Source organism: Thermosynechococcus sp. HY213 (assembly GCF_031460975.1).
GTDB lineage: Bacteria > Cyanobacteriota > Cyanobacteriia > Thermosynechococcales > Thermosynechococcaceae > Thermosynechococcus.
In genome coordinates this window covers 335602-393272 of sequence record NZ_JAVKVB010000011.1, presented here as the reverse complement: position 1 = coordinate 393272, position 57671 = coordinate 335602, and the positions used below count along the sequence as shown (strand labels likewise).

At 53.5% G+C, this 57671-nt stretch carries 53 protein-coding genes, 3 tRNA genes and 2 pseudogenes (2 of these 58 only partly in view); 27 read left to right on the top strand and 31 right to left on the bottom strand.

The genetic code is table 11. The annotated features are described in order from the left end of the window. The 3 genes in view from RHK62_RS07420 to RHK62_RS07410 are tightly spaced (at most 36 nt apart) and all read right to left on the bottom strand, a layout consistent with a single transcriptional unit that may run on beyond the window. On the bottom strand, positions 1-751 hold the 5' portion of the coding sequence (locus tag RHK62_RS07420) for a GTPase family protein (RefSeq protein WP_225901573.1). It extends 458 nt beyond the left edge of the window; the window shows 751 of its 1209 coding nt (coding positions 1-751); it begins with the start codon at positions 749-751; its stop codon lies beyond the left edge, outside the window. Continuing rightward, positions 720-1001, bottom strand: coding sequence for a DUF2973 domain-containing protein (locus RHK62_RS07415; RefSeq protein ID WP_149819439.1), 282 nt, complete (start codon positions 999-1001; stop codon positions 720-722). The genes RHK62_RS07420 and RHK62_RS07415 overlap by 32 nt, the downstream gene beginning before the upstream one ends. A 36-nt stretch (positions 1002-1037) precedes the next feature. Continuing rightward, positions 1038-1361, bottom strand: coding sequence for a DUF2605 domain-containing protein (locus tag RHK62_RS07410; RefSeq protein WP_206200203.1), 324 nt, complete (start codon positions 1359-1361; stop codon positions 1038-1040). Between the two features lie 184 nt (positions 1362-1545). On the opposite strand from RHK62_RS07410, the gene RHK62_RS07405 reads away from it, so the two are divergent. Both RHK62_RS07405 and RHK62_RS07400 read left to right on the top strand, forming a co-directional pair. Then, positions 1546-2082 carry a phycobiliprotein lyase gene (locus RHK62_RS07405; RefSeq protein WP_206200202.1) on the top strand — a complete coding sequence of 179 codons (537 nt, stop codon included), beginning with the start codon at positions 1546-1548 and terminating at the stop codon, positions 2080-2082. Next, complete coding sequence (locus RHK62_RS07400) at positions 2082-2435, top strand: VOC family protein (RefSeq protein WP_206200201.1); 354 nt, start codon at positions 2082-2084, stop codon at positions 2433-2435. The genes RHK62_RS07405 and RHK62_RS07400 overlap by 1 nt, the downstream gene beginning before the upstream one ends. On the opposite strand, the gene sfsA is transcribed toward RHK62_RS07400, so the two are convergent. After that, entirely contained in the window at positions 2432-3157 is a 726-nt protein-coding gene (gene sfsA / locus RHK62_RS07395; protein WP_149819431.1) for a DNA/RNA nuclease SfsA, read from the bottom strand. The genes RHK62_RS07400 and sfsA overlap by 4 nt on opposite strands. Before the next feature lie 345 nt (positions 3158-3502). Here sfsA and RHK62_RS07390 point away from each other — a divergent pair, with 345 nt between their 5' ends. From RHK62_RS07390 to RHK62_RS07370, 5 genes are read left to right on the top strand one after another with little or no spacing between them, the layout of a single operon-like run. Beyond that, entirely contained in the window at positions 3503-3838 is a 336-nt protein-coding gene (locus RHK62_RS07390; RefSeq protein ID WP_149819429.1) for a rubredoxin, read from the top strand. 25 nt (positions 3839-3863) lie between these two features. Next, entirely contained in the window at positions 3864-4871 is a 1008-nt protein-coding gene (locus RHK62_RS07385) for a photosynthesis system II assembly factor Ycf48 (RefSeq protein ID WP_302679201.1), read from the top strand. A gap of 39 nt (positions 4872-4910) precedes the next feature. Then, positions 4911-5984 carry an aromatic ring-hydroxylating dioxygenase subunit alpha gene (locus tag RHK62_RS07380; RefSeq protein ID WP_149819425.1) on the top strand — a complete coding sequence of 358 codons (1074 nt, stop codon included), beginning with the start codon at positions 4911-4913 and terminating at the stop codon, positions 5982-5984. 57 nt (positions 5985-6041) lie between these two features. Continuing rightward, positions 6042-6821 (top strand): enoyl-ACP reductase FabI, encoded by a 780-nt coding sequence (fabI, locus tag RHK62_RS07375; protein ID WP_206200197.1) that lies wholly within the window; start codon positions 6042-6044, stop codon positions 6819-6821. A gap of 51 nt (positions 6822-6872) precedes the next feature. Continuing rightward, positions 6873-7718 (top strand): PspA/IM30 family protein, encoded by an 846-nt coding sequence (locus RHK62_RS07370; RefSeq protein WP_206200196.1) that lies wholly within the window; start codon positions 6873-6875, stop codon positions 7716-7718. Between the two features lie 6 nt (positions 7719-7724). On the opposite strand, the gene RHK62_RS07365 is transcribed toward RHK62_RS07370, so the two are convergent. From RHK62_RS07365 to RHK62_RS07340, 6 genes and pseudogenes are all read right to left on the bottom strand, one after another. Beyond that, a tRNA-Lys gene (locus tag RHK62_RS07365) sits at positions 7725-7796 on the bottom strand. A 54-nt stretch (positions 7797-7850) separates the two neighbouring features. Further along, positions 7851-8633 carry an HAD family hydrolase gene (locus RHK62_RS07360; protein ID WP_310453509.1) on the bottom strand — a complete coding sequence of 261 codons (783 nt, stop codon included), beginning with the start codon at positions 8631-8633 and terminating at the stop codon, positions 7851-7853. Positions 8634-8650: 17 nt separating this feature from the next. Next, a tRNA-Gln gene (locus RHK62_RS07355) sits at positions 8651-8722 on the bottom strand. Positions 8723-8792: 70 nt separating this feature from the next. Beyond that, complete coding sequence (locus RHK62_RS07350; protein WP_206200194.1) at positions 8793-9803, bottom strand: sulfate/molybdate ABC transporter ATP-binding protein; 1011 nt, start codon at positions 9801-9803, stop codon at positions 8793-8795. A gap of 362 nt (positions 9804-10165) precedes the next feature. Continuing rightward, positions 10166-10459 (bottom strand): annotated as a pseudogene (locus RHK62_RS07345) (IS630 transposase-related protein); the annotation flags it as partial. 89 nt (positions 10460-10548) lie between these two features. Then, positions 10549-10935: a hypothetical protein gene (locus tag RHK62_RS07340; protein WP_302678312.1), complete on the bottom strand. Its 387-nt coding sequence runs from the start codon at positions 10933-10935 to the stop codon at positions 10549-10551. Positions 10936-11383: 448 nt separating this feature from the next. On the opposite strand from RHK62_RS07340, the gene RHK62_RS07335 reads away from it, so the two are divergent. The 5 genes from RHK62_RS07335 to RHK62_RS07315 all read left to right on the top strand — a co-directional run bounded on the left by RHK62_RS07335 (position 11384) and on the right by RHK62_RS07315 (position 16192). Continuing rightward, positions 11384-11923, top strand: a complete 540-nt coding sequence (locus RHK62_RS07335) for a spore coat U domain-containing protein (RefSeq protein WP_206200193.1) — start codon at positions 11384-11386, stop codon at positions 11921-11923. A 182-nt stretch (positions 11924-12105) separates the two neighbouring features. Continuing rightward, positions 12106-12681 (top strand): spore coat U domain-containing protein, encoded by a 576-nt coding sequence (locus RHK62_RS07330; RefSeq protein ID WP_310453508.1) that lies wholly within the window; start codon positions 12106-12108, stop codon positions 12679-12681. A 1-nt stretch (position 12682) separates the two neighbouring features. Beyond that, positions 12683-13453: a molecular chaperone gene (locus RHK62_RS07325; protein ID WP_206200191.1), complete on the top strand. Its 771-nt coding sequence runs from the start codon at positions 12683-12685 to the stop codon at positions 13451-13453. A 10-nt stretch (positions 13454-13463) separates the two neighbouring features. Next, complete coding sequence (locus RHK62_RS07320) at positions 13464-15728, top strand: fimbria/pilus outer membrane usher protein (RefSeq protein WP_310453507.1); 2265 nt, start codon at positions 13464-13466, stop codon at positions 15726-15728. After that, the gene (locus RHK62_RS07315) at positions 15701-16192 is read left to right on the top strand and encodes a spore coat U domain-containing protein (protein WP_310453506.1); all 492 of its coding nucleotides are present in this window, start codon (positions 15701-15703) and stop codon (positions 16190-16192) included. The genes RHK62_RS07320 and RHK62_RS07315 overlap by 28 nt, the downstream gene beginning before the upstream one ends. A 14-nt stretch (positions 16193-16206) precedes the next feature. Here the strand turns inward: RHK62_RS07315 and RHK62_RS07310 are convergent, their stop codons facing one another. The 7 genes from RHK62_RS07310 to RHK62_RS07280 all read right to left on the bottom strand — a co-directional run bounded on the left by RHK62_RS07310 (position 16207) and on the right by RHK62_RS07280 (position 24224). Beyond that, the gene (locus RHK62_RS07310; protein ID WP_149819402.1) at positions 16207-16440 is read right to left on the bottom strand and encodes a DUF370 domain-containing protein; all 234 of its coding nucleotides are present in this window, start codon (positions 16438-16440) and stop codon (positions 16207-16209) included. Beyond that, on the bottom strand, positions 16434-19736 hold the full coding sequence (carB, locus tag RHK62_RS07305; RefSeq protein WP_206200188.1) for a carbamoyl-phosphate synthase large subunit: 3303 nt from the start codon (positions 19734-19736) through the stop codon (positions 16434-16436). Before carB ends, RHK62_RS07310 begins: the two co-directional genes overlap by 7 nt. Before the next feature lie 120 nt (positions 19737-19856). Beyond that, positions 19857-20363, bottom strand: a complete 507-nt coding sequence (locus RHK62_RS07300) for a DUF6790 family protein (protein WP_149819398.1) — start codon at positions 20361-20363, stop codon at positions 19857-19859. Positions 20364-20549: 186 nt separating this feature from the next. Next, complete coding sequence (locus tag RHK62_RS07295) at positions 20550-21197, bottom strand: type II secretion system protein J (protein ID WP_206200187.1); 648 nt, start codon at positions 21195-21197, stop codon at positions 20550-20552. 12 nt (positions 21198-21209) lie between these two features. Then, positions 21210-21716 carry a GspH/FimT family pseudopilin gene (locus tag RHK62_RS07290; RefSeq protein ID WP_310453505.1) on the bottom strand — a complete coding sequence of 169 codons (507 nt, stop codon included), beginning with the start codon at positions 21714-21716 and terminating at the stop codon, positions 21210-21212. After that, positions 21694-22485 carry a prepilin-type N-terminal cleavage/methylation domain-containing protein gene (locus RHK62_RS07285; protein ID WP_302678305.1) on the bottom strand — a complete coding sequence of 264 codons (792 nt, stop codon included), beginning with the start codon at positions 22483-22485 and terminating at the stop codon, positions 21694-21696. The genes RHK62_RS07290 and RHK62_RS07285 overlap by 23 nt, the downstream gene beginning before the upstream one ends. 17 nt (positions 22486-22502) lie before the next feature. Then, positions 22503-24224: a hypothetical protein gene (locus tag RHK62_RS07280; protein WP_310453504.1), complete on the bottom strand. Its 1722-nt coding sequence runs from the start codon at positions 24222-24224 to the stop codon at positions 22503-22505. A 394-nt stretch (positions 24225-24618) separates the two neighbouring features. Here RHK62_RS07280 and RHK62_RS07275 point away from each other — a divergent pair, with 394 nt between their 5' ends. Both RHK62_RS07275 and RHK62_RS07270 read left to right on the top strand, forming a co-directional pair. Further along, the gene (locus tag RHK62_RS07275) at positions 24619-25923 is read left to right on the top strand and encodes an NCS2 family permease (RefSeq protein ID WP_206200183.1); all 1305 of its coding nucleotides are present in this window, start codon (positions 24619-24621) and stop codon (positions 25921-25923) included. A gap of 49 nt (positions 25924-25972) precedes the next feature. After that, positions 25973-26485: an adenine phosphoribosyltransferase gene (locus RHK62_RS07270; RefSeq protein ID WP_206200182.1), complete on the top strand. Its 513-nt coding sequence runs from the start codon at positions 25973-25975 to the stop codon at positions 26483-26485. A gap of 27 nt (positions 26486-26512) precedes the next feature. On the opposite strand, the gene RHK62_RS07265 is transcribed toward RHK62_RS07270, so the two are convergent. Then, complete coding sequence (locus RHK62_RS07265) at positions 26513-28210, bottom strand: phospholipase D-like domain-containing protein (protein ID WP_310453503.1); 1698 nt, start codon at positions 28208-28210, stop codon at positions 26513-26515. 122 nt (positions 28211-28332) lie between these two features. Between RHK62_RS07265 and RHK62_RS07260 the strand changes: the two genes are divergently transcribed. The 7 genes from RHK62_RS07260 (at position 28333) to RHK62_RS07230 (ending at position 35800) form a co-directional block, all read left to right on the top strand. Then, a complete protein-coding gene (locus RHK62_RS07260) occupies positions 28333-29562 on the top strand; it encodes an acetate kinase (protein WP_310453502.1) in 1230 nt (409 codons plus the stop codon). Positions 29563-29731: 169 nt separating this feature from the next. Further along, positions 29732-30163 (top strand): hypothetical protein, encoded by a 432-nt coding sequence (locus tag RHK62_RS07255; RefSeq protein ID WP_206200179.1) that lies wholly within the window; start codon positions 29732-29734, stop codon positions 30161-30163. Positions 30164-30192: 29 nt separating this feature from the next. Further along, positions 30193-30774 (top strand): L,D-transpeptidase, encoded by a 582-nt coding sequence (locus RHK62_RS07250; RefSeq protein WP_206200178.1) that lies wholly within the window; start codon positions 30193-30195, stop codon positions 30772-30774. Between the two features lie 263 nt (positions 30775-31037). After that, a complete protein-coding gene (pilM, locus tag RHK62_RS07245) occupies positions 31038-32117 on the top strand; it encodes a type IV pilus biogenesis protein PilM (protein ID WP_225901572.1) in 1080 nt (359 codons plus the stop codon). A gap of 11 nt (positions 32118-32128) precedes the next feature. Beyond that, positions 32129-32830: a PilN domain-containing protein gene (locus tag RHK62_RS07240; RefSeq protein ID WP_310453501.1), complete on the top strand. Its 702-nt coding sequence runs from the start codon at positions 32129-32131 to the stop codon at positions 32828-32830. Beyond that, entirely contained in the window at positions 32827-33549 is a 723-nt protein-coding gene (locus tag RHK62_RS07235) for a pilus assembly protein PilO (RefSeq protein WP_310453500.1), read from the top strand. The genes RHK62_RS07240 and RHK62_RS07235 overlap by 4 nt, the downstream gene beginning before the upstream one ends. A gap of 94 nt (positions 33550-33643) precedes the next feature. Further along, the gene (locus RHK62_RS07230; RefSeq protein WP_310453499.1) at positions 33644-35800 is read left to right on the top strand and encodes an AMIN domain-containing protein; all 2157 of its coding nucleotides are present in this window, start codon (positions 33644-33646) and stop codon (positions 35798-35800) included. A 53-nt stretch (positions 35801-35853) separates the two neighbouring features. On the opposite strand, the gene RHK62_RS07225 is transcribed toward RHK62_RS07230, so the two are convergent. From RHK62_RS07225 to RHK62_RS07210, 4 genes are all read right to left on the bottom strand, one after another. Next, entirely contained in the window at positions 35854-37236 is a 1383-nt protein-coding gene (locus tag RHK62_RS07225; protein WP_302678297.1) for a ferredoxin:protochlorophyllide reductase (ATP-dependent) subunit N, read from the bottom strand. Positions 37237-37269: 33 nt separating this feature from the next. Further along, complete coding sequence (locus tag RHK62_RS07220) at positions 37270-37650, bottom strand: DUF5331 domain-containing protein (protein ID WP_206200172.1); 381 nt, start codon at positions 37648-37650, stop codon at positions 37270-37272. Between the two features lie 44 nt (positions 37651-37694). Next, positions 37695-38540: a ferredoxin:protochlorophyllide reductase (ATP-dependent) iron-sulfur ATP-binding protein gene (gene bchL / locus RHK62_RS07215; RefSeq protein ID WP_149819367.1), complete on the bottom strand. Its 846-nt coding sequence runs from the start codon at positions 38538-38540 to the stop codon at positions 37695-37697. Positions 38541-38606: 66 nt separating this feature from the next. Further along, positions 38607-38906, bottom strand: a complete 300-nt coding sequence (locus RHK62_RS07210; protein WP_310453498.1) for a hypothetical protein — start codon at positions 38904-38906, stop codon at positions 38607-38609. Positions 38907-39158: 252 nt separating this feature from the next. On the opposite strand from RHK62_RS07210, the gene RHK62_RS07205 reads away from it, so the two are divergent. Further along, positions 39159-39791: a CPP1-like family protein gene (locus RHK62_RS07205; protein WP_149819363.1), complete on the top strand. Its 633-nt coding sequence runs from the start codon at positions 39159-39161 to the stop codon at positions 39789-39791. Here the strand turns inward: RHK62_RS07205 and dnaN are convergent. From dnaN to obgE, 5 genes are all read right to left on the bottom strand, one after another. Continuing rightward, positions 39788-40897 carry a DNA polymerase III subunit beta gene (gene dnaN / locus RHK62_RS07200; protein ID WP_302678295.1) on the bottom strand — a complete coding sequence of 370 codons (1110 nt, stop codon included), beginning with the start codon at positions 40895-40897 and terminating at the stop codon, positions 39788-39790. The genes RHK62_RS07205 and dnaN overlap by 4 nt on opposite strands. 96 nt (positions 40898-40993) lie before the next feature. Next, positions 40994-42562 (bottom strand): murein biosynthesis integral membrane protein MurJ, encoded by a 1569-nt coding sequence (gene murJ, locus RHK62_RS07195; protein WP_206200170.1) that lies wholly within the window; start codon positions 42560-42562, stop codon positions 40994-40996. Positions 42563-42628: 66 nt separating this feature from the next. Continuing rightward, on the bottom strand, positions 42629-43900 hold the full coding sequence (locus RHK62_RS07190; protein ID WP_315863379.1) for a HAMP domain-containing sensor histidine kinase: 1272 nt from the start codon (positions 43898-43900) through the stop codon (positions 42629-42631). Between the two features lie 2 nt (positions 43901-43902). After that, positions 43903-46428, bottom strand: a complete 2526-nt coding sequence (locus RHK62_RS07185; protein WP_310453496.1) for a CHAT domain-containing protein — start codon at positions 46426-46428, stop codon at positions 43903-43905. Between the two features lie 38 nt (positions 46429-46466). Then, the gene (gene obgE, locus RHK62_RS07180) at positions 46467-47477 is read right to left on the bottom strand and encodes a GTPase ObgE (RefSeq protein WP_310438528.1); all 1011 of its coding nucleotides are present in this window, start codon (positions 47475-47477) and stop codon (positions 46467-46469) included. Between the two features lie 191 nt (positions 47478-47668). Between obgE and RHK62_RS07175 the strand changes: the two genes are divergently transcribed. The 3 genes and pseudogenes from RHK62_RS07175 to RHK62_RS13100 all read left to right on the top strand — a co-directional run bounded on the left by RHK62_RS07175 (position 47669) and on the right by RHK62_RS13100 (position 50575). Beyond that, positions 47669-49036 (top strand): LCP family protein, encoded by a 1368-nt coding sequence (locus RHK62_RS07175; RefSeq protein WP_302678292.1) that lies wholly within the window; start codon positions 47669-47671, stop codon positions 49034-49036. Then, a complete protein-coding gene (locus RHK62_RS07170) occupies positions 49033-49929 on the top strand; it encodes an ROK family protein (protein ID WP_302678291.1) in 897 nt (298 codons plus the stop codon). Before RHK62_RS07175 ends, RHK62_RS07170 begins: the two co-directional genes overlap by 4 nt. Before the next feature lie 44 nt (positions 49930-49973). Next, positions 49974-50575, top strand: a pseudogene (locus RHK62_RS13100) (Uma2 family endonuclease). Here RHK62_RS13100 and RHK62_RS07155 read toward each other — a convergent pair. Together RHK62_RS07155 and RHK62_RS07150 are read right to left on the bottom strand one after the other, a co-directional pair. Continuing rightward, positions 50572-51735 (bottom strand): pyridoxal phosphate-dependent aminotransferase, encoded by a 1164-nt coding sequence (locus tag RHK62_RS07155; protein WP_310453494.1) that lies wholly within the window; start codon positions 51733-51735, stop codon positions 50572-50574. The pseudogene RHK62_RS13100 and the gene RHK62_RS07155 sit on opposite strands and share 4 nt — an antisense overlap. Before the next feature lie 96 nt (positions 51736-51831). After that, positions 51832-51904 (bottom strand) — tRNA-Glu (locus tag RHK62_RS07150). 100 nt (positions 51905-52004) lie between these two features. Between RHK62_RS07150 and RHK62_RS07145 the strand changes: the two genes are divergently transcribed. Beyond that, positions 52005-52853, top strand: a complete 849-nt coding sequence (locus tag RHK62_RS07145; protein ID WP_302678288.1) for a glycosyltransferase family A protein — start codon at positions 52005-52007, stop codon at positions 52851-52853. On the opposite strand, the gene RHK62_RS07140 is transcribed toward RHK62_RS07145, so the two are convergent. Further along, positions 52850-54844: an elongation factor G gene (locus RHK62_RS07140; protein WP_286625052.1), complete on the bottom strand. Its 1995-nt coding sequence runs from the start codon at positions 54842-54844 to the stop codon at positions 52850-52852. The genes RHK62_RS07145 and RHK62_RS07140 overlap by 4 nt on opposite strands. Positions 54845-55025: 181 nt before the next feature. Here RHK62_RS07140 and RHK62_RS07135 point away from each other — a divergent pair, with 181 nt between their 5' ends. Further along, positions 55026-56078 carry a tetratricopeptide repeat protein gene (locus RHK62_RS07135; RefSeq protein ID WP_310453493.1) on the top strand — a complete coding sequence of 351 codons (1053 nt, stop codon included), beginning with the start codon at positions 55026-55028 and terminating at the stop codon, positions 56076-56078. Between the two features lie 3 nt (positions 56079-56081). Here RHK62_RS07135 and hmpF read toward each other — a convergent pair whose 3' ends face one another. Continuing rightward, positions 56082-57671: the 3' portion of a pilus motility taxis protein HmpF gene (gene hmpF, locus RHK62_RS07130; RefSeq protein WP_206200159.1), read on the bottom strand. 96 nt of this gene lie beyond the right edge of the window; the window shows 1590 of its 1686 coding nt (coding positions 97-1686); its start codon lies off the right edge, out of view — the gene reads right to left on this strand; the stop codon is at positions 56082-56084.

Below are 57671 nucleotides of genomic sequence, written 5' to 3'. Positions count from 1 at the left end.
GGGCGATCAGCTCGCGGAGCAGTTGGGCTTCTGCTTTGGGCAGCACTGCCTCTAGGGTTGTAGCAAGGGCCTCAAAGCCATAAAAAACAGGGGTGTAGCCGTCTTCTTCCAACGTAAAGTCAAGGGGAATGACGCGATCGCTAATGTCAGCAAAGCGTTCCTTCAGGCCGGCGATCGCCAAGTTAACCTCAGGAGTGTCTGGCGGGTAGGGGGGATGGTTTTCTTGCTGGGGAGGATACAACTCGTGCAGACAGGTAATCGCCAGAATAAAGGGAATCTCTGGATGAGCCTTCTTCAGTGCCTTTGCCACTTGGTGCAGGCGATCGCCCGCAAAATCCGTTACCTTGACCGTCAAAATAATCACTCGTGCCCGTTGACTTTGCTGCAACAGGTGATCCAATTCCGCCACCACCTCAGCCGTTTGCGCTGGCGTTTCCCCCAAGCCCACTGTATCCGTGAAGGTGAGCAGTGGCAGTTCAGCTGTGGGATAGTCATAGCGCTGTGTTTGCCGCGTATGGGGACGAAACCCCGCCCCGACAATACTGGCATCGGCACCCGTCATTGCCCGCACAATCGAACTTTTCCCCGATTGAGGTTTGCCAATCAGCAAGACCTCCGTCGCCGGTAACTCCTGCCGTGCCCTAGCCAAGACCTCCGCCAGCGCCGTTGCATCCACCTGAAACCAGCGACTCAGGAACTGCCCATAGGAGCCTAAGAATTTAGGCTTGGGTTTCTCCACGGGCGTCGTCACCGTAGCTGGGGGATTCGCGGTAGATCGCATCCAGTTGGGCACGGGCATCCTCCACACTGAGAGAGCGCATCACCAACAGGGGCTCATCAATCACATGGCCATCGCTATCTAACAGTTCGGGATGGGTCACCCGTGGCGGTGAAAATTGGCGTTGTGATTCAATGCCGAGGGTCAACAAACTGCGAATCAGATTAGCCATGGCCAGTAGTGCCAAGACCGTAAAGGCAACAATATAGATCAACTGCAACATGAAGAGAGCACCTCCAAGCCAAGCGCCGAGAATGGTTTAAGCGTCACAAGATTTGGATAAGCGATAGTGGTGGGCAACCTGCCAGCACTCCATCAAGAGCGTATGCCACTGCATCAGTACCTGTGTATCAACCCCCACTTGGCCGTCCGTTGCCCGAAAGAGGCTTTGGGTAGCAATCACATCGCTGAGGGCCGTCTCCACCCGTTCAAGGAGTGCCTGCTGTTCCGCCACGTTCAAGAAGGGAATCACTTCTGTCTGCAAGAGCGATCGCGATCGCGTGAACCAGTACTGAAAATCTTCGAGTAGCGGCTCCAGCAAGACCTTAAGCAGTTGAGGTTCAGGTAAATTTGAGTGCAGCATAGAGATTGATGAGGGCGACCTACTTCTATCTTAAATCTTAAACTCGTTTACATATTGTTACATTGTTAATCTTTGACTGCATCTTTCCTCGGCGCGATCGTTTGGAAGGAATCAAAGAGACGGTGTACCCTAAAAAAAGACTCAAAAATACTGATCTTGTCCCCATTACATAGTGTGCGCAGGTATGGACATCCGCGACTTTTTTGCCCAAAGTGCTGGCCGCTGGTTTTCCCAACGTACCAGTCATCACTTGGCCTTTAAGCAAACTGAGTCAGGCAAGTCTCAGTTAACCATTGAATTACTGTCTGTGGATGATCCTGCGGTCATTGCCCTGTGTCAGCAATATGACATGGATCCGGCTTGGGCAGTGTGCGGTGCACGGGTCAGTTGGGACGGCACGATGGAATGGGATACCGAAAAGCACGAAGGCTCGACGGTATTGGTGCCGATCATGGATCAGGGGTCACGGATGGAAGGCAAGCTCCTGCGGGAAATGGGCTATGCCGAAAAAGCTCCTGTGGCCGGTCGCTTTAGTATGGGCAGTGATGGTGCTCTGACACTGATTACCGAATACGAAACCATGTACTCTGAGGAGCGACTCTGGTTTGCCAGTCCCAATTTACGCCTGCGCACCAGTATTCTCAAGCGCTTCGGTGGCTTTAGCATGGCCTCCTTTTGCTCAGAAATCCGCCTAGGGGTGACGCAACCCGCCAATTCCTGATGGTCTTTCTCCACGTTGCTATTAACGTCACGGATTTGCAGCGAGCTGCGGCCTTCTATGAAGGGTTGCTAGGTCTTACCCCCGTCGATCGCCCCCTGAAATTCCCCGGCCGCTGGTATCAAATCGGTACGGTGCAAATTCATCTCATCCCAGCAGAGCAGGTGGTCGATCGCTGTCAAGATCAGCGGTGGGGACGTAACCCCCACTTTGCCCTTGGCATAACTGATTTAGCCAGTCTCGAACAACGCCTAGTGGCAGCCCAAATTCCCTTGCAGCGCAGTGCCTCAGGACGAGCCGCAATCTTTGTCGCAGATCCTGATGGCAATCTGATTGAACTTAGCCAAGTGTCCTAGAGTACCAGCTTGGCCGTTCCCAAAAACTGAATGCCCGTTGGCTCAATGGCAAAACGATAGGGCAAAATTTCCACCCCTTGGTTGTAGGCGGCGCGTAAGAGTTGTCCATAGGTGGGATCGGCACTGTCTCCCGGCGCAAAGCGATCGCAATCACCGCGATTAATAAAGTAGAGCATACACACACGAGTGTCAGGTTGGGTTTGCCGTAGCCATTGCAGTTCCCGCAGATGCTTTTGACCTCGCATGGTCACCGTATCAGGAAACAGGGCTAACCCCCCTTGCGCCCAAGTGGTATTTTTCACCTCAACATAGGCAGGGGGCTGTTGGGGATGATCCGCCAAGTAAAAGTCAATGCGGCTGCGCTCTTGACCATAGGCCACCTCTCGCTGCTGAGTGCCGTACCCAGCTAGTTCCGGTAGGATGCCTGCCGCCAATGCGGAAGCAATCACCCGATTCGGCAAACTCGTATTTACCCCCACCCACGTGCCATCAACGAAAATCATTTCCCACGTATAGGCCAGCTTGCGCTTGGGATCTGCATGGTAGGAGACTTGAACGGGGGCACCCACTTGGCAGATTCCTGTCATCGGCCCTGTATTCGGGCAGTGGGCTGTGATGCGATCGCCAGAGGTCAACTCAATCTCCGCAAAAAATCGCTGATAGCGCCGACAGAGAATTCCTGCTTGGAGCGGTGGATAGTGCCAACACAATGTGGGAGTCACAGGCGACCCGTAGAAAGTGCAGGTCTCTATTCTACCCCCAAAAGTAAAATGCCAGCCCCCTTGGTGATATGGAAGCCAGCATTCTACGGAATATTAAAGGAGATTTAAGGTTAAGGTCTATATGGGCTGACCTCAATTGAATACCCCTATCATGGCATCACTTCTTGGCAGGGCTGGCTTCCCTAATCTTTTCTTTATATTTATGTTGCAAAGGTCTGATCTTTCGTTACATGTCTTAGAGTTTCGCAGTATTGTCCTGAAAACTCCCCTGTCCTCATCACAAGAAACGCCCCTAAATCCCGTAGTATTAAGATGTATGTCGCAAATCTTAAAAATTTCTGAGGTATGACCGCCGAAACCCCTGATGTTGCGCCCTTAGATCGGTTTGAGTGCCGTGCCTGCGGCTACATCTATGAACCCTCAAAGGGAGACGAAAATCGCTCGATTCCGCCGGGGACAGCCTTTGCTGATCTCCCCGTAAACTGGCGGTGTCCAGTGTGCAGTGCTCCGAAAAAGCAATTTAGCAACATTGGACCTGTGGGATCCCCCTCAGGCTTCAAGGAAAATCTGAACTACGGCTTGGGTGTGAATCGCCTCACCCCCGGCCAAAAAAATATCCTCATTTTTGGTGGTCTTGCCCTTGCCGTTCTTTTTCTACTGAGTTTCTATAATGTTCGCTAAACAAATTGACAGTTATTGGCAAAAAATGAAAGGAATCAAGTTCCTGCATTGGCTACTGGTGACCGTTGTCCTCTGGATGAGCCTGAGTACCTCTGCCCTTGCCATCCCCGCCTTGGACTACAACCCTTGGGAAGCCATCCAACTACCAACCACCTCAACCATTCTCGATATGAGCTTTATTGACCGTAATCACGGTTGGTTGGTGGGTGCCAATGCCACACTGATGGAAACTCGCGACGGTGGTCAAACTTGGGAACCCCGTACGCTGGTTTTAGATAATCCCGACTATCGCTTCAACAGCGTTAGCTTCCAAGGGAACGAGGGCTGGATTGTCGGTGAGCCACCCATTATGCTGCACACGACCGATGGTGGCCAATCTTGGAGTCAAATTCCCCTCAATCCCAAGCTCCCCGGCTCACCCCGCCTGATCAAAGCCCTCGGCAATGGCGCTGCAGAAATGATGACCGATGTAGGGGCCATTTACCGTACCCAAGATGGGGGCAGAAACTGGCAGGCCTTAGTTCAAGAAGCTATTGGTGTGATGCGCAACCTCAACCGTTCGCCCTCTGGTGAGTATGTGGCTGTCTCCTCGCGGGGGAGCTTTTACTCCACGTGGCAGCCGGGACAAACCGCTTGGCAACCCCACAATCGCACCACCTCGCGCCGTGTCCACAATATGGGCTTTACCCCGGATGGTCGGCTCTGGATGATTGTCAATGGCGGTAAAATTGCCTTCTCTGATCCAGACAATTCCGAAAACTGGGGAGAACTGCTGAGTCCCCTGCGTCGCAATAGTGTTGGCTTCCTTGATCTGGCCTATCGCACACCCAATGAAGTATGGCTAGCAGGGGGTGCTGGGGTACTGCTCTGTAGCCAAGATGGTGGCCAAACGTGGCAGCAGGATGTGGACGTGAAAAAAGTCCCCTCCAACTTTTATAAAATTCTCTTCTTTAGTCCTGATCAAGGGTTCATCATTGGCCAGAAGGGGATCTTGCTGCGGTATGTGACTGACTTGACGGCTGCTTCGGCGTAACGTAGAAAATAACTGCCGAGCATCTGGTAGAGTCTGGTTATGAACTCCAGCAGCACTTCATTCTCCCTCCATGAGGGTAGTAGTTTCTTACGCAATATCTGGTACTATGGCCTGCCAGCCGCTGACCTCAAGCCGGGTCGCTGCCAAGCCAAGGTGCTTTTAGGGGAGCCTATTCTCTTCTGCCGTACCACTTCAGGCAAGCCCTTTGCGCTGCGCAATCTCTGCCCTCACCGTGGCATTCCCCTACACTATGGTCACTTTGATGGGGAAGAGGTGGAGTGCCCCTACCACGGCTGGCGCTTCAATGCCCACGGCCACTGTACGCTGATTCCCTCCCTGACCAGTGATAGTGATGTGGATCTCAAGCACTTTGGTGTGTTGAGTTATCCCGTACGCGAGGTGCAGGGCAATCTCTGGATTTTTTTCCCAGCCAATGAGCGTGATGTCAGTGAACCGACCCTAGAGGTGCCCCTTGTGCCCGGATTTAGCGCCGAGACCCAACCTCAAGCGGTGCAAAAATTCATCTTTCCGGGACATTTGGATCAGGTGTTTATTAACTTTATGGATCCCTCCCATGCGCCCTTTGTCCATGGGGCGTGGTGGTGGCGCAAGCGGGGCAAGCTCTTTGAGAAGGCAAAAACCTTTGATCCGTCGCCCTATGGCTTTACCATGCGCCGCCATCCCCTGTTGCGCAAGTCGTGGGCACACCATATTTTAGGTGGCCATCCTGAGGTGGAAATTATCTATCGGCTGCCGGGGATTCGCATCGAAACCAACTATAGCGATCGCCACACCTTTTGTTTTCTGATTACCCTCACCCCCATTAACGATCAGGAGACTGAACTCACCGCCACCTACTACTGGACCTTTCCATGGCTCGCCCCCCTGAAACCCTTACTGGCTCCCTTAGCGCGGGAATTTCTCAACCAAGATTTGCGCATTGTGGCCAAGCAAAGCGAAGGCCTAAAGTACAAGCCACCGTTGACGCTTATCAAAGAGGCCGATTACCAAGCTAAATGGTATTACCAGCTTAAGCGGGAGTACGAGAAAGCCACCCAAGAGGGACGGGAATTTGTCAACCCCTTGAAAACCCAAGTCCTACGCTGGCGCTAAAGGCAGCAGCCCCTCTGGTACGATCAGAGGGTTAGATCCTTCACACTGGCTGTACCTATGCTCCTAGACCTATCGGGAAAACGCGCCCTTGTGACCGGCATTGCCAATAATCGCTCCATTGCTTGGGGGATTGCCCAACAGCTCCATGCAGCAGGTGCTGAACTGGCAGTGACGTATCTTCCCGACGAGCGGGGAAAGCTGAAGCAAAAGGTCGAGGAACTGACAGCCCCCCTTGCCCCCAAGTTGCTCCTGCCGCTAGATGTGCAGCAACCTCAACAAATTGACGAGACCTTTGCGGCGATTCAATCCACATGGGGTGGCTTAGATATTTTGATTCATTGCTTGGCCTTTGCCCAAAAAGAAGATCTCAGTGGTGACTTTTCCGCCGTCTCCCTTGAAGGCTTTAATCTCGCTCTCGACATCAGTGCCTACTCCCTGATCTCTCTCAGCCGTGCCGCTAAACCATTGATGACCAACGGCGGGTCAATCATTACCCTGACTTATTTGGGGGGTGTACGGGTTGTGCCGAACTACAATGTCATGGGGATTGCCAAGGCAGCCCTAGAAATGAATGTGCGCTACCTCGCGGCAGAATTGGGGCCTCAGAAGATCCGTGTCAATGGTATCTCCGCTGGTCCAATTCGCACCTTGGCTTCCTCAGCAGTGGGGGGCATTCTCGACATGATTCACCATGTGGAAGCCACAGCTCCGTTGCGGCGCACGGTGACCCAAACAGAGGTGGGCAACACAGCAGCCTTTCTTGCCAGCGATCTAGCCAGTGGCATCACTGGTCAAATTCTTTATGTGGACGCCGGTTACTGCATCATGGGCATGTAAATAAAAGCCATGCGCTAGAGTAGAGTCAGCGAGTTATTGACGAGGCAAAGCATGGGTTTACTTGATCGTGTCGGCATGGTGATTCGCTCTAATCTCAATGCCATTGTCAGTGCTGCTGAAGATCCAGAAAAAATCCTTGAGCAAACAATTATTGACATGAACGAGGACTTGGTGAAGTTGCGCCAAGCCGTTGCTCAAGCCATTGCTGCTCAGAAACGACTAGAGCAGCAGTACGCCCAAAATCTTAAGGATTCCCAACAGTGGGAAGAGCGGGCACGTCTTGCCCTCAGTAGAGGAGATGAAGCCCTCGCGTTGGAAGCCTTGAACCGTAAGAAAACTGCTGCAGATACCGCTGCCGCCCTTAAAGCCCAAGTGGATCAAATGGCAGTCCAAGTAAAAACCCTTAAGGACAACTTGACCGCCCTTGAAAGCAAAATTTCTGAGGCGAAAACGAAGAAGGAAATGCTCAAAGCGCGTGTCCGGGCAGCCAAAGCCTCTGAGCAGATTCATCAAGCAGTCAGCAAGGTGGGTACCTCCAATGCGATGGCGGCATTTGAGCGTATGGAAGATAAAGTCCTGCAAATGGAAGCCCGCTCCCAAGCGATCGCTGAACTGAGTGGCGATACTCTCGAAAGTAAATTCCAAGCGCTCCAAAGCAGCGCCAACAAACAAGATGTGGAATTTGAACTGCTAGAAATGAAGCGGCAAATGGGCTTATTGCCCGATGCCCCCTCTGCGGGGACACTCCCCCAGACCTCCAGTGGCAGCAGTCAGTTAAATATTAATATCAACGTCTCTACCCCCGAAGTGCAGGACGCGCCACGCCCCAGTGCATCCTCTCAAAGTAAATCTATTGATGACGATATGGCAGAACTCCGCCGCCTACTGGATAGTTAACTCAAATGGGTCGCCTGGGATTCGAACCCAAGACCAATCGGTTAAAAGCCGAGTGCTCTACCGCTGAGCTAGCGACCCACGCTGTTTCGCAGCTTTTCCAGTATAGAGAAAACCACCTTGAAAGACAAGGGGTTAGGGGCAAAGCCAGTGGGGAAATTCACAAAATTGTTCTTGGCTGAGGAGATGGATGCGCGGATGTGCCTCGGCTTGGGCGCGATCGCCAGCAGTGGTATAGCCCCATGTCGCCAAGAAGAGTTCTGTTTCCCCTAGCGCCGGTGTAGCCGCAACCTGTAACAGTGCCCCAAGGCGATCCTCAACAAACCACAGGGGAGCGCCATAGGTTGACTGCAGCGCCTCAAGAATCACAGGCTTTGGCTGCCGTTGCTCTTTGCCATAGATCGCCTCTGGGGGAAAGGAAATGCCCGCTTGCTCCAGCAAATAGGTAACAAAGCGCTGCTCCTTGGTGGTGACAATGGCGAGGGGTTGACCTTGGGCTTGCCAGCGTTGTAAAGCGGCTATGACACCGTCATAAAAGTCATGGAGTGCTAGCCAGCTTTGCCAGTCCGTTGCAATCCAGCGATCGCGCAGGCCGTCCACTCGTTCTCCCAAATCGGTGGCAGTGAGATGGTAGGTAGCAAGTAGGCGATCGCGCACCTTTGGCCAGTTTTGGAGAATCTCTTGAGTAGAGGTGCCTTCAACAATTGCTCGCAACAGGAGTGGCATTTCCCAACCCACCGTAATCACAGGGCGCAATTGACCAAATTGCCTTTCTAGTTCCTCTAGGGAAAGCGCAAGGGGCTGCTCAGGCCCCACCTGCTGATACACCTGCCAACTGGTTTGAAAATATTCCCGCAGGCCATTGCAGAGGACGCCATCAAAATCTAAGGCCAGTAATGAGGGTAATATTTGTGACATTGCTGTCTAAAACCTAACTGGGGCGGGAGGATTCGAACCCCCGAATGGCGGGACCAAAACCCGCTGCCTTACCGCTTGGCGACACCCCATTGCGTTGCTTTGTTAGCATAGCAAGTTTGGCTTGGTTTGTTCAAGGGATGGACTGATTTTTTTTCGTGCCTAAATGCTGTAATACAGGGGAAAGGACTTTGCCTCCCGTGGCTTAATAAAGACCTGCTGTTGGGGTTCAAGGCGCAGCTCGTCAAATCGCTCTCGCGATAGGTGTGCCATCAATTCCTGCCCATCGTCTAGGCGCAGTTCCACCTGAATTTCCCAACCCAAGTGAATGATGCGGTGAATGCGAGCTGGGACGGTGTTACCATTGGGACTTGTCTCAATAATGATGTCGCGCGGGCGCAGAAAAATATCGCAGTGGGGGGCTGTGTCTTCGGTGGGCTGAAAAACACGGGAGCGCACGACGTTCACAGGGCCAATAAAGCTCATCACAAAGGGGCTAGCGGGATGGTCGTAAATTTCCGCGGGGGTACCCACCTGCTCCACTTGACCTTTGTTCATGACCACGATTTGATCGGCCACTTCCATGGCTTCCTCTTGGTCATGGGTCACGAAGACCGTTGTCACATGGACATCATCGTGGAGGTGGCGTAGCCATGCTCGCAGTTCCTTACGTACCTTGGCATCGAGGGCACCAAAGGGTTCATCCAGCAATAGCACCTTGGGTTCTACGGCAAGGGCACGGGCAAGAGCCACCCGCTGGCGTTGTCCGCCAGAGAGCTGAGAGGGGTAGCGATCGCCCAAGCCAGCCAACTGCACCAACTCGAGCAACTCCTCAACCCGAGCTTTGATCTTGGCACGGGGCACCTTGCGCAGCTCTAGGCCAAAGGCGATATTTTGGCGCACAGTCATGTGCTTAAAAAGGGCATAGTGCTGAAAGACGAAGCCAATATTACGCTCTTGGACACTTTGATAGGTGGCGTCCTTGCCCGTGAGCAGAATCCGGCCAGTGTCGGGCATCTCTAAACCCGCAATCAGCCGCAGTAAGGTTGATTTGCCAGAACCCGAAGGCCCCAACAGCGCCACCAAAGAGCCACTGGCAATATCCAAATCCACCTGCTTGACCGCTTGAAAGGAGCCAAAGGACTTAGAAACGTTTTCAATAGTGATGCCCATAGCACTGCCAGCAATACTCTAGTTTCTCTATAAGATTACCGTAGTTTTGAAGCCCTGTGTCTTTGCCCACAGGGCAAACGCATACTCAGACAATGGCATGGCAACGCACCACCTGTGCCAACCGCTCTACCCCACCGTCAAGACTGAGTAGAATACAGGTGCCGTGGATTGCCCTTGAGGCTCAAAACATATAGCTATTCCAATAAAGAATGAGACATTATCCAGCACAATACTTGCGAATCACCTCATCAATCGAACTGTTTGACCCTGCATACCCCCTCTCATCGATAGACACCACCGTTTCCTCCCCATGGCTCTCTACCCATGTGTTGAGCTGCTGTTGATACGCTTGTCGCTCTTCTTCACACCCTTCTTGGTAACGTATCTGTTTTTTTTCGGGTGATGCCCATCTGGGCGAGGGCATAACTAATGGTGGAAACTTGGACGCCAAATCGCTGGGCACGGTCGATTAAACGGTCATCGGGATGGGCAGCAACATCCGCTGCTAAGGCCGCCCAATCCAGCTTCCAAGGACGACGGGGGACAACCGTGGGCGCTAAGTCGTCTCGCTTCAGCCAGCGATGGATAGTGGCGCGGCTCACCTGAAAGATTTGAGTTGCTTCACTGATTTTGCCACCTTGCTGGATATAGGAGACAACCCGCTCTCGTCAGTCCAAGCTATAGCTCATGTTCTTGAGTAAGATTCATGACGCTTTGAGTATAGCCTATCCCTCTTGAAAATATCTCACTCCCTTTCGAAATTAATAGGAGCTGATGCAGGTGGTGTGTTCACCTGTTGCTTGAGGCCATCTATTTTTCGCTGAATACTGGAAATAGCAAAAAAGGGGAGTAACGGGATTGACCCCAAAAAGCCGATAACTAAGCAGCTAAAGACCACATCTTGCCACTCGTGTAGAATACCGTTCGCCACCAAAAATAGGGGAATAGCAGTTACACCAAGATACAGAAGAATAAATAGCCCCTGCAAAATCCTTGGCCAGACCCAGTTCCCTAGAGAAATGCCAACCACGATGACAATAATGCCCAGAACCGCCATTTCCCACTCGGTTAGGGTGTCAATATTACGCAAACTCTGAAGCAAAGCATCAAAACTTGGCAAGTCTGGCAACACAGCAATCACTCCAAATCAAAGGGCTACAAAATTTTCCTAGGCACTAGCATACACTCAAGTAAAATGGGGTCAATCAACATTACAAAAATATTTTTGAGACTGCCTTCGATGGCGATCGCATCCCATCAACGATGATCCTGACGCTTGGGGGTGCCAATCTTTAGATTAACTTTTGTTGCGTAGTTAAAATTCTCTGTTCATAAGTCCTGTAAGTGGTGTAAGATTGACAGTGTCCCTCTAACGGCTGCAATTGTGAATTCGCCGCACACCTTCACATTAGGCTTGCGTAAGCTTGGCCTACAAGTCATGACTGAGTGCTCTCCAAATTCATAATTAGCAATTTGTAGGGTTCACTCTAGCAATTAAAATACTGATGAACTGTTGGGAGAAGAGTCTTATGCATCACCCCTGTTTTCTGAGGCTAAAGCTCTACCCAATAAGTTTATTTTTGACTGCTGCCAGTGGTCTATTGCCACTCCTAACGGCTCAGCGCGCCCATGCTCAAACTTCACCTCAAACCAGTAACATCAACGTTCAGGCGACGGTGAAGGCAGCCTGTGTGATTAAGGGTGTTCAGGATATTAACTTTGGCACCTATGATCCCCTCGGTACCCACTACACCCAAGCGCTAGATGCCCAAGGTCAGGTGAGTGTGCAATGCTTACCGGGCACCCAAGCAACCATTCGGCTGAATCAGGGGAGTTATCCTGCTGCTTTGTCCAGTTGTCTTGTACCGCTGCGGCGTATGGCTTCTGGCTCCGCTCGCCTTCCTTATTTTTTGTATCGGGATAGTTCTTACTCCCCTCTTGACATTTGGGGCTGTAACTTCCTGAATGATGTGGACTACAGTGCGACCAATGCTAGCGTCAAAGACATTATCGTGTACGGTCGCATCCCATCGGGTCAAGCTCTTGCACTTTTAGGGACTCTGAATCAACTGACACCGGGTACTTATATCGATACGGTTCAGATTATTGTTTCTTTCTAAAGGAAAGATAAAACCTCCGTGAAATCACGGTAGGCAAGGGGGGGATGCTGTAGTATTGTTACTGCTAGTATGTGTTGCAAGCTCACCGCGAGTTATCCCTAAAGGTTTGCTACATTCAGTATTAGAGTAACATCAAAAATTGGGGTCTAAACTTTTTGCTGTTCTCATAAGGGGGTTTGACGATGACTTTCTCATTCCTGCTCAAACGGATTCTTCTCGGTCTATTTCTTACTGCGGCGGGGGGCGTACTGCCTCTGTTAATGGCACAGGCTGCCAAAGCCCAAACTTCGCCCCAAACCACAAATATCCAAATTCAAGCAAAAGTCAACCCAGCCTGCAAAATTACGGGTACTCAAAATATCAACTTTGGTACCTATGATCCATTGGGTGCCCACGCAACAACGCCCTTGGATGCCCAAGGTGAAGTGAGTGTCAAGTGCTTACCTAAGACTCAAGCGACTATTAAGCTGGACGAAGGAAGCAACGCTTCATCGAGCTCTTCTTGTACTGCTCCTCTGCGCCAGATGGCCAATGCGGATGCTCGTCTTCCCTATGGATTATACAAAGATGCTGCGAGAAGTGAAGTTTGGGGCTGTGATCTCAGTAATGCTGTCGAGTACACAGCACCCAATGCATCTCCTGCAAACTTCCCCATCTACGGTCGGATTCTCGCAGCAGATAACTTACCGTCCGGTACTCTAGATCAGCTAAAACCCGGTGCCTATATTGATACGGTTCAAGTCACTGTCTCGTTCTAGCGTGCGCTTTCTATTGGGGTGGCGGTTTGCCCTGCTGGCCACAGTCATTGCCCTTGGCATGGCTTCAAGGGTGGGAGCACAATCCTCGGAGTTTTATCTGAATGCGGTGCAGGTGTTTCTCTCACCGCGTCAGCGAACGGCATTGTTGACCCTGACCAATACGGGGCAGGTGCCGATTAACTTTGAGATTAGTGTCCGCCGCTGGCAGCAAACCGCCGATGGCCAAGAGGAGCTAACGGAAAGCGATGGCAATGTCGTGGCTTTCCCTGTCTTGCTGTCGGTACCGCCAGGAGAACAGCGGACTTTACGGGTTGGGGTACGGCAACCGGCAACCACTGAAGAGCAAACCTATCGCCTCCTAGTGACAGAATTGCCCCCAGCCAATGTGCCAGAAACCCAAGGGGCTGCCATTCGCATTATCAAGACCTTTAGCCTGCCCGTTTTTGTCCAACCTGCCAATATCCAGCGCCAAGGCGAAATTTTGAATGGTCGGGTTGAAGGGGGCAAATTAAGTTTTGTACTCCGCAATCGTGGTAATGTTCACATTCAAACCCTTGGCATAACCGTACAGGGGCTGAATGAGCGGGGGACGGTTGTTTTCGAGCGGACGCTAGATTCTGTGTATGTTTTGGCCGATCGCGATCGCCCCTTTAGGAATATTCCTCTACCACAAACCAACTGTGCCCAAGTGCGCCAAGTCAAATTACAGTCTGTGGGCACCAACCCCTCCCTTACAACTGAAATTTCTACTCCCAACGGCGTTTGCGTTTAGTAGCCTCCTGATGGCTGCTCCAGTCTCTGCCCAAGCAGAAGTCTCTGCCATTTATACCCTTGAGGTGAATCGCGTTACCAAGGGGGATGTGATTGTTTTGGTGCGTGGCGATGATGTGCTCATCCCTTTGCAGGATCTAGTGAATGCCGGTCTGAGGGAGATTGGCGGTCGCCGCGAAATCATCCAAGGCATTGAGCACGTCTCCTTGCAGTCGTTGGCACCGCAGATGACATTCCAGCGGGATGATGCCAACTTAGTGCTACGGTTACAGGTGGGAGCAGCCCAACTGCCACAAACGGTCATTGACTTTAAACCGAGTAATGAACCGCCGGGGATTCGCTATAGCCAACCCTTAAGTGCCTACCTGAACTATGGTGTTTTTTGGAATAACTTTGAACAACTGACGGCTGCCAGTGAAGTGGCGATTAGCTTTGGTGGCAATGCCCTCACCTCAACGCTGGGGTTGACTGCCGATGGCAACCTGCAACGGGGACTCACCGCTTTTAGATTGGATCATCGGCGCCATCTCACAACTTTGACCCTAGGGGATGCGTTTATCAGCAGTGACCTGTTGGGCGGGGGTGGCCTTTGGGGGGGCATTGTTTGGGAACGCAACTTTGGCCTTAGCCCTTACCTGATTCGCCAACCCGCCTTTGACTTTCGGGGTGAGGTAACCACCCCCAGCAGCGCAGAAATTTACCTGAATAACTTGCTGATTCGACAGGTGACGTTACCGCCGGGGCCGTTTATTCTCAAAAATTTGCCCGCCTTTGGGGGCTTTAATCGCTTGCGAATTGTGATAAAGGATGCTGAGGGCAATCAACAGGTCTTTAGCCGTAATTTTGTCCAGTCGTTTACGTTATTGCGCCCTGGGCTATCGGAGTTTATTGTGGCTGCCGGTGCCGAGCGGGAAAATTTTGGCACGGAGAATTTCAGCTACGGAGATCAGGTGCAATTTTTGGCGGCCTATCGGCAGGGCATTTTGAATAACTTGACCCTAGGGGCACGTCTAGAAGGCAATGGCGATCTTTTGAATGCGGGCTTGAACCTGAGTACGGCGATTCCCATTGGCACGCTGGATGTGGCGGCGGCGGTGAGTACCACTGAGGGAAAATTGGGGAGTGGGATTGCTGTTGGCTACAACTATCCGGGGCGGTGGCTGGCCTTTGGTGGTGGGGTGCGCCTCCTCAGTGGCAACTATGTCAATACTGGCTTGGGTTTGGGGGACGATCGCCCGCAGTTAGAGGGCTTTGCCAATGCCACTCTGAATCTGGGGTCGCGGGTAACAATCAGTGGTCAGTACTTTTTTACCAATCCCCGCGATCAAGTGGTGCGGCAACAGGCAACGATTCTCGCTCAAGTGCAACTCCGCCGCAATCTCAGTCTATACCTGCAAGGTTCGCGCTTCCTTTCTGGCAGTGATCAGCCAGTGAACCAAATCAGTGTTACGTTTAACTACTTTCTGAACAATGCAGTGACACTTAACACTGGCTGGCTGCAACAGGGAAATCAGGGGGTTCCTTTCCTCAACGTCTCGCGATCGCTCCCGGTGGGCGTCGGCTATGGCTATCAGGGACAGGTGCTTCAGGCCAATGAGCGGGTCTTTGTCAGTGGCACATTTTCTTACAATGCCCCTTGGAGCCGCTACCAAATTGGCTACGCGCAGGCAGGGGATACAGGACAGGCGCAAGTGGTGGTGGAAGGGGGATTCGTCACAATTGGCGGTGAAGTTTTTGCCACGCGACCGGTGCAGGGAAGTTTTGTTTTGGTAGATGTGCCCAATGTGGGGGGTGTGCGCACCTACTTAAGCAATCAGGAAATTGGTCGCACGAATCGTCGCGGTAAAATTTTGATTCCAGACTTGCTGCCCTACTACGGCAATGCCTTGCGGATCGAGGATCAGGATATTCCCATTGATTTTGCCATTGGCCGCACCGAGCTACTGATTGCACCGCCTTTTCGTGGGGGAGCGATCGCCCGCTTTGATGTCCGCCCCAGTCGCAACTATGTCGGACGAGTGGTGATTTTGCGGGGCAGTGAGCGAATCATTCCCAATTTGGGACAACTCACCCTAGAACGCAACAAGGAAACAATCCTATCGCCCCTCTCGCCAAGGGGAGAATTTTACTTTGATACCCTAGAAGCAGGAACCTACACTGCTGAAGTGACCTACGAGCAACTGCGCTGTACGTTCCAACTGACACTGCCACCCAGTGACGATCTCTTTACTGATGTAGGGGAAGTCTCATGTTCGTTGCCCGACTCGCCACGATAGGATGCATCACTGGCTTCAGTTGCCTTGGGTATTGGGCAGCCGCACAGGCTCAGGGGACGGGTTGTCAGTTTCAAAGTGTGACCGGTTTGAACTTTGGGAGCTATGATCCTTTTTCGCCCATTCCTCTAGATACCACTGGTCAAGTCCAATTTGTCTGTGTGGGGGGTGGGGCTGGTAGCTTTAATAACCGCCCCGTAACGGTTCAACTAAGCCAAGGGGGCAGCAATAGTTTTACACCGCGACAAATGAGCAGTGGGAGCGATCGCCTGAACTATAACCTCTATCTTGATGCTAATCGCAGTATCATTTGGGGCGATGGCACAGGGGGCACACAGCAACGGGGGCCTTTTATTCCCGGCAACAATGTCCTCAATACACTGACGATCTACGGTCGCATTCCTGCCCAGCAGTGGGTTGCCCCCGGCCTCTACACCGACTCACTGCGGGTGACGATTATTTTTTGATGTTTTAGAGGCGTCTAGGGGGGTGGGTTGAGTCGCGCCACCAAGGTTTCCGGATGCAGCGCCGAGAGGACAACAATCTCCCCATCCAAGACCAGTACGGCACGAGTCCGCCGTCCGTGGGTGGCATCAATGAGATGATGATGCTGCCGTGCTTCGAGAATTAGGCGCTTGATGGGAGCAGAGTCGGGGCTGACGATCGCCAAGAGTCGCTGCGGCGAGACGTAGTTGCCAAAACCAATGTTTAGCATTCTACCCGATGGTAGTCCTGAAGGGCTTGAACCCTGAGGGTTGAGGTTTGCAGGGTTTTAATGGCGGCAGCCGTTGCCTTGGCACCGGCGATCGTCGTCACAATTGGAATCTTGTAGGCAAGGGCGGTGCGACGAATCAATTGGGCATCGGTACGGGCTTCCTGACCCGAGGGCGTATTCAGAATCAGGTGAATCTGCTCATTTTTAATCGCATCGAGGACATGGGGACGCCCTTCATGGAGCTTGAGGATGAGTTCAATATTACTCAGACCCGCCTCAAGCAGAGCATTGCGGGTTCCTTCGGTGGCAATAATCCGAAAGCCGAGGGACTGCAACTCCTGCACCACGGGCACAATCGCTGCCTTGTCGCGATCGCTCATCGATACAAAAACAGTTCCTTTCAAAGGTAACCTTTGATTGGCCGCCAGTTGAGACTTGGCATAGGCAGCACCAAAGGTCATGTCAATCCCCATCACTTCACCCGTAGAGCGCATCTCTGGCCCCAGTACCGTATCCGTACCGGCAAATTTTTCAAAGGGCAGAACCGCTTCCTTAACAGCGACATGGTTGGGAATCTTCTCATCGAGGAAATTGAGTTCTGCAAGCGTTTTGCCTGACATCAGGCGGGCAGCCATTTTAGCAAGGGGAATGCCGATCGCCTTGGAGACAAAGGGCACCGTACGGGATGCCCGCGGGTTGGCCTCCAAAATATAGACCTGCTCCCCTTGTACTGCCAGTTGTAGGTTCATCAGCCCCACCACTTTGAGGGCCTTGGCGAGGGCAATACTCCACCTGCGAATGGTCGCCAACACGGTAGGAGAAAGGGATTGGGTGGGCAAGCTACAGGCAGAATCCCCAGAGTGAATCCCGGCTTGTTCGATGTGTTCCATAATCCCACCAATCACCACGGTACCGCTGGCATCAGCAATGGCATCCACATCCACTTCAATGGCGTTTTCCAGATACTTATCAATGAGAATTGGTCGCTCTGGCTCCACCTGCACGGCTTCGTTCATATAGCGTTCCAGTTCGGCATCGGAATAGACGATTTCCATGGCGCGACCGCCGAGCACATAACTGGGGCGCACCACTACGGGGTAGCTAATGCGCTGGGCAATACTCAGGGCTTCGGCGTAACTGCGAGCGGTGCCATTGGGGGGTTGGGGGATATTCAGCTCCCGCAAGATTTTCTCGAAGCGTTCGCGGTCTTCGGCAATATCAATGCAGTCGGGCGAGGTGCCCCAGATTTGCGTTCCGAGGCGATCGCCATGGGTTTCGAGGTACTGCTGGAGGGGTAAGGCGAGTTTCAGCGGCGTTTGACCGCCAAACTGAATAATAATGCCGACGGGGCGCTCCACCTCAATAATGTTGAGGACATCTTCCTTCGTCAGGGGTTCAAAGTAGAGGCGATCGCTGGTGTCGTAATCCGTGGAAACCGTTTCAGGATTGGAGTTGACCATGATTGTTTCATAGTCATCCGCCCGCAGCGCGTAGGAAGCATGGCAGCAGCAGTAATCAAATTCAATCCCTTGACCAATGCGGTTTGGCCCTGAGCCAAGAATCATTACCCGCGGCTTGCGGGGGGGCAGCACTTCCGATTGCGGGGGCAGTAATTCAACATCGCCGGTATCGGGGTTAATTTGCTCCACCGGCCGCTCATAGGCGGAGTAGTAGTAGGGGGTGTAGGCCTCAAACTCGGCGGCACAGGTGTCCACGGTTTTATAGACGGGAACAACACCGAGGGATTGGCGATAGGCCCGCACCTGATCATCGGTGGTTTTGGTGGCGTAGGCAATTTGGGCATCACTAAAGCCCTGCTGCTTGACCCGCCAGAGATCATCAGCGGTGAGTTGCTCTAGTTTGCTGCGCTTGAGGAATTTTTCCGTTTCTAGCAGTCCCTGCATCTGCCGCAGGAACCACGGATCAATGGCGGTTAGTTCATAAACCTCTTCAACGGTCATCCCCAAGAGGAAGGCGTGGCGAATGGCAAAGATGCGATCGGGATTGGGTGTGCGCAGTTTCCCCCGCAGTTGTTCAAGGCTGGGGAGTTTTTCGGGGCGATCGCACCCCCAGCCGGCGCGTCCGGTTTCCAGCGATCGCAGGGCTTTTTGCAGGGACTCTTGGAATGTGCGGCCAATGGCCATGGCTTCACCAACGGACTTCATTTGGGTGGTCAGCACCGGCTGCGAGCCGGGAAACTTCTCAAAGGCAAAGCGGGGAATTTTGGTGACCACGTAGTCAATCGTGGGTTCAAAACTAGCGGGGGTTTTCTTGGTAATGTCGTTGGGGATTTCCGGCAGCGTGTAGCCCACAGCCAATTTCGCCGCCATTTTGGCAATGGGAAAGCCAGTTGCCTTAGAAGCGAGTGCTGAGGAGCGCGAGACACGGGGATTCATTTCAATCACGATCACTTCCCCTGTTTCGGGGTTAACGGCAAACTGAATGTTTGATCCGCCCGTTTCTACGCCAATTTCCCGAATGATTTTGATGGCAGCATCCCGCAGCCGCTGATACTCTTTATCCGTCAGGGTTTGCGCTGGTGCGACAGTGATGGAGTCCCCGGTATGGATACCCATGGGATCCACGTTCTCAATGGAGCAGATAATGACCACGTTATCGGCCATATCCCGCATGACTTCTAGCTCATATTCTTTCCAGCCAATCAGGGACTGCTCAATGAGAATCTGCGAGACCGGGCTAGCCTCCAGACCAGCAGCAGCAAGCTCTTCAAATTCCTCTTGGTTATAGGCAATGCCACCACCGCTGCCCCCCAAGGTAAAGGCCGGTCGAATAATCAGGGGATAAACCCCAATCTCTTGGGCGATCGCCCGCGCCTCTTCGAGGGTATTGGCCAAGCCCGACGGACACACCCCCACCCCAATGCGCTGCATTGCCTCCTTAAAGAGCTTGCGATCCTCGGCCATTTCAATGGCGGGTAATTTGGCACCAATCAACTCCACGCCATAGCGATCCAGCACCCCCGATTTTGACAGAGCCACCGCCAAGTTCAGCGCCGTTTGTCCGCCCATGGTCGGCAGTAGGGCATCGGGGCGCTCAGCGGCAATGACTTTTTCCACCATTTCCGGGGTGAGGGGTTCAATGTACGTGCGATCGGCGGTCTCGGGATCCGTCATGATGGTGGCGGGGTTGGAGTTAATCAGGATCACCTCGTACCCTTCCTCGCGCAACGCCTTACAGGCTTGGGTTCCCGAATAGTCAAATTCACAGGCTTGACCAATGACAATCGGACCCGAACCAATAATGAGAATTTTTGAAATATCGGTACGACGAGGCATAGGGACAACGCAGCCAAAGGATTTCAATCACGCCTTCCCTATCCTACACTCCCCCTTGAGATCGCGCCTGTTCTGTTAAGTTGAAAATCACTAGGTCACCAGCTCTGAGGGCGATTGGTGTTAGGATTTACTCACATTCCTATGAGGGTGGGACACATTCCAGCGACTGCGACCCCACAGCAATGTCAAGATCAACGACGGTACGCCAACATCGTAAAGCCAAATCCCCCAGCCAGCATTGTAGGGGGCAAAATTTCCCAGCAACATCTGTTGGTAGTGGCCATAGGCACATCCCAACACATAGACCGAGAAACCAATCCCTGTTGCTGACCAGAACAATCCTCGTTGCCAAATGCAGAGCAGGCCAAGAATCCCAAAGGCCAGATTCGCCATTGCGACCTCAAATTGGAAAGGACTCCCCGGTAACCAGCCAATTTTGCGAGCCGTCGCTGCAGCATCAAACGTATGCACCAACGCACTCATCACCCCCCCAATTCCCACAAAAATAACCAGTAGGTACAGCAAGCTGACATGGATGATCCCTGCCCGTGTACGCTGGTGAGGCTGTCGCCACAAATGCAGACCAATGCCAAGAATAGTCATCAGACTATAAAAAAGCCAAATCATGGTTGCATCCCTATAACAGCAGCAATAGAAAAACGATGACCCTTTTGTCAAACAGGGGGTACGTAAAGTAAAGGGGAGGTCATCCCGTTCCCTAGGAACTTTCACCGTTTTGAGCCTATTCTATCCGAGTGAAGAGGAGAAGCTATCAGTGTTCCCAAAAGTACCTCTCAAGGAATGCTGCTGCCGCTAGGGAGTGGGGGTCGCAGATCCGGATCGCACGGCGGCAAGGGTTTCTGCTTGGTAAACCGTACCCGTTGACTCCACCAAACCAGCAATGCAGAGCTTGACATTGCGATTGTGCTGAACGAAGACGCGAAACCCTCCTTTGTTGGTGCCACTGTCAACAGCGCCCGGCAAGTTATTGGTGCAGTTGGGACTCGTGTTGGCAATGCCATCAATCAACGCATTGGGGGTAGAGTCACCAATTTTTTGGCGATAGAGAATCATCGGGCCTCGCCACACCACATTGCTCGTCTTGGGACGGGTGTAATAGGCCACACGGGTCGTACTGGCGAGGGTGCCGTCGTTCTGTTCCTCTAGGTTATCCGCTGGTTTTTCTATAAACATCACCAACTGGTAGCCACCACTGGGAATGACCCAATCTGGGGGTGCCGTGGTTGAGATGCGAATGGCTGAGCGAATATCATCGGAGATAAAGTCGAGGGCGCGGCTCAGGTTCATGCGGGTAATTGCCTGCTCTTCAACACGACGATTGTTTTGCAGGATAGCCACCATTGCCCAACCACTCATGGCCACAACAATACTGCCAACGGCAGCCGCCACCAGTAACTCCGTCAATGTAAAGCCGCGATCGCTTCTGCGCCAACCCTGCATATCTGTGCCCCTCTAGTTGCGTGCTTGACAGTTATCGGCAGTTGCACCCGTGGTGTCCGTTGCAAGGTAATTGCCCGTGCGCATAATCCCCAATCCCAAGGACACCACCAAACAGCGCTGAAGGGTGGGATTATTGGTAGAAGCAATGACAATAGTGCCTGTACTACTGGTGCGCCCCTGAAAGCCAAATCGCACGGAGGCCGTCCCTGTTCCTCGACGGAGGGTTACATTTTCCAGTTGGCGGGAGCCATTGGGCAGACATTGGGGTGGATCTCCCGCGATAGTGGGATTGGTGCCTGTGTTAATCGTCACTCGACAGGCTTGGTTGCGTCGCATTGCCTCCCGCTGCGCTTCCCGTAGTGCCCCCTCTAAGCTTTCAAGAGCTTGGTTGACCCGCTGCGTTTCTAGCCAATAGAGAAAGCTCGGCGTGACAGCCACCGCTAAAATCGCTGCCACCGTCAGGACAATCAGGATTTCAATCAGGGTCATGCCCTGCTCACGGACAGCGGAAAAACGCATTGGGCACCACCTCGGTTGATAGTTGAGCAACGACGCGGTTGTTACTATTGCGCACAGAATAGGCCAGTTCTAGGGTTTGGAAAGGTGCCTCAGCACGGGTGGTGGGTGTGCGCGTCATCGTAAACGTGTCATTGACAATGGGGCGACTATTATTGCTGCTGTTCATCGGCGGAATCAAGGTTTGCAGGTAGGCACCAAAGCCACCATCAATGCCATTGGTTTCATCGGCTTGAATCCGACAGCGGGCATAGACACGAGTACCCGCCCCCCGATAGCCCCCTACTGGCGAGTCCAAGGTAATCGTGTTGTCTGACATAGAGACAATACGGCGTGTGCCCGAGTCCGAACCAATGAGAACGCGATCGCCCACTCGAAACCCATCCGTGGGTGAAGTTACTGGACAGGCACCCCCGGTGCGATACTCTGGGGGCATGGCTTGATCGTAGTCACTTTCACCCGATTGAATGAGTGCCAGTGTTAAGGTGGTGTCATTGCCTTGGGCGGGTGCTGCCAGCTTGCGTTGGGCAAACTTGGTTTGGCAGAGATCGTAGGCAACAATTTTGATATTTTCTAGATCATCTTGAATCCAGTGACTGGCCTCGGCAAATTTACGGGCATCCGCTTGGAAAAAGGCAGCGACAACAATGGCCTGCATCGCCGCTAGGGTAAAGAGGCTAATCACCAGAATGGAAGCCAAGACCTCCGCAAGGGTAAAGCCTTGGGAACGTTGCTGCACCAGCCAGTGGAAATAGAACTTACTACGAGTCATCAACATTACCTCCGAATTTAGTACTGGGCTAGGCGGTTCCAGTTGCTCGCTTCGGTGGTGCGTGCCACAACAATTGAAGCATTGGCATAGTTGCCTCCCAAGGCTTCCGGTAGGCGATCGGGCACCCTGATTTCAGCATTGTTGGAGCTAGAACCATTCCACGTTTTTGCCCAAACTGCACCGAAGATATCTGGCTCGCGACTGCCGCCATTGATGCCTACCTTCGCATCAGGCGCATAAACAAAGACACTTCCTACTGTGGAGCCACCGCTAAGGGTGAATTCTTGGTCAGGTATCGCATTGGTTGGGTCTGGGGGATTGCCATAGATGCGTAGGCGATCGGGCGTGCCGACACCACTGGGAAGTCCCATATTAGCGTCGGTACCGCAGGTGGAACTATCGGGGCTACAGGTGTTGTCAATCCCTGCATTACCACTGAGGGAGATGTTGCCACTGACGTAGAGGCGAATGGCATAGTTCGTCGTATTAAATGTCACCCTCTCGTTACCACTGAGGTTAATGTTGCGAATGCGATAGGCGTAATAGACTTTCTCTGGGTTGACAATTCGCTCCCCGGGGCGTAGGGGATCAGGGATAAAGAAGGGAATGTTGGGGTCAGGGTCAACGTAGGGGCGATCGCCCGGACGGGGAAAGTTTTGGTCAGTTGTTCTACCTGTAATGTCCTGTGAGTCTTGGGGAGGATTTCGGCCTTGTCCTGGAATCGGAAAGTTGGCGTAGGCACCTTGACTGTAGCCGCCTGCCGCTTGCAGGGCTTGCTGAAAGTCGGTAATTTGACTGGATGGCAACCAACTGGGTAGCGTAGTCAGGGGAACACTTCCTAGCACGGAACCACCCACCGCATCAGGTGCTATAGGAAAAGGCGGTAGGTTAATCTTGTTGATGGCGATCGTCCCCTCAATAATCGCGTTATTGAGCGCTCCGATGGCACTGCGCAGTCCCTGTTGGGTCGGCTGGCCATTTTGGCACTGGGCTTGGGGAACCACACAGTTGGCAGGATTGGTGCAGATCACATTGCCGTTGACGGTGCCAAAGACATCATTGTTGCCGAGGTTAATGCTTTGTGCCAGCAGGCCAGGGAAGTTGGAGGGCACGCTGCGATCCGTAATCACCATCTTTTGCAAGATGAAGGCATTCGCCGGCGAGTTATTGGGCAAGCGACCTTCGATCAACAGGTGTCCTGTTTGCGTTGGCGCATCATAGAGATAGGAGAGAATACGGTAATTGCCCTGCACAGGGGTGCCAATTGTGCCGTTGAGGACAATCGTATTTAGGTTATCGAGGGTAAAGCAGGGGGGCGCATCAGAATCAAGGCTCGCCGCTGTCCATTCATTTACAGCAGGAACATTCAAACCCGTGGTATTGGGCTGACCCACTTTTGTTGCATCCGCTGCGCGACTGATCAGGTAGGGGCGGGCAGGATTAAAGTTCGTATTGTTAGCGGGGTTATAGGTGCGGCGCAGCAGAATCTGGTAGTTGCCATTGAGTAAGCCAAGGGTACGAGCCATACCACCTTCAGCCACCGCAAAGGCCTGCTGGGTTTGTTTTTGCAGGCTGGCAGTGGTCACATCCAGTTGCGATCGCGAGAGCAGGGTTAGGGCAACCACGATCATGATCAGTCCCATGCCCAAGACCAAAGGCAGAGTAAACCCCCGCTGCCGCCGCCGATACCCCGGACGGGGATAGCGACGTTTCAGTGAGCGCACCAGTTTTTTCATCATTGGCCTGTCCTCTATTGCCCCAACCTTTGCTCTATCAATATATCTTGACTACGAGAACTTCGTTGCTGCTGATGCTGAGTTGAATACGCCCTCAATTTTTGGCTTTTATACACAGTTGATATAATTTAACCGCAAACTTGAGAGAGGTGATGTAATCTCGCTCACATCCATGTCCTGCTCCCTATTATACCTTTTCCCAAAAGGCTCCATTTCAAGAGTACTCCAGTATATGCAGTGGCGAATCTCTCTGTTAGGGACAAGTCCAAGCCTTATCAAATTCACTCATACTGGGCTTCAGCGTAAATAAAAGCGTAAATAAACTTGAATAACTCTCGCACAAAGGAGCAACCTCTTGAGGAGACATGGGTACTCACGCTTTAGGGATTGGTGTAATTTGCAGCAAGCACACACCTCACTCCCTACCGAGGCACTGGCGGCACTGACAACATTTCTAACGATGGCCTACATCTTGCCCGTCAATGCACAAATTCTTTCCAATGCCATTTTTCGCGAGCAACCACAAGATTTGCAGGCGGAGTTGGTGATTGCAACCGCCGTGTCTGCGGCAGTGGGTAGCATGCTGATGGGGACTTGGGCAAATTACCCGATTGCGTTGGCCCCCGGCATGGGCATCAATGCCTTTTTTGCTTTTGCGGTGGTGGGGCAAATGGGGCTGCCTTGGCCATTGGCGTTGAGTGCTGTCCTCCTAGAGGGCATTGTTTTTGTGCTGCTCACCTTGACGGGGGTGCGATCGCTGATTGTAAATATGATTCCCATGTCCTTGAAGGTGGCGATCGCTGCCGGGGTGGGGCTATTTATCGCCTACATTGGCCTTAGCAATGCGGGAATTATCATCGCTGATGCCGCCACGAAAACAAAACTCACCACCTTTCAGACATGGCCACCCATCCTCGCTGCCCTTGGGATTCTTTTGACAGCCTTTCTTTGTGCTAAGGGGGTGCGGGGGGCGATTTTTTGGGGGGTGATGATCACCGCCTTAGCTGCATGGCTAGTGGGGGCTGCCCCTTGGCCGACAGGTTTGATCCAATGGCCGCAATGGCCGTCCCATCTCTTTGGTCAAGCCTTGGCGGGTTTTGGACAATTGCAACCGCGGCAGTTGGGGTCTTTTTTCTTGGTCACCTTGGTACTGCTTTTTACCGATATGTTTGACACCGTAGGCACGCTCTCTGCGGTGGGGGTACAGGCGGGGTTTCTCAATCAGCAGGGACATTTCCCCCGCGCTTTGGGAGCCTTTATGGCAGATGCGGTGGGGACAATTGTTGGCGCCCTCTTTGGCACTTCCACCGTGACCACCTATATTGAATCGGCAGCCGGAATTGCCGTGGGCGGCCGGACAGGACTGACGGCTTTAATGGTTGGCGGATTGTTTTTGCTCTCACTGTTTTTTTTGCCGATCACAACCGCGATTCCCAGTTTTGCCACGGCACCAGCGCTAGTGCTTGTCGGTGTCTTTATGGCGCGATCGCTCCCAGACATTCCCTGGTCTGATCTCACGGAAGCAATTCCTGCTTTTTTAGTGGTGTTGGTGATGCCCTTGAGCTACTCCATCAGTGAGGGGCTAGCAGTGGGATTTATTAGCTATCCAATCGTGAAATGGGCGGCAGGCAAAGGGAGGGAAGTGCATCCTGCCCTCTGGGGATTGGCGCTTATCTTTATTGCCCACTACTTTTGGCGTTAGACAAGATCTAAGATAGGATGCTTCTGAACTGATTGGAAACACACTACCTATGGATCTCAAATCCCTGATTCGTGATGTCCCAGACTTCCCTAAGCCGGGCATTTTGTTTCGGGATTTAACAACACTGCTGCAAAATCAGGCGGGGCTGCGCTACGTCATTGACCAATTGGTGGAAAAACACGCCAACGAGGGCATTGACTATGTGGCTGGTATCGAGTCGCGGGGCTTTATTTTTGGTGCCCCCTTGGCCTATCGACTGGGAGCAGGCTTCATTCCTTTACGCAAACCGGGTAAACTTTGTGCTCCCGTCTATGCGGTGGAGTATGAACTAGAGTATGGGCGCGATCGCCTCGAGATGCACCAAGATGCTGTAGAGCCAGGTCGGCGGGTACTCATTGTTGATGACTTGATTGCCACTGGAGGCACAGCGGCAGCAGCGGCGGGTCTGATCCAAAAAGCGCAAGCTGAACTCCATGGCTTTGCCTTTATCGTCGAGCTGACGGACTTGGGGGGACGACAAAAGCTGCCCGATGTGCCGATTACCACCCTTGTAACTTATTAGGTTTATTAAGTGTGACTGACTAGGGCGTTACCACGTCACGCGATCGCGCAAGCGTTCGAGGAGCTTCGGCCCGACACCGGGGACAGCATCTAGATCGGCCAAGGATTGAAAGGGCTTTTGCTCGCGAGCACGGATAATTTCAGCCGCCAGTTTGGGGCCGACGCCCGGTAGGGTTTGCAGTTCCTCTGCGGTGGCCGTGTTCAAGTTCACCCGTGTAGTCGGCGTGCTGGCACGATTTCCTGAAGAGGGGGCAGGTCGGGTGGCAATCTTACCGCCACAGGCGGTCAACTGCTCCTGAATGCGATCGCGAATATGCTGCGGCAGCCCCAAACGACTATTGCTATAGAGCCGCTCAAACTCCCGTTCGTAGTGAGCTGCAACCGTAGGATGCTCAATCACCAGCAAGAATTCATCATTACCGCGGTTGGCCGCCTCGGACCAGTTGTGGGAACCCACAATCAGCGTGCGATCGTCAACCACGCCATACTTGTGGTGCAGCTTATCGCCTTCTGGTAGGAGGGGGGTGCCCACCGTTTGAATGGGGTTTTGCCACGGGCGGTTGCCGGCTTCGTAGTAACAGTTGCCTTGACGGGCTTGGGCAGTATTGGCCATCGCTACCCCCATCATATCGAGGGCTTCGCTAAAGTCACGGTAGATAAATCCTGAGTCAATGAGGGCACGAATGCTAACCCCTTGGTTATGGCGTTCCTCAAGCACGTAGGACAACTCCTGATCGGAGAAAACAAAGAGCGCCATATCAATTTTTTGGCGTGCTCGACGTAGTGTTTGGCCAATCAAGCCATTGGTAGAGGCCGCCCAGGGTTGCGATCGCGGGGTTGGCGAAAAGCGCACCGTGACCATGGCATCGCCCACAGCCACCCGTTGAGGGGGACGCACTGGCTTTTTGACCCCAAAGCGACTGTTGGGCTGACCACCGGGACCATCCCCCCACATAATGTTGAATTCCTCAGTAAATAGGCGTGCCACGGCGGGGCTATCAATCACCAAGAGGGAGTTGGCATTGCCACGGGTATCGGGTCGTCCCAAGTCGCCATGGACATCACTGAGGGTAAAGTTGGCACTAGTGGCAATGACTTGGCGATTATCAATAACGATAAACTTGTGGTGCATGAGCATACTGCCTTTAGAGCCATCGGCAGTGTCATCAATCCAAGGAATCTTGGCCTCGTTGAGAATCGTCTGCACATCGCGATCGCTGAGTTCCGCTGCACTGAGTTGGCCATCGCCATTGGTATCCACGAGGGCTTTCCAGGCGTTGTAGCGCTCCCGCATTCTCGGATCCATGGCGCTCACTTGCGCAGGGCTGTAGGTTGCCCAAGGCGCAGTGTAGGTATTTTCCATCACCACTCGTACCCGCACTCCCGCCTGCTGCCGTGCTACTAGGGCCTTGGCCAGATTGGGTAGGCGAAACTCCTGCACCGCCACATCAATCGTCTTTTGTGCCTTGGCAATCTGCTCAATCATGATTGCCTCAAGGTCTTCCCCTTCACGGGTATAGGGGCGATAGGGTTCTTGATAACTGTGGGCTTGGGAGTGATTCATGTGTACCGCGATTTGCGGATGTTGAGGCAGCGGGTCTAGGGCAGGGCGGAGAATTGGGTGCGATCGCAATTGAGTGAGCACCACAGCCGCAATCAACAGCCCCAATAGAAACAACAGCAGATACACACCGTGTCGCCGCCATTTAAGCTTTTGCCAAAACACGCTGACTTCCCCAATGCTTGTCCCAATTCTAGGGCTCTCTTTTTCGCCTCAAGGTGTTCTGCGCTGCATCGGTTGCCACGGGCGCTTGGCTAGGATAGAGGCGATGCTTTTGCAGGCCTGCCATGATCACGGTGCTGGTGTTAAATGCTGGCTCTAGTAGCCTCAAAGCCTGTTTGTATCGGTTAGCACCTGAAATGGCGGCAATGGCTGCCACACCCCCCGCTCCCCTTTGGCAAGGCCTGCTCGATTGGGGACAAGACCCAACGGTGGCGCGGCTCAAGATCACAACTGCCGACCAGCGCTACGAAGCCAGCCTAACCCATCCAGAGGGGGGAATTGCAGGCCTACAGGACTGGCTCAAAACGCTCCTAGACACCCTCACCAATGGCTCGACAACGCTCCTAGAAAGCCTTGCAGAGATTACGATCATTGGTCATCGCGTGGTTCATGGGGGTAGCCATTACCAAGCAGCGGTGCGCGTGGATGCGCAGGTGAAAGCAACAATTACCGAATTTAGTGAATATGCGCCGCTCCATAATCCAGCCAACTTGCTGGGAATGGAATTAATGGCCGACATTTGTCCCCAAACACCCCAAGTTGCTGTGTTTGACACCGCTTTCCATGGGCAATTGCCGGCAGTGGCGCGCACCTACCCTATTCCCTATGAATTGACCACCGCGGGAATTCAACGCTATGGCTTCCATGGCATTAGCCATCAATACGTCAGTGAACGGGCAGCCACCCTATTGCAGCGTCCCTTAGCAGCGTTGCGCCTAATTACCTGTCACCTCGGCAATGGCTGTTCCCTGACGGCGGTCAAGGGCGGCGTTTCCGTTGAAACCACAATGGGCTTTACCCCCACGGCGGGAGTGATGATGGGGACGCGCTGTGGCGACATTGATCCGGGGATTTTGCTCTATCTGCTGCGGCGGGGCAAGACAGTTGAAGAACTCGATCGTCTGGTGAATCGCCAATCGGGTCTATTGGGCGTCTCTGGGGTCAGTAATGACTTGCGACAGGTTTTGGCGGCCATTGATCAGGGAAACACCCAAGCGCAGTTGGCCTATGACTGTTTTATCTACTCCCTGCAACGGGGCACTGCGAGCCTTCTGCCGGCTCTTGGTGGTCTCGATGCGTTGGTATTCACAGCAGGAATTGGTGAAAATGCCGCCGGTGTGCGCCGCGATGTCTGCCGAGGGCTAGGTTGGTTGGGAATTGAGTTAGATAGCGCAGCTAACGAAGAGGGTAAAGGCGATCGCGACATTGCGCTGCCGACTGCTCCCGTACGGGTTCTCGTGGTTCAGACCCAAGAGGATTGGGCGATCGCTCGCGCCTGCATACAGCTTCTGTAAGCTGAATTTGCTGAAGAAAACATAAGAAAACATCAAGATTTATGCTCTAGCCTTGACGCCCCAAGGTTGGCGTACGTAGAATGCGGGTAATTATTCACTCCTCAGTATTCAGTTTTCAGTATTCAATCTTTAAATCGTCCAAAGACAAAAAAACATCAGGAGTTGAACTGTGTTGAATCTGCGTCGTACCGCTCTTGTTGCCTTGGCCGCAATGGCAACCTGTACCACTGTTTTACTTTCTCCCGCCGAAGCCAAGCAGGTGAAGGCTGTGCGGGGCGTTGTCACCAACATTGATGGAGATAATGTCACCCTGCGGCAACCTTGGGGTGAAGAGATTGTGGTGGTGTTTGATCGCAAGCACCGTCAGCGCCCCTTCCGCAAGGAAATTGTTGAAGGTCTGGATGTGGCAGTGATTTTGGATCCAAAGGCCAGTGTGCCCACCGCCAAAATCATCTGTGCCGCCATCGTGCCTGCCCCTGAGTATGTCGCGGTAACCCCCATTCGAGTGCCTCAAGTGGGTGGCTCAGCACCGGCTCCGCGTCCGGCTGCCATTCCCCCCGCAGCACCAGCGCCGGCACCGCCAACACAAATTCTGTTCTAAACATCCTGAGAGAGATCGGAGTTGTTCTCATGTTGGGCTGGGTCAGAGGAAAAACCTTGGGTTTAGCACTGGGGGCGATCGCTATCCTGCCTATGGCTGCTGTGGGTGCTGAAGAATTGAAGGTGAGCCGTGCTTCTGAGTCAGAGCCGTACTTGCCGACCACCTTAGCGCCCTTGGCACTTCCCCCCGTTGGTGAGGCAACTCCGTTTCTACCCGCTTTGGAACGCAAAATTGTCTTGCGCTTGCGGGAGCGCCGCGTCTTTCTCTATGAAGGTGATCAAGTATTAGCCAGCTATCCCGTGGCCGTGGGCAAGCCGGGCTGGGAAACGCCCCAAGGTAATTTCAGAGTGCTGCACAAAGTCGTCAATCCCCAATGGCGTAATCCCTTTACGGGGGTTTTGGTTCCGCCGGGGGGTCGCAACCCTTTGGGCGATCGCCTGATTGTCTTTGCCCCCATGGGAAATAACAACTATGCTGGCTTCCACGGCACAACGAATGAATCTTTGATTGGCCAAGCCGTTTCCCATGGCTGTGTGCGGATGCGCAACGATGATATTCGCGCCCTCTTTGAAAAAATTGAGGTGGGCACACGAGTGATTGTTCAGCCCTAATTGATTTTAATCAAGAAAAACTAATATCATCATTTGGCGATCGCTGGTGACTTTCCCCAAGAGCGATCGCTCAAGTTTTGCATAAAGCCACTTTGCAAACCATACCAATGCATTGGAAAGAGCCGATGCACATTGGTTATGATCGCCTTAGCAACACAGGTGTTTCCATAACCCTGTCAGGTTAGGGTGTGGCCTCGTTCTGAAATTCACTCTTCACACCATCTCGCTAATGCAAACTTGACCGTTCACTGGTGGGTGATATTGTGCTGGGAAATCTATTTGCAAAACCAAAGCAGGGCTTGGGGATTGAACTCACCCCAGAGCGGGTCAATATCGTACAGCTTCAGCGGCAAAAGCAGGGTCTGAAAATGACCGCTATGGCCTCAGTGCCCTTGAGTGAAGGCGCCATTGAAGAAGGCCGCATCATTGACACCACCGCCGTCGCCGATGCCATCCGTCAAGGGATTGAGGATAAGCGCATCAAACAAAAAGAGGTGATCAGTGCCATTCCCATGAATGAAGCCGTGATTCGCCTGATTCGCCTGCCTGCGGAATTACCCGACTATGAATTGCGGGAAGTGGTTCTCATGCAGGAAGCGCCCCTCTACCTGCCCTTTCCCCGTGAAGAGGCCGATGTTGACTATCAAAAACTGGGAACCTCCCTTGATGAAGATGGCATTGAGCGGGTAGAAATTTTGCTCGTGGGCACGCCCCGCGAAGTGACCGATGCCTATATCAATGCCTTTACCCAAGCCGGTTTACAACTCACCGCCCTTGAAGTGACCAATTTTGCCCTCATGCGTACCCTGCGGGATTCACTACAGCAGTTTGTGGGCGAAGCAGCAGCGATTATTGATATAGGCGACGAGGGCACAGAAATTAGCATCGTCAAAGATGGCATTCCCCAGTTCAACCGCAAAGTGCCCATTGGCAAAGAACGGATGCAAGAAGCCATTAGCCGCGCCATGAACTTGCCGCCTTCGATGGGCGTTGACCTGATTGAGAATCTGACCGTTCCCCTAGAGCCGATGGATGTGACCGGAGCACTCAACCCCAGTGGTGCCGCTATTTTGCGAGTGCTCTCCGATCTAGCAGACGAAATCCGCCGCTCCATTGACTTTTACCTCAACCAAGGGGAAAGTCTAGAGGTCTCGCAGTTGCTGCTTGCCGGTCCCGGTGCCAGTATTGGTCAAGTGGATGAGTTTTTTAGTCAGCGGCTCAACTATGCCACCACTTTGGTTGACCCCATTAGTTTGCTGGGACTGCAAACCCCGGAAGAGATTCCCCTCGAAAAACGCCCTGCCCTCGGCACGGTGATTGGTCTTGGTCTGCGTGGCGCTTAGGAGCATCCCCGATGTACTCAATTGAGATTAACCTCCTTAAAGAACGTCCCGAAGTGGGGGGCATGGCTGCTACCACAACCGCAGCGGCAGGAATGAGTAATGTGCCGATTATTATCGGTGGTGTCGCTGCCCTCTTCTTTGTGGGGCTAGCTCTCCTCGGCTCGGTGGGTGCCAACCTCTGGCTGCAACAACTGACGATTAAACAAAAAAGCATTCAGGATCGCCTCGCAGCCATTTCTCCAGACCTGCAACGCATGGATGAAATTAAAAAAGAGCAGGAACAGATTGCCGCAGAAACCAAAGCCCTAGCCACGGTGTTTAATCAGGTCAAACCTTGGTCGGCGGTGATACGCAATATGGCAACTCAAACGCCAGGGGAAGTACAAATTCGACGGATTACCCAAGGCGGACAAACAGGCCAAGAGCTAACGATTGAAGGCACAGCCGTCTCCTTTGATGCAGTCAGTGACTTTCTTTTGCTCTTGCAAAATCGCTCTCCCTTCTTTGATGGCAAGGCCACTCAGTTGGTGAAGGCGGAACGGGCAAATCAACAGGGTGAGGAAGAGACAACCGCAAGGGTTTCCTTTAGTATTAAAACCGCGATCGCCAGCGTGCCAGCCTCGGAACTTCTCAATGAACTGGCTGCCAATGGGGTTGAAGGACTGGTGGCGCGCATTCAATTTCTCAAAGAAAAAGGAGTGGTACAGGAATGACCCTAACTGGCGATTTTGGCGGCCCGCCGATTGAGGAACCCGCACCCAATTATCCGACGGTCTTTGGCATTACCCTGACACCCGTCGTCAGTGGTGTCCTTATTGCCTTGGTAGGTTTGGGAGCAGCGGTTTACTTGGGGAGTCTTCTCATTGCCCCCAAACTGGAGGAAGCGGCCAAGTTACAGGAGGAAATTGCCCAGCAGGAAAATGACCTCTCCCAGCGGGAAGTGATCCTGAAGCAACTCAATGATGTGGTAGCGGGGCTAGAGCGTGCCAAGCGGCAAAATCGTGACGTGCGATCGCTCTTTGCGACACAGGAAGCCCTAGACACCCTCCTCCTTGACATTAACCGCCTGATCTTGACCAGCGGCGCCCAACTGACCACATTTGAACCCGATAGTGCAGCTTCAGGAATTGTCCAAGATGGCTCCCTTGGCCCCGAATTAAATGCCAAACTAAAACAACAGGTAACCAACGTTACGATTCAAGGGTCATTTCCCAGCATTTTGCAGATCATGCAAAAAATTGACCAGCAGCAGAACTTCCTCGTGATTAACAACCTGACGATGGAACTCGTTGCTGATAAGCCCGGCGAAGTGATTACCACATTTAAGCTCATGACCTATGTACCCCTAACCCCTGAGGAAATTGCCGCTTTGGCCCCCCCACCCCAAGGAGGTGAGCAGCAAGGACAACCGCAACAACAACAGCAGCAATAGCGCATGGCAAGCCAAAAAGCAGCGTAGAGTGTCTTGGGAGCGAGTTGCATTCTCTTTTCATACATTTGGTGGCATTCGTGAGGAGTCAAGCATCGTGAGTCAGCTTTTACATCGTCTCGGCTTAGGGGTGGCCACAACCGCCCTTGTTGCTGCCAGTCAAACCCCCACTTGGGCCACAGCAACGGAAATCACGGGAGTTCGTCTGGTAACAGCGCCCAACGGCATTCAACTCCTCTTCAACGTGCAGGGGAATCTACGGCCAGCGGTTTTCACAGTCAATCGCGGCAATGCCTCCATTGCTGATATTCCCAATAGCCAACTGCGCCTGCCCCAAGGGGGTGCCTTCCGCCAAGACAACCCCGCCCCCGGTATCTCCTCCGTCGAGGTGGTGCAACTGGACGCCAAAACCATCCGCGTCACCGTGAATGGCATTAGTGCTGCTCCCATTGGTGAAGTCATCCGCGAAGGACGCGATGGCCTGCAAATTAACTTCATTACGGCTCAAAGCCCCGCGGGCCCTCAGGTTGCCCCCAGTGGTCAACCCATGGCCATGCCCCCCGGCCCTAGTGCGGTGCCGCCTTTTCTGCCGCGCCCAGTGCCACCCCCTGTTGGCGATATGCTGATTAGCCCCCTCAATGCTGACCCCGACGTGATTCAACTGGGCACCAATGAACGGATTCCCCGCCTACTGCTGCGGGAGGCTCCAGTGCGGGAGGTTCTTTCCCTACTGGCTCGTGCCGCCAATATGAACGTTGTCTTTCCGGAAGGCAATGGGGAAGGGGGCGGCGTCACCATCTCCCTCGATATCGAGAATGAATCCGTTCAAGACGTATTCAACTATGTGCTGCGGGTCACTAACCTCAAAGCCAATCGCCAAGGCCGCACTATCTTTGTGGGTCAAGCCTTACCCCCCGATGCCCAAAACCGCATTGTCCGCACCATTCGCCTTAATCAGATGCGCGTCTTTGGGGCGGGTTCAACGACACGGGAAATCAGCTCTCTGGCTCAAACGGGGGGCACCATCGGGAGCGGAGCTGGGGGTGCCCAGGCTGCAACAACCGCCCAAACTGCTCTCAACCGCGAAACCCGTACCCGTGAGGGTGACCTGCAACTAGGGGCAGTGCAGCTGTTGGAAATGTATGGTGCAAACTTGCCAGATACTGGTCCATTTCAGGCGCCAACCGGCTGTGAGCAGCTGCAAGTACCAGAAGCAGCGAGGGGCGTTGATGATCAAATTTGTCGAAGCTCACTCCTGCGGGGACTAGAGGTGGTGGGTGACCCCCGCACCAACACAGTCACCCTCATCGGCTCCCCCCGCAAGGTAGAAATTGCCACCCAATTGATTCAGCAATTTGACATCCGTAAGCGGCAGGTGATGGTCAATGTCAAGTTTATTGATGTGAACCTGCTACGAGGACGCACAGCCAATGCAGACTTAATTACTAATTTTGGCAGCAGCCTGTGGGGAGCCATTTTAGATCCAAATGGTTTAACGGTGATTCGTGGCACTACGCCTAACGTGGGTGGTTTGACCCCTGCCCCCCTCACTGGCGCACCAGTCAGTATACCCGTGGGGAATCTACTGAGTGACTTTTTTGCGCAGCTTCGACTTTCTATTGAAACTGGCAATGCCACAATTCTGACCAACCCCACCCTTGTCATTCAGGAGGGGAGTGCTGCGCAAGTCAATTTGACCCAAGAAATTTTCTCTGGCATTGAATCCACTGCTGCTCAACAAGCCACTGGTGGCGGCGGGGCGATCGCGACTCAACAGATTCGCCCAATCCTGCGACCTGTGGGGGTGATTTTTAATGTCACCGTAGAGCAAATTGACGATAATGGTTTTATAACGCTGCAATTGTCTCCAGAGGTGAGTGCTCCCAGCGGTACCTATGATGTGATTTTCCCAGGGACGGGTGGTTCCACGGGGACACTGATCTCGCAACGGCGGATGGAGTCGGGGCGGATTCGCTTGCGGGATGGCCAAACCTTGATGCTGGCGGGCATCATCCAAGATCAAGATCGCTCGTTGGTGACTAAGATTCCAATCCTAGGAGACATTCCCCTGTTGGGGCGGTTGTTCCGGCGGGAAGCTAACCAGCGTCAACGCAATGAACTGGTGGTGATGGTGACGCCGAAGATTGTTGATGATACCCAGAATGCGGGGTTCGGCTATCAGTACTCGCCAACACCGGGGAGTATGCCGCCTAACCTGCAAAACCAGATTCTCCAACCCCCACGGCGACGCTAAGGCCTCTAAGTAGGGATTGCCCCCTCCGAGTCTGTTCAGAGGGGGTTCATTTTTTAGTGGGTCACCATTTTTTGCCAACCTAACCCTGCAAGGGCTTGATTGCGCCGCAGCGGACGGGTAACGAGTTCTAGAATGTCACGGGCATTGCCAAAGCCGTGAATTTGGGCAAAGGTGAATTCCACAGACCACTTGGTGCTGATGCCACGGGCTTCGAGGGGATTGGCATGAGCCATACCCGTAATCACAAGGTCGGGCTGGAGCGCCTTAATCCGCTGAAGTTGATTGTAGTTATCGGGTTTTTCAACAATGGTGGGGAGGGGATGCCCCATTTCGGCACAAGTCTTCGTCAAGAGTTCTAGCTCGGCTGCTTGGTAACGTTTATCCATGTAGGGGATGCCAATTTCTAGTACCCGCATACCACAGCGAATCAAAAACCGCGCTAGGGAGATCTCTAGGAGATTATCCCCCATGAAAAAGACCGATTTGCCTCGCACCAATTCAAGGTAGTCGCTCAGTTTTTCCCAAGTTTCGGCTTCGCGCTCCGCTAGGCCTTGGGGCTGAATCCCAAAAGTGGTACAAATCTGTTCGATCCACGCGCGGCTACCATCAGGGCCAATGGGAAAGGGAGCCGTAATGAGTTGACATTTGCGGCGGCGAATCAAGGTAGTGGCGGTACGACTGAGGAAGGGATTCACACCAGCAACGTAGTAGCCCTCATCAATCACTGGCAATTCGGTATAGCGTTTGGCAGGCAGCCATCCTGACACCTTGATGCCCTGTTTTTTTAATTCCAAGGTGAGTTGGGTCACCACGGGATCGGGCAGAGAGCCAAAGAGAATAAGGGGTGGGTGGTCGTGGTACTGGTGGGATTCAGCTTGGAGATCCTCTTTTTTCTTGCCAAAGTTGAGAAGGCGCTGGATGGGGTTGCGTTCCTCTGGATCGCTCACCGCTGTGGGCGTGGGACAACGGGCGGCCATGGCTGCTAGCACCGTGTCTTCCCCTTGGGTAAAGGCGTAGTCGAGACCATTGGCGCGAGCCACAACAATGGGAATGCCAATTTCGGCTTCGAGCTTGGGCGCCAGTCCCTCCAAGTCCATTTTGATAATTTCCGTGGTGCAGGTACCAATCCAGACAATGACACTGGGGTTGCGATCGCGCTTGATTTGGAGGCAGAGGCGCTTTAGCTCTTCATAATCATTGAGTTGCGCCGAAATATCTCCCTCTTCTAGCTCCGCCATGGCATAGCGGGGTTCGGCAAAAATCATCACCCCCATCGCATTCTGCAAAAAGTAGCCACAGGTCTTGGTGCCAATGACCAAAAAGAAACTGTCTTCAATTTTTTGGTACAGCCAAGCCACACAGCTGATGGGACAAAAGGTGTGGTAATTGCCCGTTTCACACTCAAAGTTGAGGGCATTGGGAGCAGTCGCAGTCATAGGGAGAGCCTCCAAATTTAGAAACGATTGGAACTAGGTTTGATGACTTTGAGCAGCCTCCTCACCGTGTTCTTCAGCCCGATTACTGACAAAGGGCTTAGGGGGTAGTAAGCGAGGTTCGGGGAGCAGTTGAGCAGGGTTATCGCCGTTGGTCAGTTCTTCGTCGGGGTTGAAGTTCAAGCCCAAGGCAGAAATAATGCGATCGGGATCGTTGCTGAGTTCGACAATGACGGGTAGAGCATCCAGTAAGCGCGGTTCCAAAGCCGTCAGCACCCCCAAAATAAAACTTGAGGAGGGGCGCCGTTGACCGCGATAGGTACTCCAAATCGCCAAGCGGACAATCCAATGGCGGTTTTCTTGGTAGTAGGCCAGCCACTTACTGCGTGCGCTTTGCCGTAATTGCTCAGGGTTCATACTCACTCCAGCGAAGGGGATCCGTGGAGTATTCTAGGGGAGTTTTAGACCGCTGCGAGTGACCGTTCTGACCCTTGGGGATTCAAGTAGAAGTCGGAGAGCAGGGCAAAAAGGTCGCGATCGGGGGCATCCTTGGGCACCACCCCCTCAGGCCGCGCCAAAATTTGATCGGCAATGTTCAAGTAGTAGTCACAGACATAGTTGAGACTGGGATCGCTTTCGGCCATCTCAAAGAGGGTTTTGCCCTTGACCCGTGACACGCGAATATCCTCAATCAACGGCAGCACCTCAAGGATGGGCATGGGCACGGCTTCCACATATTTTTCAATGAGATCCCGCTTACTGGTGCGATTACCAATGAGACCCGCGAGGCGCAGGGGGTGCGTGCGCGCTTTTTCACGGACGGAGGCGGCAATGCGATTCGCCGCAAAGAGGGCATCAAAACCATTATCGGTGACAATCAGGCAATAATCGGCATAGTTAAGGGGGGCCGCAAAGCCACCACAGACCACATCCCCCAGAACGTCAAAGAGAATGACATCGTATTCATCGAAGGCATTGAGTTCCTTGAGGAGCTTGACCGTTTCACCGACGACATAGCCACCACAACCTGCCCCAGCCGGGGGGCCACCCGCTTCGACGCAATCCACACCGCCATAGCCTTTGTAGATCACATCCTCTGGCCAGACATCCTCGTAGTGGTAGTCCTTGGCTTGGAGCGTGTCAATGATGGTGGGAATCAGAAAGCCTGTCAGGGTAAATGTGCTGTCGTGTTTGGGGTCACAGCCAATTTGCAGGACTTTCTTGCCCCGCCGCGCCAGCGCCACTGAGATGTTGCAACTGGTGGTGGATTTGCCAATTCCGCCTTTACCGTACACTGCGAGTTTCACGTTGACCTTGCCTCCTAAGTAATGGAGCGACACGATGACCTAACTGCTATTCTCGGCCAGCGATCGCTAGAAGCGGCAGTGGTTAGAAAAATAATCTTTTTGTAATAAAATTTCAGCTGATTTGAGGATGAGCAAACGCTTTTTCAAGTTTTGGAAGTCTCTCAGGAAACTGGCGGTTCTTTGAGAAGTTATCTTTAATTTTTTTGCTGTTAGTTTTTTAGTTAAATTAAACAAAAATACAAAAACTCCCCCCGCCAAGTCATTCCCTGATCGATTGCACCCAAGGCTAAAATTGACCTGCCCAGCGATCGCGCCAAAAGAAATCTGAAAAAAGGAACGTTTCCCCCAAGGGGCGATCGCCCGCATCGCTGTAAAGAATAATTAAGAATCTCGAAAGTAAATGATTTGTTACAATTTAGGCAGCTGCATCCCTTTGAGCGCTACTTTCTCTCGTTTTCCCTAGGAAGTGGTTAGAATTTGAGGGAAGGCGATTGTGCTACAGCGTTTTTCTCTGCCATCTCTCTGGACGAGCAAAATTAGCTCCTTGGAAAGGTGCGGCATCGTTAAGCTGTAGGGTAGCCTTCAGTCCGCTGTTGATACCGCCCGTAAGAATGGCCAATGAACAAAGATCAATTTGCCATGAGTGACAACCCCTACGAAAAGCTGCAAGTGCCGGAAGACGCTTCTTTCGAGCAAATCAAGGAAGCACGGGATGCGCTATTAGCGGCTCATCCGGGGGATGAACGGCAGCGTACCGAAATTGAAGCAGCCTACGATGCCATTTTGATGGATCGGCTGCGGCAACGCCAAGAGGGCAAAATCAAAGTGCCTGAGCGCATTCGCTATGCTGAGCAACTCAATGAACCGGCGCCAGCTAAGCCCAATCGCATTGCGAATCATCCCGCCCTTCAGTGGTGGCAGCAACAGTTAGACACCCCCAACCTGCGGGGCATTGCCATTACCTCAACGGTCTATGCCGTTCTGATGGCGATCGGGCTGTCTCAGGCCAATCCTGATACCTTGGCATTGGTGCTGTCACTGGGGGTTGGCTTTAACCTCGTGTGGCTGCAACGCAAGGAACAACGCCTTGGCCGTGCCTTTTTGATCACCCTCCTTGCCTTGATATTGGGCGCAGTGATCGCCGTGGGCATTTACCAGCTTGGTCTGCCGGGGGTCTTCCTCAATGTGGATCAACTGGTGGGCATTGGCGTTTTCGTCACCTTTTGGCTCACCAGCAATTTCCTGCGCTAACTGCGAATTTGAATCGGCATCACCAAGTATTTCATCTGGGCTTCCCCAAGGGGGAGGAGGATCGCAGGCTGGGTTTCGCCGTTGAGTTGCAGTTGCACCTCTGAACTATTCATCACCTTCAGTCCTTCGAGAAGATATTTGACATTGAAGGCCACCTCCATCGACTCCCCAGAAATCTGAGCCGGTACATTCTCTTCGCCACTGCCCAATTGCGGCGCCTCAGCCGAGAGTTTGAGTTCTTGAGCCTCGGCATCAATGTTGATTTTGACGACGTTATTCTTTTGAGCCGCAAGAATTGCCACCCGTTCTAGGGCATCTGCTAGGGTCGATCGCTCCACCGTGACTTGGCGCGCAAAGGTTTTGGGAATGAGTTGGCGGTAATTGGGATACTGCCCCTCCAACAGACGGCTGGTAATGCGAGCATCGTTGCCAATATCAAACACCACTTGAGTCGGGTCACAGCGCAGCGCTACATCCCCGTCTTGTTTTGCCATCAGCCGCTCTAGATCCTTGAGGGATTTTGCCGGAATTGTAATCGGCGAGAGGGCTTCCGGCACAGGCTGTTCAGTCAGCGTAACGGCGAGGCGATGACCATCGGTTGCTGCAAACTCAAGGCGATCGATCTCAAACGTCACATGCAACCCGGTGAGAATTTGCTTGGTTTCATCGGTGCTCGCCGCAAACAAACTCCCCTGAAGTCCCCGCCGCAATGCCTCTGCAGTCAAGGTTACAGGTGTCACATCCTCTAACGTGGGCAGAGCAGGAAATTCCTCGGCACTCATCCCCTGAATCTCAAAGAAACCGCTGCCATAGTCGAGGATCACCCGCGTATCTTCCGCCGTAATCTCAATATCGCGATTGGGCATTCGCGCCACCATCTCACTAAAGAGCTTGGCAGAAACAGTAATTGCCCCCGGCACCTTCACCTCTGCATCCAGCCAGATTTGCATCCCCAAACTGAGATCAAAGACGGAGAGTCCGAGGCGGCCACCTTCAGCTTGCAGGAGAATATTCGCCAAAATCGGGTGCGACGGATTGCTCGGCGCAACGCGACTCAGGGGGGCAAGCTTACTACTGAGAACTGATTGTGAACAAACAACTTTCATGGTGTACTCCACGGCAGAGGCAGATGGGATGAGAGGCAACGGAGAGAAGAAAAAACGCGGCTCGTTATTGGCCGATCTACTAGCATACTATGCAATCTATGACTGGTATCGCTTGGGCAAAAACCGCCGTACTTTGCTCAGGAAAAACTCTAGCTCCGGTAGATTTAGGGGCGAGATAGCCGCTGCAAAAACAATTAGGCTGACACTGCCGGCGATCGCCAACTGCAACAGTTGCACCCCCAAGCCTTCCCGCCCCCAGAGCAATTCCAGTCCTTTGAGGGCACCCCAACCTGCCCCACCACTGAGCACACTGGCTAGGGCAATTCCCACCAAGGGCACAATTAGCTCCCCCCAAGGTAGCCCCCCCAAACGACGGTGCAAAATCCAAGTCAGGGCAATAAACGATACGGTATTCACTCCAACAGTGGCCATTGCCAACCCAACAGCGCCAAAGGCTTGGGTAAAGAAAAAGCAAAACAGGGCATTAAATCCCAATCCCCAGAGGGTGATGTAGAGGGGTGTGCGGCCATCCTCTAGGGCATAAAAGACCCGCACAATAACATCGCGGGCAAGGTAGAAAAACATACCAATGGCATAAACCAATAGTAGCGCCGCCACCAGTTGGGAGGCCTGAAAATCAAAGGCACGCCGCTCATAGACCACCCGCACTGCCGGCAATGCCAAAGCTGCCATCATGCCACCGAGGGGCATCATACTCAAGGCAGTGAGTACCAAACTCTGGCGAATGCGTTCCTTGAGATCCGGCCAATGTTCTGGTTGTGCCAACTTTGAAAAAATGGGCATATAGGGCACAAGGATCACATTGGAGAGAATCCCTAAGGGCGTTAGAAAGAGCAGTTGGGAGTAACTCAAGGCCGACGCAGCCCCCACAGGCAACTGGGAGGCAAAGAAGAGACTGATATAGACGCTGATCAAGAGCATTCCCGAGGATAGGGTAGCAGGCCCCATGAGTTGAATTAACTCCCGCACCTCAGGACGATTGAGATCAAAACGTAATCGCAATGTACCCATGCCGGCTTGCCATTGGGCAGGAATTTGTACAAGCCATTGCAGCACCCCTCCCGCTAGGGTTCCCCAAGCGAGCACTGCTGGGCCAAATTGATCAGCAAAGAACCAAATGCCAATAATCACTGCCAAACTAGACAGCAAGGGACTCATCGAGGGCAACCAGTACTGATCGGCAGCATTGAGGGTACCAAAGCCAATGCCAATCAAACCCGAGAGCACGGCCAAGGGTGCCATAATCCGAAACTGCTCTGCGGCTAAGGCTTGAATCTCTGGACTGGCACCGGGGGCAATGAGTTGAATTAAGGGGTCAGCCAGCACCATCAAAATGGCGGTCAGCACCAGTAATAGGGCACCCACAACGGTGGTAATGGTTTCCACGAGGGGCGCGGCTTTTTCGGGCGGCTGCTTGAGAACCACACTGATGATCGAACTGTGGAACGGGCCATTGATCCCCCCCAAGAGCACAAAGAGAAACCCCGGAATCACATAGGCATAACTGTAGGCATCCACTGCGGCGCCAACACCAAATTCGGCGGCGATCGCCTGCTGGCGAACCAGTCCCGCGACTTTACTCAACAGCGTTGCAACGGCAACAATGGTGGCAACATGGGCAAGCGAACGCGATTTCTTTTCCACAGTGGTGGCAATCCTAATAAAACTGGCGGATTTGGGGATAACTCTGGCGATGATCGTACCAGTGATCTAGATCTCTTTTATTTCCGCTGGCAGCAGAATCGTAAAGCAGGTGCCTTGACCGACTTCGCTAGTCACCTGAATCTGACCGCGGTGGGCTTTGACAATGGATTGGGCGATCGCCAGCCCTAAACCCGTCCCTTCAGACTTTGTGCCCTGAAGGCGATAAAAGCGATCAAACAGGCGGGGCAGTTCACTGGCGGGAATCCCCGGTCCATTATCGGCAATCACCAGGCGGTAGAATTTGCCCTGCTGATCCAACCTCACTTGAATCTGACCACCGGCAGGGGTATATTGCACGGCATTACTGAGGATATTCGTTAACAAACGACTCAGGTGATCGGGGTTGCCCCACAGACGATAGGCCTCTGTCTCTGAGGTCTGGGGATCCGCAAGCTCCAACGCCAGTTGAAGGTGTTTTTGCTCAATCAAGGGCGTTTGCTCCTCAATCACCCCCAAAAGCAGGGCATCAAGGTGACAGGGCTGGGCTTGCAGGGGAATCATGCCGCTATCTTGACGAGTTAGAAAGAGCAAATCATCCACTAAGCGACTGAGGCGACGACTAAGGCGTTCAATGACTAGGAGTTGTTGGCGCTGGGTTTCCGGATCCGCAGTGGCTAAGGCAACCTGGACATTGGTTTGAATGAGGGCCACGGGGTTGCGCAATTCATGGGAAGCATCAGCGGTAAATTGCTTCAAATAAGCATAGGACTGCTGCAGGGGGGCGATCGCCAGCCGTGACAAAAACCAGCCACTAATACTCACCAGTGTCAGCGTGATGGTCATACCAACCAAGAGATCCCAGAGTAGGGCTTGACTCGGTTGGGTCACCTCGAACCAAGGATGGCTGACCCGCAAATAGCCCAGTAGGCGATCGCCCACCACTAAGGCCACCGTCATCTGCCGTAGCCAGCGATCCTCCCCCACCTGCACCGTTTCTGCTGTCCGATTCAGATGCAAGGGCAGATCAAGGGGTTCTGAAAACGTGCTCCAAGCCAACTGCTGATCCGGAGTAAACCCCTCTAGGTCAATGTGATCCTCCTCCAGTGCCGCAAGGGGACTACTGCCTAAACTGGTTTGCCAATCAATGGCTTCCGCCGTGCCCGTGTCAATAATCAGGGAACGACTCACCACCTCAACAACGTGGCTGAGGGTGTCATCAATGCGCTCGATCAGGGTTCCCCGCACATAGAAAAAGAACCCCGTGGCAAAGATGAGGAGCAGGAGTGCCGTTACCCCCACATACCACAGGGCAAGGCGGTATTGAATGGCACGAACCATCGTCATCGGGGCAATGCTAAGGGAGACCAATCACCACTGGAAACAAACGCCGCCCAATAGTAGGGGGATTCATCCTTGAGTCGCTGAAGCTGGACTTGCCGCAGGGCTTCTGTGCGCCCCATGCCTCGGCGCAGATTTTGGTAAAAGGCCACCATCATATCGCGGGTTACTTGATCATCCACTTTCCATAGGGTACTCACCTGCGATCGCGCCCCGGCTATGGTAAAGGCACGGCGCAGACCATAGACCCCTTCACCGTTGACCACCTCCCCCCGTCCCGTATCACAGGCCGATAACACCACTAATTCTGTGCCGCTGAGGTTCATGCCGGTCACTTCCAAAGCAGTAAGGACACCATCATCCACATCTGAACCACTCTGGCGTTGGTTAAATCCCGCCAAGGCCAACCCGGATCGCAAGAGGGGGTTGTCAAGGATGCCCTTGTTTTCTGAATTAGCTAAAAAAAAGCCGTGAGTGGCCAAGTGGAGAACTTTAGGGGAATTTGCTGCCTTAACCGCTGCTTCTGTGGCTGCTGCTTGGAGTAATACCTGAGCTTGGGGAAGGAGCACCCTCAGTGCTTGCGCTTCCTCAGTCGTCCCCGGTAGGGGAGCAAAAGTCAAACTCCGCAAATCAAGAGAGCGCACCGTTGCTGAAGGGGCATTGCCGAAGGAGCGATCGAAACTAGGGTCAGCAATAATCAAAGGAGTATGAACAGTTACAGATTGGGATTGAAGGCGCAAGAGTTCGCGCCCAGAGGTCAGCAATGTGATCATGTAAGACTCCACTAAATAGCGCCCTTGGGCATCCACAAGTGCCTGAAAGGGAATAGTATTCAACTCCCCATCCGGGGCAATGAGCAAATGAGTCACATTGCCAATCCACGGACGAATCGGCGTCATCACCCGCTCGGCAAGAACTTGAGCTGCCCGTTGAACTTCACCCTTGGGTAAGCGAGGGTCAGCCAAACGTAAGCGAGTCTGGCGTACTTGGGTATCAATTTCAGCAGCGGTGCCAAGATCTCTCCCTAGGGGCTGACCCGTGGCACGCAATACATAGACGCCATAGCGCGGCTCACCAAACCTCTGTTTGCCCAAGTCGTAGGGGCGATAGCGAATAAACTCAATCAAAGCAGCATTAGCCGGAATCGCTCGTTGAACCGCAGCGATGGTTACGGGTTGAGTGAGTTCGCGAAAGCTAGCACTGCGCAGACTCAGTTCGGCTTCCAGTTGATTGGCCTGGGCTTGAAGCTGCTGCACTTGGGAGAAAGCTGCTGGCTTTGCTGAAGCAAAAACGAGTTTAGCGATGGTTGTGCGCAATGTGGTGAGTTGCTGGAGCTTCGCTTGATCTGGCGCCGCTAGTTGCCGTCGCAGTCGTGCTTGGTTCTGGCTGAGAAAATCCAGTAATCGCCCTTTGCGGCGCAAGAGTGTTGTCAGAGCCAAGGCGGTGGCCTCAGGATCTTGGGGCAGGTTCTGCAGGTGCAGCGTGAGAATGGCATTCGTCGTGTCTTGAAAGGTAGCTAGATACCTGCGCTTGTAATCCTCAGCACCAACGACCAGATTTTGAGTGAGGTTCTTTTCTTCGATTTCTTGAACATTGTTCAGTAGGGCAAGGGCTTGCCTCAAATCTCCCTGTTGCCAATAGACCGCAGCAAGGTTTCCTAGCGCAGCAGCGGTATGGGGATGGCTTTCCCCAAGGCGGGATTGGGCGATCGCCAGCGCCCGTTGATAGAGAGGCAGTGCCGCTGCGTAGTTGCGCTGATCAAAATAGAGCGTGGCTAAATTATTCAGGCTGGCAGCAATATCGGGGTGACCTGCGGGCAACGTTTGTTCGCGAATCTGAAGGGCACGTTGGTACAAGGGCAAGGCGTCAGCATAATTCTTTTGTTCCCGATACAGGGCTGCGAGGTTGTTCAGCGTTGTTGCCACGTAGGGACTCTTCTCCCCAAGGGTTTGCTCAAAGATTCTGAGGGCGCGTTGATACAAGGGCAGGGCGGCTGCCCTCTTTTTTTGCTCAGTGTAGAGGAGACCGATGTTATTGAGAATGACCGCCACTTCGGGATGATTGAACCCTAGGGTCTTTTCGGCGATCGCCAATGCCCGCTGAAACACTGGCAACGCAGTATCATAGTTCCCTTGGGCACGGTAAAGATTGGCCAAGTTATTGAGTGTTGCAGACACCTCTGGTTGATCTGACCCACCAGCACGCTCGTAGATAGTCAATGCCCGCTGATAGAGGGGGAGTGCTGCTGCATAATTTCCCTGCTCAACATGGAGCTTTGCCAATTCGTTGAGACTGGCTGCCAAAAGGGGATGGTTGCTGTCCAGTGTATTTTCCACTAAGGTCACAAAGCGCTCTGCTAGGGGAATAGCAGCCTGCATATTACCTTGTTCCCGCAGTTGATCAATTTGATTGGCGAGTTCCTGAAATTGCTGGGGGGATGGCTGGGCTAGAGTTGGCGAACACAGACCAAGAATCAGACTACTTCCAAGGGCGATCGCGCCCCGGACAAGGCATCTTCTGGTGTTCATTTTTTTCCTCGGTGGTTCCTCAACAGCACCCGTCACAATCAAGAATACTGATGGGAAACGCTCACCCCCAGTTCCTGCCAAATGGCATCTAAGAGAGGCTCTAACCCCTGACGCGCCACCGCAGAGATGGCAAAAACCCGTTGACCGGCATAGGCAGTAAGGGTGTCTTGAACTGCAGCAATTTGGGAAGGTTCTAGGGCATCAATTTTGTTGAGGGCAATAATTTGCGGGCGATCGGCCAAGCCGTGACCATAAGCCACTAGCTCATCGCGAATGGTTTGGTAAGCAGCCACCACATCCTCAGCCGTGGCATCAATCAAGTGCAGCAGCAGACGGGTACGCTCAATATGGCGGAGAAACTCATGCCCCAACCCCAACCCCGCATGGGCACCGGCAATGAGACCGGGAATATCAGCAAACACGGTTCCATCACCATTGGGTTGGCGCACCACACCTAAATTGGGCACCAAGGTTGTAAAGGGATAATCGGCAATTTTCGGTCGCGCTGCCGACAACACCGAAATTAGGGTGGATTTACCGGCATTGGGCAGGCCAATAATGCCCACTTCCGCCAGTAGTTTGAGTTCTAGTCGGAGATGCCGTTCTTCCCCCTCTAGCCCCGGTAGGGCATAGTCTGGTGCCCGTTGATGATTACTCAGGAAGTGCTTATTCCCTAAACCCCCTTTGCCCCCCTTAGCCACCAGCAGCGTTTGACCGGGGGTGGTGAGGTCTCCCAGCAATTCCTCGGTTTCGGCATCCCAAACCATGGTGCCACAGGGCACTTCAATCACTAAATCTGCACCACAGGCACCCGTACGGTTATGCGGCCCGCCCCGTTGGCCATTGTCCGCTTTGAAGACATGGGCATAGCGAAAGTCCAGCAGCGTTTGTAAATGGGGTACCGCTTTGAGAATGACTGACCCACCATTGCCACCATTCCCCCCTGAGGGGCCTCCCGCAGGCACGTATTTTTCACGGCGAAAGGCAATAATGCCGTCGCCCCCCTTTCCAGCTTTGACATGAATTTCGGCAAGGTCAATAAATTGCATTTTGGCCGCAATCGGTTGCGTATAGGTTGGGTATCTGAGTATTGTATCCTGCCACCTTGTTGACAGTTCTTTTTACAGGGATGACACCGGCTCCAAAGGGTGAAACTCCGTATCGAAGACGCTTCATGTACGTCATAGGAGAAAAGGGCTATATGGTAGGCTTAAGGGAATTTTAGTGTGCCGAGGCAATAGTGTTTATTCGATGGCAACACCGACGACGACCCGCTCCGCCTGAAGAAGGGGTTTTATTTTGGCGACTGGTGTTGTGGCTAGGGGTTGCCTTAATCTCCGGCAGCTTGGGGGCACTCTGGGGGCTATTGAGTCAGAGTACACCGCTTATGCAGCGATCGCTCAGCAGTCGGGAGTGGCAGGTGTTTCAACGGGGCGATCGCTGGACAGGGGCAAGGCTCCATCAACCCTTGAATTTACTGCTCATTGGCTCCAAGGTTTTAACCTCCGACTTAGATGAACCGCCTGACCCCAACCTTACCTACCATGCCCTAGTGAATTCCGTTGAAGGGCTATCGGACTCACTGCTACTCGTGCGTTTTGACCCAGTGCAGCAACGGTTAGTGGTGTTGTCAATTCCCCGCGATACGCTGACCTTTATCCCCGGCCGAGGCGACGCCAAAATTAACGAAGCCAATGCCCTCGGTGGACCCGCACTGGCGGCGGAAACCGTGAGTGATTTGCTGGGGGATGTGCCCATCGATCGCTATTTGCGCATTAACGTTCAAGGCATTGAGAAACTCATTGATGCCCTTGGGGGGGTGACAGTGGATGTACCCACAGCCATGCGCTATCGGGATGACAGTCAGCGCCTCTACATTGATTTGCAGCCCGGACGACAACACCTGAATGGCAACCAAGCCCTACAATTTCTGCGCTTTCGCTACGATGCCCTTGGCGATATTGGCCGCGTGCAGCGACAACAGATGTTTTTGCGGACACTAATGGAGCAAACGGCTCGCCCCGAAACCCTTGCCCGTACCCCCCAGCTTCTCAGTATTATTCGCGAAAACTTGGATACCAATTTAACGGTTGAGGAACTGATGAGCTTGGGGCAATTCCTCACTAGCTTGCCGCGATCGCGGGTGGAGTTTCTGATGCTGCCGGGGAACTTTAATGGCAGCACCGATGAAGTGGAAGTGAGCTATTGGTTGCCCGATTACCAACGGATTGCTTGGCTGACGGATCACTATTTCCGCGATACTCCCACGGCTGATCCGCGCGAGACGGGTTTGACCCCCCCTGCCCAGGTGCGCATTGCGATTCAAAATACCACCCTGCCAGAATCATTGGTCATGCGTCTGAGTCAGCAACTGCAAACCGCCGGTTACCCTGATCCTTTGCTGGCAGAGCCATTGCCCCAACCGCTCCCGATGACACGGATCATTGCTCAGCAGGGGGATTTGGCGGCAGCGCGGCGGGTGCAGCTATTGCTGGGATTTGGTGAAGTGCGGGTGGAGAGTACAGGTGTGTTAGCATCGGATGTGACGATTCAACTGGGCGACGATGCCCGCGATCGCCTGCAATTGAGACCCACAAAATCTCTGTGAGTGAACCCTACGTGATTGGTGTTGATCTTGGTGGCACTGCCATCAAAATGGGGCGCTTTAGTCCCAAGGGAGATTGCCTCAATGCCCTGACGTTGCCGACCCCTCAGCCCCCCTTTCCAGAACGGGTGATTAAAGCCATTGTGCAGGGGATTAAAGAACTGGATGGGGAGGATCGGGCGCTGGCGATCGGGATGGGGATACCGGGGCCTGTAGATGCCACTGGTCGTATTGCCCGCCGTGCGATTAACCTTGACTGGTACGAAGTGCCCATTAGCGACAGCCTCGAACAGTTGACGGGCAAGCCCACCGTGATTGGTAACGATGCCAACTGTGCCGGCCTCGGAGAAGCATGGCTAGGGGCAGGGAGTCAGTTTAAGGATCTAATTTTGCTGACCTTGGGGACGGGGGTCGGCGGTGCGATCATCCTCAATGGCGATCTCTTTGTCGGTCGGGATGGCGCCGCCGGCGAGTTGGGGCTGATTACCCTCGACTACACAGGGCCTCCCTGCAACAGTGGCAATCGCGGTTCCCTTGAGCAACATGTTTCTGCCCAAGCCCTGCGGCGGCGCTGGGGCTGTGAACCCCATGAGATGGCAGAGCGAGCCAACAATGGTGACCCTGAGGCGATCGCCCTCTGGCAAAGCTATGGCCGTGAATTAGCCGCTGGCATTGCGAGCCTTGTGTATGTCCTCACCCCCGAAGCAGTGATTATTGGTGGGGGGATTAGTGCCGCCAGTGACCTCTTTTTTCCCTCGATGATTGCTGAATTGGAAGAGCGGGTGCTGCCCACCTCCCGCAATAACCTCCACTGTTTGCGAGCCACCCTTGGCAATCACGCGGGCATCGTCGGTGCAGCCAAACTAGCGTGGAAATACGTCAAAGACCATCTCTAAGTCGCCTTCGCTAGGATCAAGTTATTCGGCTTGAACCAACTGTTATGACTTCTACGACAGCCGTGGACAGCTCGCCGCTGCTGCTCAATGTCCGCAATGCAACGGTGCAGGTGACCCCAGAGCAGTTTGATCAGCTCTGCCGCGATAATCCTGATCTGCGCCTAGAATTGACCAAGGCTGGAGAATTGATTGTCATGCCGCCAACGGGGGGGCAAACGGGTGCCCAAAATTTTGAGCTGATTGTGGAGTGGGGCTTTGGAACCGGCAAACGCAACTGGGGCGTGCCTTTGATTCCTCAACGGGCTATGACTTTACAGCTTTGGGGGGCGGCAAACTCTCCCCAAATGTCTCCTGGATTGCTAGCCTCCGCCTAGAGGGCGTTGCTCTGACGGGCTTTATCCCCATCGTGCCGGATTTCGTTGCTGAGTTGCGATCGCCCTCGGGTGCGATTGACCGCTTACGCGCCAAAATGCAGGAGTATCGGCGACTGGGGGTGCGCTTGGGGCTGCTGATCAATTCCCAAGACCGTCAAGTGGCACTCTATCGTCCCCAAGCGGAAGTGGTGGTTTTGGACTCCCCTGAGGTGGTTGATTGTAGTGAGGTGATGCCGGGGTTTCTCCTACCGATGGCGCAGTTGTGGATTTAGAGCCGCTCGACAAATTTTGCCAGTCGCGTCAGGCCTTTTTCAATGGTGGCCAAATCTGTGGCGTAGGAGAGGCGAATGTGATCATCCATGCCAAAGGCTTTACCGGGAATCGTGGCCACTCTTTCTTCCTCCAGCAGACGATCGCAAAACTCTACGGAACTTAAACCCGTTTCGCTAATATCCACAAAGAGATAAAAGGCGCCTTGGGGTTTGAGACAGCGCAGGCGAGGAATTTCAGAAATGCGTTCATAGATACAGGCACGGCGATCGCGGAAGGCGGCCACCATTTCGGCCACACAGGCTTGACTTCCCTCTAGAGCCGCAAGGGCACCGTATTGGGCAAAGGTACAGACATTTGAGGTGCTGTGGCTCTGAATTTTTGTGGCGACTTTAATGACATCGGTTGTCCCTGCCAGATAGCCCACACGCCAACCGGTCATCGCATAGGCCTTGGCAAAGCCACTACAGACAATGGTTCGCTCAAAGGCCGCCTCACTGACAGCACCGATGCTCAGGTGTTCAGCCCCATCGTAGAGAATCTTCTCGTAAATCTCATCGGAGATCACCCACAGTTGATGCCGCACAATGACTGCCGCTAGTTCGCGAATTTCCTCGGGGGTATAGACCATGCCCGTGGGGTTGCTGGGGGAGTTGAGGACAAAGAGCCGTGTTTTGGGGGTAATGGCATCCTCTAGCTGGGCAGGGGTAATCCGATAGCCGGTTTCCGCAGTGGTTGTCACAATCACCGGCGTGCCACTGGCCAAGTGCACCATTTCTGGATAGCTCACCCAGTAGGGGGCAGGAATAATCACCTCATCGCCGGGATTGATTAGGGCTAGCATCAGGTTAAAGAGGGCTTGCTTGCCGCCATTGGTCACTAGGATATTTTCGGCGCGATAGGGCAGGTGGTTGTCGTTGTTGAGCTTGGTGGCGATCGCCTGCCGCAAGGCCGGTTCCCCTGCCGCCGAACCATAGCGGGTTTTGCCTTGATCGAGCGCTGCTTTTGCCGCCTCACGAATGTGGGCAGGGGTGTCAAAGTCGGGTTCGCCCGCACTAAAGCTACAGATATCCTCTCCCGCTGCGCGCATTGCCTTGGCTTTGGCATCAATCGCCAGCGTTACCGACGGCGTGACCCGCATCACCCGCGTTGCCCAGTCCATCCTTTGTCTCCTGCACTACTTTCCGTATTGTGGCACTTTGGCAGGGGAGCGGCGAATCAAATATCGACCGTTCACGTTGAGGTTGCCAATGGAGGATACCCCCAGGGGAATTCGAATCCCCGTCGCCTCCGTGAAAGGGAGGTGTCCTAGGCCTCTAGACGATGGGGGCAAGACTCAGCATTAGTTAATGTAGCGAATGCCCTGAGCGTTTGTCAACCCCTCGGGAAATTTTTGCATCGCAGCCGCTCCTAGGGAGAAAATGAGGGCGAGTGACTGAGGGACTTGCTGTGGAACTTGCTGGCCTACGTTCCTTCTCGATTGTGATGCCCGCCTACAATGTGGTGACCCAACGGGGAGAAACGGTCTTTCGGGAAACCCTTGAGAGCATTGCCGCCAGTTGCCGCTACCTCCAACAGCACTTCCCCTACGCCACTGCGGGGGAATTCATCCTGATTAGCGATGGTTCAACGGATCACACCTGTGATGTGGCGACGGCAGGATGGCCGAATGCCGTGCCCCTACAATTGGTGGGCTTGCCGACGAATATTGGGATTGCGGCAGCGCGGAACATGGGGGTGCGCTTGGCCAAAGGGGAGGTGATTTTTTTCTGTGATGCCGATGATCTCTACCGCCCTGAGCATCTGTTTTTAGCCCTATCGGTGTTGAATCAGCCTTTACCCGCACCCTATGCCCCAGCGTATTTTGGGGCGGTACGCACGGGGGTCTATTGTCGCGATCGCCTGCATCCCTACTGGCACAAAAGCCTCGAGCAAACGCTGGTGCTCAATCTCGCCGTGCGCCGCGAAGTCCATGAGTTTATTGGCGGCTTTCCCGAAGAGGAGGTGTTTCGCCAATTTCGCTATGGGGCTGAGGATGTGGCCTATGCCCATTGGCTGCACCAGTTTTGCCACACTGCCCAACTCCAGCAGCAGACCGTTGAGTACCGCCGCTTTCCCAATAGTTTCTTTGACCGTCAACTCAAGAAATTCCAAGCGGCTCCCGGCACCGTGGCTGATGATCTGGATGCGAGCGATCGCCAGCAGGAGGCGCAGATTCAGCAGATTATGGCCACACGACTTCAGGAATTGCAGGCCAAGGCGGCTCAACTGGTAGCCTAGGCTTTTTTGTGGCGCTGGACAATCGTCGCGGCCAGTTTCTCCGGTACTTCTTGAAGATGGTCAAATTGCCAATGGAAGCCACCTGTGCCCATTGTCAGCGATCGCAACTCCACCACAAAGTCATGCATTTCTGCTTGGGGTAAATAAGCCTCAATCTGTTCCCAGCCGGGCCAACCCTCCTTATTGCTGTAGCCCAAAACCTGACCGCGCCGCCCCGTCAACGCCTGCATCACCTTAGCCGTAAAAGCTTGGGGCATCCACACTTGGACTGCCATGATGGGTTCTAGGAGTTGCGGTTCACACTGGGGAATTCCCGCTTGCATGGCGAGGCGAGCCGCTTGGCGAAAGGCCTGCTCAGAGCTATCCACGGAGTGATAGGAGCCATTGGTGAGGGTCACCGCCACATCCACGATCGGAAATCCCAACGGTCCTTGGTTGAGAAATTCCCGCACCCCTTGCTCGACACCGGGGATATATTGCTTGGGCACAACGCCGCCGACAATGGTTTCACTAAATTGAAAGCCGCTGCCGCGTTCTAGGGGAGCAATATCGAGGTAGACATCGCCAAACTGGCCGTGGCCACCGGTTTGATGTTTATAGCGGCCATGACTGTTTTTCGTGCTGCGGCGAATGGTTTCCTTGTAGGGGACTTGGGGGAGATGGGTTTGCATCGGTAGGTTATATTTGCGGCGCAGGCGATCAAGGGCAATCTGCAAGTGAATGTCACCCTGTCCCCAGAGAATAATTTCATGGGTATCGCCATGCTGTTCCCAGCGCAGCGCCGGATCTTCCTCAAGGAGTTTTTGCAGCGCGCTGGTGAGCTTCACCTCATCACTGCGTTTACTGGGGGTAATGGCCAAGGCATAGACGGGTTCTAGTTGGGGGGCACAGGGCAAAGGCACCGCCTGACCATTGATACTGAGGGTCTCACCCGTACGAATGCCCTCTAGCCGCGCCAAGAGAACGATGTCCCCCGCTGTGGCTTGTCCCAAGGATTCCAGTTGTGTACCTTGGGCACGGTAGATACCCCCCACGCGCACCCCATTCAAGCTCATACCATCGGTCAAGGTACCCTGCCAGACCCGAACGAGGGAGAGCTTGCCGCCTCCTTGGGGTAGATAGAAGGTCTTCAGCACTTGGGCGAGGGGTTCTTCACCATTGATCTGGCGATGGGCAGCAGTTTCTGTGGCATCGGGTGCTTCGCGATCAAGGGCTGCCAATAGGGGGCGCACACCGTAGTCCGTTTGCGCACTGCCAAAAAAGACGGGCACAATTAAATCGGCTCCCAACTCCCAGCGCAGATCCGCCATGATTTCACTTTCTGGCGGCGCAATATCCTCAAGGAGTTCTTCCAAAAGGTGGTCATCATAGTTGGCTAGAGCCTCCAGTAGCTCCGCCCGCGCCGCCTGTTCAACGGCTTGTAATTCCGAAGGAAAGGGAACTAAATCCGCCGCTGCCCCCGCATGATAGTGATAGGCCTGCTCCGTCACCAAGTCAATGTAGCCCAAGAGATCATCCCCCTGCCAAATGGGGTACTGGTGGGGTACCAAGGGGCGACTGGAAACTTGGCGATAGGCCGCGAGGATCTCCATGTAGGGGTCATGGGCGCGCTCCATCTTGTTGACAAAAAGAATATGGGGAATCTGCCAGTCATCGAGGAATTTGAACAGGGGGGTTAGGGTAAAGGCGCGATCGCTCAGGGGTTCACAGACAACGATCGCCATATCCACCCCCACGAGGGCATTGAGGGTTTCTTGCAGCAATTCCACCGAGCCGGGACAGTCGAGAAGCGTCAGCTCCAAGTCTCCATACTGGGTATGAACGACATTCAGTTCTACCCCCATTTGGCGATCGCGAGCCTCAGGGCTGGTATCTAGAAGACTACTGGCCTTACTGCTCGTGGCGTGGGTAAGGCGCAAAATGCTTTCTGCAAGGGTTGTTTTGCCACTGTTGTAGCTGCCCACAAGGGCAATGTTGCATCGTCTCGCCATCGCACACCTACCTTTTGATTTGCCATTCGGGTCAAAATTGTCCAGAATAGAGCCTTAGTTTGCCTTAACTAGATCTCTTAACCCTTGGCGATCGCCCTTGGCGGAATTTGCAGTATCTCTTAAGAGAGCTGTAAACAACCGTTAAGTTGGGGTTAACGTTTGCGAGGAGGACTCACTCACGATGCGCTTCAATTCCCTTTTGTGGGCTAGTATTGCCAGTCTTGGCCTTTGGATGGCATCGCCAGTACACGCCAATAGCCAAGTCAGCACGCTGATGCAAGAAGGGCGACGGCTAGTGGAAGCAGGAAACTATGCCCAAGCCTTGGCCATTTATCAGCAACTGCTCCAGAGCGAGAGCCGTAATCCCCGCGTGCATTCTGCCATTGGCTACATCTATGCCCAGCAGGGACAATTTGCCGAAGCCGCCCGTGCCTACCAACGCGCTATTGAGCTGGATCAACAAAACGCTGATTTTTACTATGCCCTCGGCTACAGTCTGGGGATGATGGGGGAAAACCACGGGGCTGCTGCCGCCTACCGCCAAGCCATTCGCCTGAATAACCGTAATGCCCAATCCTACGAAGGACTGGCGGTGATTCTCGCCCGCATGGGGGATCCCCAAGGCGCTATACAGGCCTACCGCTCCGCCCTCAGTCTTGACCCCCGCAATTGGGCGGCTCAAAAGGGATTAGGCGTTTTGCTGCTCCAACAACGCAATATTCCTGAAGCCCTCAGTAGTCTGCAACAGGCGGCAGCCCTTGCCCCCGGCAATGCCTCGATTCAACTCAACTTGGGGATGGCACTTCTGGCCGCCGGCGATCCTAGCAATGGCTGGCAAGCGATTGATCGCGCGGCTAACTTGGGTCAGCGGAATGCGGATCTGCTACAACAGGTGGCAGAACTGGCCGTTGCGGCGAATCAACCCGAGCGAGCCATTCAAACCTATCGCCGCCTAATCACTTTGCAACCGGAACGGCTAGCCACCTACTTTAGCTTTGGCGAGTTGTTAATGCAGCAGAACAACCCCCTTGAAGCGGCGGCAATTTATCGTCAAGCTACGCAGATCAACCCTAGAGATCCCGAGGGATTTTATCGCTTGGGCAAAGCCTTGGCAGCGCAAGGGCGGCGGCAGGAGGCTCGCAGTGCCTATCAAGTGGCTTTGAAACTGTACCGTGAGCAAAATAACCGCGCAGGAGAAACCAAAGTCCGAGACGCGATGCGGCAGCGCAATTAGCGACTAAGCCCCCTGCCCTAGATTCATGACGACCTGCTGCAATTCAGAAATGAGAGCACTGGGACGGCCATTGAGGATATTTTGGTTTAGTCCCTCTAGGCCTTGGCGCAGGTGATTGAGGCGATCTTGAACGGGCTGTAAAATCTCCCGCAGTAGATTCGCTTGGCCGCGCTTGGCAGCGAGTAACCGTTGCTCTTCAATCAGTGCCTGTTCTTCTTGACTGAGTTGATCTTTTTGCTGCTGTTGCAGTTTGCGGCGCTCTTCAAGGTCGTGGCGCAGACTTTCGAGATCAGTATAGGCCTGCTGCAATTCTTCCGCGAGTTGATTGACAGCCACACTGTACTCTTGAAACTGGCGCTCCAGTTCACTGAGGATGGGAATGAGGCTAATGCCCTGTTGGGAGGCGGGATCTTTGCGCGCCTCTAGCACTTGTTTGTGGATTTTGTAGATCGCTTCTTTTTCACGGATATTTTGCCGCTGTCCTTCAAGCGCCTGATTGAGCAGATTACAGCGCTGGCGTTCGTCCTCCAGTTCTCCTGCCAGTTGCAGGCGATCGAAATCACTGGCGTCTTTGACTTTTTGCTCCAGTTCTGCTAAGGACTCCAGAGCCATTTTTAGCTCTTCTTCTTGATCGTTGACAAAGGCAGAGGCACGTTTGAGGTCATTACCGCGGTTGGCGACTTCTTTTTCGAGTTCCTCCATGGGCATTTTCATCAGGGCATTCACATCCACGGCCTCTGTGAGATCACTGACCATGGCTTGGCGCATTTGCTGGATCATTTCCTCCTGTTGGGCAAGGAGGTGACGTTCTTTTTCAAGCACGGACTGTTTGTAGCGGCAGAGTTCCTCCTGCAGGGCGATCGCCCGACTGTCTTGCCAAAATTGTTCTTGGGCGGTGCGCCACGTCTCCTCCTTTGCATGGAAGGCTTGCAGTTGTTCCTCTAGGGCAGCTTGCCGTTGACTCAGCTCCTGCTCCAGTTGCTCCAGTTGCTGCCAGTATTGACTCAGCAAGGCCTGCTGCTGGTCTAAAATTTGAAAACATTCCGCGATTTGAGGACGCCCACCACTGTTGAGGGTCTCTGCCAACTGCCGCAAAATCGAGTCCACTTGGCGAATTTGCTCTGGGGATAGGCCAACGCTGTGGCTTGATTTAAGTTGTTCCCAGCGCTGCTGCTCTTGGTGCACTTGGTGGCGTAAATTTTCAAGGGCTTGGCGCTCTGCTTGAATCCGCTGTTCCTCGGCGGTCAATTCTTCTCGCAATTTGTTGAGTTGTGCTAGCTGCTCTTCAGCGCCGGCCAGTTGCGCCTCTAGTTCTTGGAGTTCTTCTCTGCGCTGCTCAAATTCCTGTTCCCGTTGGTTCAGAGCTTCTGCTTGATAGGAGAGGGATTGCTTCCAGCCCTCAATTTCTTCCTCTTGACTTTGGAAGCGCTCACGCATCCGTGTGAAGCCGTGCAAGATACCGGTGAGACGGCGCGTTGCTTCATCCACGTTTTGAATCTGGCGGTTGGCGGCCATTTCAACAAAGACCAACACACCATTGCCGTAGTCACGACTGTTGTCAAAGGGAATCGTTTCTTCGTTTTGGGGGACAGG

Coding starts and splice junctions, on each gene's coding strand:
- RHK62_RS07290 (WP_310453505.1), bottom strand. CDS start 21,716: ATGCGTTTTTCCGCTGTCCGTGAGCAGGGCATGACCCTGATTGAAATC.
- RHK62_RS07190 (WP_315863379.1), bottom strand. CDS start 43,900: ATGGTTCGTGCCATTCAATACCGCCTTGCCCTGTGGTATGTGGGGGTA.
- RHK62_RS07220 (WP_206200172.1), bottom strand. CDS start 37,650: ATGAACCCTGAGCAATTACGGCAAAGCGCACGCAGTAAGTGGCTGGCC.
- RHK62_RS07390 (WP_149819429.1), top strand. CDS start 3,503: ATGACCGCCGAAACCCCTGATGTTGCGCCCTTAGATCGGTTTGAGTGC.
- RHK62_RS07295 (WP_206200187.1), bottom strand. CDS start 21,197: ATGCAGGGTTGGCGCAGAAGCGATCGCGGCTTTACATTGACGGAGTTA.
- RHK62_RS07205 (WP_149819363.1), top strand. CDS start 39,159: ATGAACAAAGATCAATTTGCCATGAGTGACAACCCCTACGAAAAGCTG.
- RHK62_RS07285 (WP_302678305.1), bottom strand. CDS start 22,485: ATGACTCGTAGTAAGTTCTATTTCCACTGGCTGGTGCAGCAACGTTCC.
- RHK62_RS07360 (WP_310453509.1), bottom strand. CDS start 8,633: ATGTCACAAATATTACCCTCATTACTGGCCTTAGATTTTGATGGCGTC.
- RHK62_RS07410 (WP_206200203.1), bottom strand. CDS start 1,361: ATGCTGCACTCAAATTTACCTGAACCTCAACTGCTTAAGGTCTTGCTG.
- RHK62_RS07185 (WP_310453496.1), bottom strand. CDS start 46,428: ATGAACACCAGAAGATGCCTTGTCCGGGGCGCGATCGCCCTTGGAAGT.
- RHK62_RS07135 (WP_310453493.1), top strand. CDS start 55,026: ATGCGCTTCAATTCCCTTTTGTGGGCTAGTATTGCCAGTCTTGGCCTT.
- RHK62_RS07320 (WP_310453507.1), top strand. CDS start 13,464: ATGGCTGCTCCAGTCTCTGCCCAAGCAGAAGTCTCTGCCATTTATACC.
- RHK62_RS07315 (WP_310453506.1), top strand. CDS start 15,701: ATGTTCGTTGCCCGACTCGCCACGATAGGATGCATCACTGGCTTCAGT.
- RHK62_RS07235 (WP_310453500.1), top strand. CDS start 32,827: ATGACCCTAACTGGCGATTTTGGCGGCCCGCCGATTGAGGAACCCGCA.
- RHK62_RS07280 (WP_310453504.1), bottom strand. CDS start 24,224: ATGATGAAAAAACTGGTGCGCTCACTGAAACGTCGCTATCCCCGTCCG.
- RHK62_RS07270 (WP_206200182.1), top strand. CDS start 25,973: ATGGATCTCAAATCCCTGATTCGTGATGTCCCAGACTTCCCTAAGCCG.
- RHK62_RS07310 (WP_149819402.1), bottom strand. CDS start 16,440: ATGCTAAACATTGGTTTTGGCAACTACGTCTCGCCGCAGCGACTCTTG.
- RHK62_RS07300 (WP_149819398.1), bottom strand. CDS start 20,363: ATGATTTGGCTTTTTTATAGTCTGATGACTATTCTTGGCATTGGTCTG.
- RHK62_RS07240 (WP_310453501.1), top strand. CDS start 32,129: ATGTACTCAATTGAGATTAACCTCCTTAAAGAACGTCCCGAAGTGGGG.
- RHK62_RS07380 (WP_149819425.1), top strand. CDS start 4,911: ATGAACTCCAGCAGCACTTCATTCTCCCTCCATGAGGGTAGTAGTTTC.
- RHK62_RS07250 (WP_206200178.1), top strand. CDS start 30,193: ATGTTGGGCTGGGTCAGAGGAAAAACCTTGGGTTTAGCACTGGGGGCG.
- RHK62_RS07350 (WP_206200194.1), bottom strand. CDS start 9,803: ATGGGCATCACTATTGAAAACGTTTCTAAGTCCTTTGGCTCCTTTCAA.
- RHK62_RS07140 (WP_286625052.1), bottom strand. CDS start 54,844: ATGGCGAGACGATGCAACATTGCCCTTGTGGGCAGCTACAACAGTGGC.
- RHK62_RS07385 (WP_302679201.1), top strand. CDS start 3,864: ATGAAAGGAATCAAGTTCCTGCATTGGCTACTGGTGACCGTTGTCCTC.
- RHK62_RS07330 (WP_310453508.1), top strand. CDS start 12,106: ATGACTTTCTCATTCCTGCTCAAACGGATTCTTCTCGGTCTATTTCTT.
- fabI (WP_206200197.1), top strand. CDS start 6,042: ATGCTCCTAGACCTATCGGGAAAACGCGCCCTTGTGACCGGCATTGCC.
- RHK62_RS07155 (WP_310453494.1), bottom strand. CDS start 51,735: ATGGACTGGGCAACGCGGGTGATGCGGGTCACGCCGTCGGTAACGCTG.
- RHK62_RS07400 (WP_206200201.1), top strand. CDS start 2,082: ATGGTCTTTCTCCACGTTGCTATTAACGTCACGGATTTGCAGCGAGCT.
- RHK62_RS07225 (WP_302678297.1), bottom strand. CDS start 37,236: ATGACTGCGACTGCTCCCAATGCCCTCAACTTTGAGTGTGAAACGGGC.
- RHK62_RS07260 (WP_310453502.1), top strand. CDS start 28,333: ATGATCACGGTGCTGGTGTTAAATGCTGGCTCTAGTAGCCTCAAAGCC.
- obgE (WP_310438528.1), bottom strand. CDS start 47,477: ATGCAATTTATTGACCTTGCCGAAATTCATGTCAAAGCTGGAAAGGGG.
- RHK62_RS07370 (WP_206200196.1), top strand. CDS start 6,873: ATGGGTTTACTTGATCGTGTCGGCATGGTGATTCGCTCTAATCTCAAT.
- carB (WP_206200188.1), bottom strand. CDS start 19,736: ATGCCTCGTCGTACCGATATTTCAAAAATTCTCATTATTGGTTCGGGT.
- RHK62_RS07405 (WP_206200202.1), top strand. CDS start 1,546: ATGGACATCCGCGACTTTTTTGCCCAAAGTGCTGGCCGCTGGTTTTCC.
- dnaN (WP_302678295.1), bottom strand. CDS start 40,897: ATGAAAGTTGTTTGTTCACAATCAGTTCTCAGTAGTAAGCTTGCCCCC.
- RHK62_RS07210 (WP_310453498.1), bottom strand. CDS start 38,906: ATGCGGGCGATCGCCCCTTGGGGGAAACGTTCCTTTTTTCAGATTTCT.
- RHK62_RS07415 (WP_149819439.1), bottom strand. CDS start 1,001: ATGTTGCAGTTGATCTATATTGTTGCCTTTACGGTCTTGGCACTACTG.